General features: G+C 69.2%; 52 protein-coding genes (2 of these 52 cut by a window edge). 24 read left to right on the top strand and 28 right to left on the bottom strand.

Translation table 11 applies throughout. From position 1 onward, the window contains the following. The 11 genes from I6I07_RS23590 to I6I07_RS23640 form a co-directional block, all read left to right on the top strand. Positions 1 to 531, top strand: the final stretch of a protein-coding gene (locus I6I07_RS23590; protein ID WP_198483950.1) for an agmatine deiminase family protein. The gene continues 594 nt to the left of window position 1, outside the view; only the last 531 of its 1,125 coding nucleotides appear in the window; its start codon lies beyond the left edge, outside the window; its stop codon occupies positions 529 to 531. A 144-nt stretch (positions 532 to 675) separates the two neighbouring features. Continuing rightward, positions 676 to 1,170: a rhodanese-like domain-containing protein gene (locus tag I6I07_RS23595; RefSeq protein WP_198483951.1), complete on the top strand. Its 495-nt coding sequence runs from the start codon at positions 676 to 678 to the stop codon at positions 1,168 to 1,170. A 1-nt stretch (position 1,171) separates the two neighbouring features. Next, entirely contained in the window at positions 1,172 to 2,101 is a 930-nt protein-coding gene (gene epsC / locus I6I07_RS23600) for a serine O-acetyltransferase EpsC (protein ID WP_054488103.1), read from the top strand. A 76-nt stretch (positions 2,102 to 2,177) separates the two neighbouring features. Continuing rightward, on the top strand, positions 2,178 to 3,110 hold the full coding sequence (locus I6I07_RS23605; protein ID WP_043775745.1) for a family 2A encapsulin nanocompartment shell protein: 933 nt from the start codon (positions 2,178 to 2,180) through the stop codon (positions 3,108 to 3,110). A gap of 8 nt (positions 3,111 to 3,118) precedes the next feature. Continuing rightward, positions 3,119 to 5,098: a family 2A encapsulin nanocompartment cargo protein cysteine desulfurase gene (locus I6I07_RS23610; protein WP_198483952.1), complete on the top strand. Its 1,980-nt coding sequence runs from the start codon at positions 3,119 to 3,121 to the stop codon at positions 5,096 to 5,098. Between the two features lie 107 nt (positions 5,099 to 5,205). After that, positions 5,206 to 6,879 carry an NAD(P)/FAD-dependent oxidoreductase gene (locus I6I07_RS23615; RefSeq protein ID WP_198483953.1) on the top strand — a complete coding sequence of 558 codons (1,674 nt, stop codon included), beginning with the start codon at positions 5,206 to 5,208 and terminating at the stop codon, positions 6,877 to 6,879. A gap of 258 nt (positions 6,880 to 7,137) precedes the next feature. Further along, positions 7,138 to 8,076: a metal ABC transporter substrate-binding protein gene (locus I6I07_RS23620; protein ID WP_198483954.1), complete on the top strand. Its 939-nt coding sequence runs from the start codon at positions 7,138 to 7,140 to the stop codon at positions 8,074 to 8,076. Further along, the gene (locus I6I07_RS23625) at positions 8,073 to 8,966 is read left to right on the top strand and encodes a manganese/iron ABC transporter ATP-binding protein (protein ID WP_198483955.1); all 894 of its coding nucleotides are present in this window, start codon (positions 8,073 to 8,075) and stop codon (positions 8,964 to 8,966) included. The genes I6I07_RS23620 and I6I07_RS23625 overlap by 4 nt, the downstream gene beginning before the upstream one ends. Then, positions 8,959 to 9,816: a metal ABC transporter permease gene (locus I6I07_RS23630; RefSeq protein WP_198483956.1), complete on the top strand. Its 858-nt coding sequence runs from the start codon at positions 8,959 to 8,961 to the stop codon at positions 9,814 to 9,816. The genes I6I07_RS23625 and I6I07_RS23630 overlap by 8 nt, the downstream gene beginning before the upstream one ends. Next, on the top strand, positions 9,813 to 10,661 hold the full coding sequence (locus I6I07_RS23635; RefSeq protein ID WP_198483957.1) for a metal ABC transporter permease: 849 nt from the start codon (positions 9,813 to 9,815) through the stop codon (positions 10,659 to 10,661). Before I6I07_RS23630 ends, I6I07_RS23635 begins: the two co-directional genes overlap by 4 nt. A 144-nt stretch (positions 10,662 to 10,805) precedes the next feature. Continuing rightward, positions 10,806 to 11,432, top strand: coding sequence for a dihydrofolate reductase family protein (locus tag I6I07_RS23640; protein ID WP_198483958.1), 627 nt, complete (start codon positions 10,806 to 10,808; stop codon positions 11,430 to 11,432). Positions 11,433 to 11,454: 22 nt separating this feature from the next. Here I6I07_RS23640 and I6I07_RS23645 read toward each other — a convergent pair whose 3' ends face one another. Then, complete coding sequence (locus I6I07_RS23645; protein WP_232625706.1) at positions 11,455 to 12,483, bottom strand: AraC family transcriptional regulator; 1,029 nt, start codon at positions 12,481 to 12,483, stop codon at positions 11,455 to 11,457. A 125-nt stretch (positions 12,484 to 12,608) separates the two neighbouring features. On the opposite strand from I6I07_RS23645, the gene I6I07_RS23650 reads away from it, so the two are divergent. Beyond that, positions 12,609 to 13,988 (top strand): NAD-dependent succinate-semialdehyde dehydrogenase, encoded by a 1,380-nt coding sequence (locus I6I07_RS23650; protein ID WP_198483959.1) that lies wholly within the window; start codon positions 12,609 to 12,611, stop codon positions 13,986 to 13,988. A gap of 106 nt (positions 13,989 to 14,094) precedes the next feature. Further along, entirely contained in the window at positions 14,095 to 14,754 is a 660-nt protein-coding gene (locus I6I07_RS23655; protein WP_198483960.1) for an alanyl-tRNA editing protein, read from the top strand. A 51-nt stretch (positions 14,755 to 14,805) separates the two neighbouring features. On the opposite strand, the gene I6I07_RS23660 is transcribed toward I6I07_RS23655, so the two are convergent. Genes I6I07_RS23660 through prpB form a run of 3 tightly spaced genes read right to left on the bottom strand, consistent with a single transcriptional unit; the run spans position 14,806 to position 19,459 of the window. Next, positions 14,806 to 15,783 (bottom strand): Bug family tripartite tricarboxylate transporter substrate binding protein, encoded by a 978-nt coding sequence (locus I6I07_RS23660; protein ID WP_198483961.1) that lies wholly within the window; start codon positions 15,781 to 15,783, stop codon positions 14,806 to 14,808. Positions 15,784 to 15,821: 38 nt separating this feature from the next. Further along, positions 15,822 to 18,491, bottom strand: coding sequence for an aconitate hydratase AcnA (gene acnA, locus I6I07_RS23665; RefSeq protein ID WP_198483962.1), 2,670 nt, complete (start codon positions 18,489 to 18,491; stop codon positions 15,822 to 15,824). Positions 18,492 to 18,550: 59 nt separating this feature from the next. Next, positions 18,551 to 19,459 (bottom strand): methylisocitrate lyase, encoded by a 909-nt coding sequence (gene prpB / locus I6I07_RS23670; RefSeq protein WP_198483963.1) that lies wholly within the window; start codon positions 19,457 to 19,459, stop codon positions 18,551 to 18,553. A 175-nt stretch (positions 19,460 to 19,634) separates the two neighbouring features. Here prpB and prpR point away from each other — a divergent pair, with 175 nt between their 5' ends. Then, positions 19,635 to 21,581 (top strand): propionate catabolism operon regulatory protein PrpR, encoded by a 1,947-nt coding sequence (prpR, locus tag I6I07_RS23675; RefSeq protein WP_198483964.1) that lies wholly within the window; start codon positions 19,635 to 19,637, stop codon positions 21,579 to 21,581. A 9-nt stretch (positions 21,582 to 21,590) separates the two neighbouring features. On the opposite strand, the gene I6I07_RS23680 is transcribed toward prpR, so the two are convergent. Together I6I07_RS23680 and I6I07_RS23685 are read right to left on the bottom strand one after the other, a co-directional pair. Continuing rightward, a complete protein-coding gene (locus tag I6I07_RS23680; RefSeq protein WP_198483965.1) occupies positions 21,591 to 22,550 on the bottom strand; it encodes a tripartite tricarboxylate transporter substrate binding protein in 960 nt (319 codons plus the stop codon). A gap of 66 nt (positions 22,551 to 22,616) precedes the next feature. Beyond that, a complete protein-coding gene (locus I6I07_RS23685) occupies positions 22,617 to 23,426 on the bottom strand; it encodes an amidohydrolase family protein (protein ID WP_198483966.1) in 810 nt (269 codons plus the stop codon). A gap of 72 nt (positions 23,427 to 23,498) precedes the next feature. Here I6I07_RS23685 and I6I07_RS23690 point away from each other — a divergent pair, with 72 nt between their 5' ends. After that, on the top strand, positions 23,499 to 24,401 hold the full coding sequence (locus I6I07_RS23690; RefSeq protein WP_198483967.1) for a LysR family transcriptional regulator: 903 nt from the start codon (positions 23,499 to 23,501) through the stop codon (positions 24,399 to 24,401). Here I6I07_RS23690 and I6I07_RS23695 read toward each other — a convergent pair. The 6 genes from I6I07_RS23695 to I6I07_RS23720 form a co-directional block, all read right to left on the bottom strand. Next, the gene (locus tag I6I07_RS23695) at positions 24,388 to 24,711 is read right to left on the bottom strand and encodes a DUF6587 family protein (protein ID WP_198483968.1); all 324 of its coding nucleotides are present in this window, start codon (positions 24,709 to 24,711) and stop codon (positions 24,388 to 24,390) included. The genes I6I07_RS23690 and I6I07_RS23695 overlap by 14 nt on opposite strands. Then, a complete protein-coding gene (feoB, locus tag I6I07_RS23700; RefSeq protein WP_198483969.1) occupies positions 24,699 to 26,522 on the bottom strand; it encodes a ferrous iron transporter B in 1,824 nt (607 codons plus the stop codon). The genes I6I07_RS23695 and feoB overlap by 13 nt, the downstream gene beginning before the upstream one ends. Continuing rightward, complete coding sequence (locus tag I6I07_RS23705) at positions 26,515 to 26,778, bottom strand: FeoA family protein (protein WP_198483970.1); 264 nt, start codon at positions 26,776 to 26,778, stop codon at positions 26,515 to 26,517. The genes feoB and I6I07_RS23705 overlap by 8 nt, the downstream gene beginning before the upstream one ends. 205 nt (positions 26,779 to 26,983) lie before the next feature. Next, entirely contained in the window at positions 26,984 to 27,427 is a 444-nt protein-coding gene (locus tag I6I07_RS23710) for a DUF2946 family protein (RefSeq protein ID WP_198483971.1), read from the bottom strand. Positions 27,428 to 27,781: 354 nt separating this feature from the next. Next, positions 27,782 to 28,516, bottom strand: coding sequence for an alpha/beta fold hydrolase (locus tag I6I07_RS23715; protein WP_232625707.1), 735 nt, complete (start codon positions 28,514 to 28,516; stop codon positions 27,782 to 27,784). A gap of 1 nt (position 28,517) precedes the next feature. After that, the gene (locus I6I07_RS23720; protein ID WP_198483972.1) at positions 28,518 to 29,657 is read right to left on the bottom strand and encodes a cupin domain-containing protein; all 1,140 of its coding nucleotides are present in this window, start codon (positions 29,655 to 29,657) and stop codon (positions 28,518 to 28,520) included. Between the two features lie 121 nt (positions 29,658 to 29,778). Between I6I07_RS23720 and I6I07_RS23725 the strand changes: the two genes are divergently transcribed. Next, on the top strand, positions 29,779 to 30,801 hold the full coding sequence (locus tag I6I07_RS23725) for a LacI family DNA-binding transcriptional regulator (protein WP_198483973.1): 1,023 nt from the start codon (positions 29,779 to 29,781) through the stop codon (positions 30,799 to 30,801). A gap of 15 nt (positions 30,802 to 30,816) precedes the next feature. Here the strand turns inward: I6I07_RS23725 and I6I07_RS23730 are convergent, their stop codons facing one another. The 12 genes from I6I07_RS23730 to I6I07_RS23785 form a co-directional block, all read right to left on the bottom strand. Then, positions 30,817 to 31,872: an ABC transporter ATP-binding protein gene (locus I6I07_RS23730; RefSeq protein ID WP_198483974.1), complete on the bottom strand. Its 1,056-nt coding sequence runs from the start codon at positions 31,870 to 31,872 to the stop codon at positions 30,817 to 30,819. 8 nt (positions 31,873 to 31,880) lie between these two features. Continuing rightward, positions 31,881 to 32,735 carry a carbohydrate ABC transporter permease gene (locus I6I07_RS23735; protein ID WP_054430427.1) on the bottom strand — a complete coding sequence of 285 codons (855 nt, stop codon included), beginning with the start codon at positions 32,733 to 32,735 and terminating at the stop codon, positions 31,881 to 31,883. Continuing rightward, positions 32,732 to 33,607, bottom strand: coding sequence for a carbohydrate ABC transporter permease (locus I6I07_RS23740; RefSeq protein WP_198483975.1), 876 nt, complete (start codon positions 33,605 to 33,607; stop codon positions 32,732 to 32,734). The genes I6I07_RS23735 and I6I07_RS23740 overlap by 4 nt, the downstream gene beginning before the upstream one ends. A gap of 4 nt (positions 33,608 to 33,611) precedes the next feature. Further along, positions 33,612 to 34,937 carry an ABC transporter substrate-binding protein gene (locus tag I6I07_RS23745; RefSeq protein WP_232625708.1) on the bottom strand — a complete coding sequence of 442 codons (1,326 nt, stop codon included), beginning with the start codon at positions 34,935 to 34,937 and terminating at the stop codon, positions 33,612 to 33,614. 116 nt (positions 34,938 to 35,053) lie between these two features. Then, positions 35,054 to 35,839: an HpcH/HpaI aldolase family protein gene (locus I6I07_RS23750; RefSeq protein WP_006395016.1), complete on the bottom strand. Its 786-nt coding sequence runs from the start codon at positions 35,837 to 35,839 to the stop codon at positions 35,054 to 35,056. A gap of 35 nt (positions 35,840 to 35,874) precedes the next feature. After that, on the bottom strand, positions 35,875 to 36,861 hold the full coding sequence (locus tag I6I07_RS23755; RefSeq protein WP_054430424.1) for a Bug family tripartite tricarboxylate transporter substrate binding protein: 987 nt from the start codon (positions 36,859 to 36,861) through the stop codon (positions 35,875 to 35,877). A 43-nt stretch (positions 36,862 to 36,904) separates the two neighbouring features. Continuing rightward, a complete protein-coding gene (locus I6I07_RS23760) occupies positions 36,905 to 37,918 on the bottom strand; it encodes a LacI family DNA-binding transcriptional regulator (RefSeq protein ID WP_035360393.1) in 1,014 nt (337 codons plus the stop codon). Further along, on the bottom strand, positions 37,915 to 38,682 hold the full coding sequence (locus tag I6I07_RS23765) for an SDR family NAD(P)-dependent oxidoreductase (RefSeq protein ID WP_054460615.1): 768 nt from the start codon (positions 38,680 to 38,682) through the stop codon (positions 37,915 to 37,917). The genes I6I07_RS23760 and I6I07_RS23765 overlap by 4 nt, the downstream gene beginning before the upstream one ends. Continuing rightward, positions 38,679 to 39,998: a histidinol dehydrogenase gene (gene hisD, locus I6I07_RS23770; RefSeq protein WP_198483976.1), complete on the bottom strand. Its 1,320-nt coding sequence runs from the start codon at positions 39,996 to 39,998 to the stop codon at positions 38,679 to 38,681. Before hisD ends, I6I07_RS23765 begins: the two co-directional genes overlap by 4 nt. A gap of 88 nt (positions 39,999 to 40,086) precedes the next feature. Further along, on the bottom strand, positions 40,087 to 41,259 hold the full coding sequence (locus I6I07_RS23775) for an alpha-hydroxy acid oxidase (RefSeq protein WP_198483977.1): 1,173 nt from the start codon (positions 41,257 to 41,259) through the stop codon (positions 40,087 to 40,089). 16 nt (positions 41,260 to 41,275) lie between these two features. Continuing rightward, complete coding sequence (locus tag I6I07_RS23780; protein ID WP_198483978.1) at positions 41,276 to 42,256, bottom strand: Bug family tripartite tricarboxylate transporter substrate binding protein; 981 nt, start codon at positions 42,254 to 42,256, stop codon at positions 41,276 to 41,278. Between the two features lie 61 nt (positions 42,257 to 42,317). Then, positions 42,318 to 43,274: an NAD(P)-dependent oxidoreductase gene (locus I6I07_RS23785; protein ID WP_198483979.1), complete on the bottom strand. Its 957-nt coding sequence runs from the start codon at positions 43,272 to 43,274 to the stop codon at positions 42,318 to 42,320. A 116-nt stretch (positions 43,275 to 43,390) separates the two neighbouring features. Here I6I07_RS23785 and I6I07_RS23790 point away from each other — a divergent pair, with 116 nt between their 5' ends. After that, complete coding sequence (locus tag I6I07_RS23790; RefSeq protein ID WP_198483980.1) at positions 43,391 to 44,287, top strand: LysR family transcriptional regulator; 897 nt, start codon at positions 43,391 to 43,393, stop codon at positions 44,285 to 44,287. Positions 44,288 to 44,297: 10 nt separating this feature from the next. Here the strand turns inward: I6I07_RS23790 and I6I07_RS23795 are convergent, their stop codons facing one another. Both I6I07_RS23795 and I6I07_RS23800 read right to left on the bottom strand, forming a co-directional pair. Then, positions 44,298 to 45,281, bottom strand: a complete 984-nt coding sequence (locus I6I07_RS23795; protein WP_198483981.1) for a Bug family tripartite tricarboxylate transporter substrate binding protein — start codon at positions 45,279 to 45,281, stop codon at positions 44,298 to 44,300. A gap of 67 nt (positions 45,282 to 45,348) precedes the next feature. Further along, a complete protein-coding gene (locus tag I6I07_RS23800; protein ID WP_198483982.1) occupies positions 45,349 to 46,251 on the bottom strand; it encodes an SMP-30/gluconolactonase/LRE family protein in 903 nt (300 codons plus the stop codon). A 253-nt stretch (positions 46,252 to 46,504) separates the two neighbouring features. On the opposite strand from I6I07_RS23800, the gene I6I07_RS23805 reads away from it, so the two are divergent. Further along, positions 46,505 to 46,858, top strand: coding sequence for a DUF1294 domain-containing protein (locus I6I07_RS23805; protein ID WP_232625709.1), 354 nt, complete (start codon positions 46,505 to 46,507; stop codon positions 46,856 to 46,858). A 19-nt stretch (positions 46,859 to 46,877) separates the two neighbouring features. Here the strand turns inward: I6I07_RS23805 and I6I07_RS23810 are convergent, their stop codons facing one another. Both I6I07_RS23810 and I6I07_RS23815 read right to left on the bottom strand, forming a co-directional pair. Continuing rightward, positions 46,878 to 48,110 (bottom strand): hypothetical protein, encoded by a 1,233-nt coding sequence (locus I6I07_RS23810; protein WP_198483983.1) that lies wholly within the window; start codon positions 48,108 to 48,110, stop codon positions 46,878 to 46,880. A gap of 159 nt (positions 48,111 to 48,269) precedes the next feature. Continuing rightward, positions 48,270 to 48,887, bottom strand: coding sequence for a TetR/AcrR family transcriptional regulator (locus I6I07_RS23815; protein ID WP_198483984.1), 618 nt, complete (start codon positions 48,885 to 48,887; stop codon positions 48,270 to 48,272). Positions 48,888 to 49,024: 137 nt separating this feature from the next. Between I6I07_RS23815 and I6I07_RS23820 the strand changes: the two genes are divergently transcribed. The 6 genes from I6I07_RS23820 to I6I07_RS23845 form a co-directional block, all read left to right on the top strand. Then, the gene (locus I6I07_RS23820) at positions 49,025 to 50,104 is read left to right on the top strand and encodes an MBL fold metallo-hydrolase (RefSeq protein WP_198483985.1); all 1,080 of its coding nucleotides are present in this window, start codon (positions 49,025 to 49,027) and stop codon (positions 50,102 to 50,104) included. A 378-nt stretch (positions 50,105 to 50,482) separates the two neighbouring features. After that, complete coding sequence (mqo, locus tag I6I07_RS23825; protein WP_198483986.1) at positions 50,483 to 52,174, top strand: malate dehydrogenase (quinone); 1,692 nt, start codon at positions 50,483 to 50,485, stop codon at positions 52,172 to 52,174. A gap of 96 nt (positions 52,175 to 52,270) precedes the next feature. Next, on the top strand, positions 52,271 to 53,236 hold the full coding sequence (locus tag I6I07_RS23830) for a hypothetical protein (RefSeq protein ID WP_198483987.1): 966 nt from the start codon (positions 52,271 to 52,273) through the stop codon (positions 53,234 to 53,236). Between the two features lie 232 nt (positions 53,237 to 53,468). Continuing rightward, positions 53,469 to 54,794 (top strand): MFS transporter, encoded by a 1,326-nt coding sequence (locus I6I07_RS23835; RefSeq protein WP_198483988.1) that lies wholly within the window; start codon positions 53,469 to 53,471, stop codon positions 54,792 to 54,794. Continuing rightward, entirely contained in the window at positions 54,791 to 55,810 is a 1,020-nt protein-coding gene (locus tag I6I07_RS23840) for a histone deacetylase family protein (RefSeq protein WP_198483989.1), read from the top strand. The genes I6I07_RS23835 and I6I07_RS23840 overlap by 4 nt, the downstream gene beginning before the upstream one ends. A gap of 67 nt (positions 55,811 to 55,877) precedes the next feature. Further along, positions 55,878 to 56,536, top strand: partial view of a LysR family transcriptional regulator gene (locus I6I07_RS23845; protein WP_198483990.1) — the 5' portion only. The gene runs 313 nt beyond the window's last position; only the first 659 of its 972 coding nucleotides appear in the window; it begins with the start codon at positions 55,878 to 55,880; its stop codon lies off the right edge, out of view.

The following is a 56,536-nucleotide window of genomic DNA, read 5'->3' on the forward strand; positions in this document are numbered from 1 at the left end:
GACAACCGCAATCCGGGCTGGAGCCGCGCCGAGGTCGAGGAAGAGTTGAAGTTCTGCCTGGGGCTGCGCAAGATCATCTGGCTGCCGGGCATCAAGGGCAAGGACATCACCGACGCCCACGTCGACTTCTACGCCCGCTTCGCGCGGCCCGGCGTGGTGGTCGCCAACCTGGAGGAAGATCCGGATTCGCACGACTACGACCTGACGCGCGCGCACCTGGAGATCCTGCGGTCCGCCACCGACGCCGACGGCAACCGGCTGCAGCTGCACACGCTGTCGCCGCCGCGCCGTCCCCGGGCCAGCGTCTACCAGGAAGACAACGACGATTTCGCCGCCGGCTACATCAACTACTTCGTCATCAACGGCGCCGTGATCGCGCCCGAGTTCGGCGATGCCCGCGCCGATGGCAAGGCGCGCGACCTGCTGCGCGCCTTGTATCCCGGCCGCGACGTGGTGCAGCTGGACATCGACGCGATTGCTTCGGGCGGCGGCGGGATCCACTGCGTGACGCATCAGTTGCCGGCGGTTTGAAACGCCTTCGCCACCGCGCGGCCGCTACACAACTCGCGGTTGTTAATTTCCGACTTTTAATTCATTTGGATTTCGCCGCTTTGGGCCTAGATTGTGGGTTCCGCCGCCACCTGTTCTGGCGGCCAGCCTGGAGGCCCTTGCGCCATGAGCTACGACACCGCCGAAGCCGCCGTTACCGAACGGATCCTGCCTGCCATCCTGGAGCAGGCGCGCGCCGCGGCGCTGGGCCAGCATCTTCCCTACGCGGGCGGCGTCGCGCCCGCCGACGCCTGGACGCTGGCGCAGAACGGCGACGCGGTGCTGGTGGACGTGCGCTCGGCGGAAGAACGCAAATTCGTCGGCCACATCCCCGGCACGGTGCATGTGCCCTGGGCCACCGGCACCAGCCTGACCCGCAACCCGCGTTTCGTGCGCGAACTGGAGGCCAAGGTGGCCAGCGCCGGCGGCAAGGACGCCGTGGTGCTGCTGCTGTGCCGCAGCGGCAAGCGCTCGGCGCTGGCCGCGGAGGCGGCCGCCAAGGCGGGCTTCGCGGCGGTCTTCAATGTCTTCGAAGGCTTCGAGGGCGAGCTCGACGCCAACCAGCACCGCGGCCTGAGCGATGGCTGGCGCCATCGCGGCCTGCCCTGGGTGCAGGACTGACATGGCGGCCTTCGATCTGGAGGGCGTGGTGCGCGCCCTGGACGGCATCCGCGCCCAATGGCGCACCTCGCAACAGCGCGCCCGCGAGCCAGGCGAACGCGAGTTTCCGTCGCGCGAAGCGCTGGCCGACATCTTCGACAAGTTCAAGCGCGCGCTTTTCCCCATGCGCCTGGGGCCGGTGGACATGCGCCACGAAAGCGAGAATTTCTACGTCGGCTACACGCTGGACGCGGCCCTGCGCAGCCTGCTGGAACAGGCGCGGCTGGAGCTGCGGCGTCACGCGCCCGCCGACGCCGGCGTCGATGAACACGCCGCCGCGATCGTGCGCCGGTTCGCCGCCGCGCTCCCGGACGTGCGGCGGCTGCTCGACAGCGACGTGCTGGCGGCCTATCACGGCGATCCGGCGGCGCGCAGCGTGGACGAGGTGCTGCTCTGCTATCCCGGCATCCACGCCCTGATCCACCATCGCCTGGCGCACCAGCTGTACCTGCTGGACCTGCCGCTGCTGGCGCGCATCGCGGCCGAGATCGCCCATGGCGAAACCGGCATCGACATCCACCCCGGCGCCCAGATCGGCCCGGGCTGCTTCATCGACCATGGCACCGGCGTCGTCATCGGCGAGACCGCCCGCATCGGCCGCGGCGTGCGCATCTACCAGGCGGTGACGCTGGGCGCCAAGCGCTTCACCACCGACGCCGACGGCAACCTGGAAAAAGGCCTGGCGCGCCATCCGATCGTGGAAGACGAGGTCGTCATCTACGCCGGCGCCACCATCCTGGGCCGCGTGACGCTGGGCCGCGGCGCAGTGATCGGCGGCAACGTCTGGATCACCAGCGACGTGGCGCCCGGCGCCACCGTCACGCAGGCCGGCCCGCGCAGCACGCCGCAGGCCGACGCCGGCCAGGCGCGCCAGCGCGAGCGCGCCGCCTGACCGCTATTTCCCCAGGGGCTTCGGCCCTTTCTTTTTGTCTGTGTTGTTTGCGTGTTTGTTCACTTCGGAGATTTCAATGAGTGCCACCGTAGGCGGGACCGTCGCATTGGGCGACAACGGCGCAAGGCAGTTGGCCAATGCGACCAAGACCGTACCCCAACTTGCCACCATCAGCCCGCGCTGGCTGACGCATTTGCTGCAATGGGCGCCGGTCGAAGCGGGCATCTACCGCCTGAACAAGGTCAAGAATCCCGAAAACATCAAGGTGACGTGCACCGCGCGCGAAGCCGAGAACCAGCTGCCGCGCACCTTCGTCGAGTACGAGGAGCAGCCGCGCGAGTATTTCCTGAACGCCGTCAGCACCGTGCTGGATGTGCACACCCGCATCTCCGACCTCTACAGCAGCCCGCACGACCAGATCAAGGAACAGCTGCGCCTGACCATCGAGACCATCAAGGAAAACCAGGAAAGCGAACTCATCAACAATCCCGATTACGGCCTGTTGTCGCAGGTGACGGAGGAGCAGCGCATCTTCCCGCTGACCGGCGCGCCCACGCCCGACGACCTGGATGAGCTGCTGACCAAGGTCTGGAAGGAGCCAGCTTTCTTCCTGACGCATCCGCTGGCCATCGCCGCCTTCGGCCGCGAAGCCACGCGGCGCGGCACGCCGCCGCCGACGGTCAGCCTGTTCGGCTCGCAGTTCATCACCTGGCGCGGCATTCCCCTGATTCCGTCCAACAAGGTGCCGGTGGCCGATGGCAAGACCAAGATCCTGCTGCTGCGCGTGGGCGACAAGCGCCAGGGCGTGGTCGGCCTGTACCAGCCGGGCCTGCCGGGCGAACAGAGCCCGGGCCTGTCGGTGCGTTTCATGGGAATCAACAACCATGCCATCGCGTCCTACCTGATCTCGCTGTACTGCTCGCTGGCGCTGCTGGCCGACGACGCGCTGGCGGTGCTCGACGATGTCGAGATCGGCAAGTACCACGACTATCCCGACACCTACAAATAGGCCGCACGATGGCTGTCGCCGATTCCTCTCCAAGCTTCGCCGCCCTGGCCGGCGGCGTGCCGGGCGCGCCGGAAGCGCCCATCGATCCGGACGTGCTGGCGCGTCTGGCCAATGCCTTCTTCACGGCGTTGCCGGGACGGCCGGCGCCAGCCGACCTGCCGGCGGCGGTCCCGCCCGGGGTGCAGGCTCCGGTCAACGTCGCGCCGCCCGGCTCGCCGCTGGTCAGCCCCGCGGGACTGGGCCCGGGCGTGCCCGGCACGCCGATCCCGCAGGGGCTGGCGCCGGGCGCCAACCTGGCGCCAGCCTCGCCAGCGCCCTTGCCCTCGCTGGCGCACCGCGCGCCGGCGCTGCTGCCGCACGCCCAGGCGGGCAACGGCCTGCCCGACAACGTGGTGACGGCGGTGCCGGCCTACGAGCCGCGCTTCGGCGCGGGCGCCACCGGGATCGCGCCCGGTGCAGCGACGGCCCGGCCCGACGCCGGGGCAGGGAAGTCCATCCCCTACTATTTCCTGGAGGACGGGCAGGGTCATCCGGCGCGGCCGGGCACGGTGCTGGGCGCCACGGCGGTCAGCGACGACCTGGCCGGGCTGGCCGTGCCCGCCCAGGCCGCCACTCCCGCGGCGCCGGCCCCGCCGGCGGCGGCCGCGGCCTCGCCGGACCCGCGCTATTACTTCGTCGACGCGGTGGTGCTGCCCAGCGGCTACGTCACGCCCGCGCATCCCCAGGCGCGGACCGCGCCGCATGCCGGCGCCGATGCCCATCCGCCGTTCGACGTGCACGCGGTGCGGCGCGACTTCCCCGTGCTGCGGGAACGCGTCAACGGCCGCCCGCTGGTGTGGTTCGACAATGCCGCCACCACCCACAAGCCGCAGAGCGTGATCGACCGGATCGCGTATTTCTACGCCCACGAGAACTCCAACATCCATCGCGCCGCGCACGAGCTGGCGGCGCGCGCCACCGACGCCTACGAGGGCGCGCGCGAGCGGGTCCGGCGCTTCATCAACGCGCCCGACGTCAACGAGGTGATCTTCGTGCGCGGCACCACCGAGGCCATCAACCTGGTGGCCAAGAGCTGGGGCGCGCAGCACGTGGGCGAGGGCGACGAGATCATCGTCTCCAACCTCGAGCACCACGCCAACATCGTGCCCTGGCAGCAGCTGGCCGCGGCCAAGGGCGCGCGGTTGCGCGTGATTCCGGTGGACGACAGCGGTCAGATCCTGCTGGATGAATACCAGAAGCTGCTCAACGACCGCACCCGCATCGTCGCGGTGACCCAGGTGTCGAACGCGCTCGGCACCGTCACGCCGGTCGCTCGCATCATCGAGCTGGCGCACCGGGCCGGCGCCCGCGTGCTGGTGGACGGCGCGCAGTCGGTGTCGCACCTGCGGGTGGACGTGCAGGCGCTGGGCGCGGACTTCTTCGTGTTTTCCGGCCACAAGATCTTCGGGCCCACCGGCATCGGCGTGGTCTGGGGCCGGCGCGAGGTGCTCGAAGACATGCCGCCCTGGCAAGGCGGCGGCAACATGATCGCCGACGTGACCTTCGAAAAGACGGTGTTCCAGCCCATACCCAACAAGTTCGAGGCCGGCACCGGCAATATCGCCGATGCGGTCGGGCTGGGCGCGGCGCTGGACTACGTGACGCGCCTGGGCATCGAGAACATCGGCCGCTACGAGCATGACCTGCTGGTCCATGGCATGCGCGGGCTGGGCGCCATCCCGGGCGTACGGCTGATCGGCACGGCGGCGGACAAGGCCAGCGTCATGTCCTTCGTGCTGGACGGCTACAGCACCGAGGAGGTCGGCCAGGCGTTGAACGAGGAGGGCATCGCGGTGCGCACCGGGCACCATTGCGCCCAGCCGATCCTGCGCCGCTTCGGGGTGGAAACCACGGTGCGGCCATCGCTGGCGTTCTACAACACCTACGAGGAGATCGACCGCCTGCTGGACGTGGTGCAACGGCTGGCGTCGGTCCGCCGCGGCGGCTGAGCGCGGACCCGCCCGGACGGCGCGGCATGGGGCGCGGGGCGGGGCCGTGCGCGTGTTCTAATACGCGTTTTACGAGCCCTTGAACCCTGACACGGTTCCCCTGCCTCATGTTGCGCCTGACCGAAATCATCCTGCCCCTGTCGACCTCCCAGGACGACATCGACGACACCCTGCGCGACGCGGCCTGTAGCCGCCTGGGCATCGCCCCGCAAGCCTTGCTCGCGCTCACCATCTTTCGCCGAAGCTACGACGCCCGCAAGCGCAGCGCGATCACGCTGACCTATTCCATCGATGTCGAAGTGGCCGACGAGGCCGCCGTCCTCAAGCGGCTCGCGGGCCTGCGCACCGTCGCGCCCACGCCCCCCATGGAATACCAGTACGTCGGCCAGGCGCCGGCGGACCTGCCCGAAGGCAGCCGCCCGGTGGTGATCGGCTTCGGCCCGTGCGGCCTGTTCGCCGCGCTGATCCTGGCGCAGATGGGTTTCCGGCCGATCATCCTGGAACGCGGCCGGGTGGTGCGCGAACGCACCAAGGACACCTGGGGGCTGTGGCGCAAGAACACCCTGCAGCCCGAGTCGAACGTGCAGTTCGGCGAGGGCGGGGCGGGCACGTTCTCCGACGGCAAGCTCTCGACCCAGGTCAAGGACCCCAAGCACTACGGCCGCAAGGTGCTGCAGGAGTTCGTCGCCGCCGATGCGCCGCCAGAGATCCTGTACGTCAGCAAGCCGCACATCGGCACCTTCCGCCTGGTGAAGATGATCGAGCAGATGCGCGCGCAGATCGCTTCCCTGGGCGGCGAGTTCCGCTTCGAGAGCCGCGTCGACGACATCGAGATCGAGGACGGCCGGGTGCGCGGCGTGCGCCTGGCGGGCGGGGAATTCATCGCCGCCAGCCACGTGGTGCTGGCGGTGGGCCACAGCGCCCGCGACACCTTCCGCATGCTGCATGCGCGCGGCGTGTTCATGGAACCCAAGCCGTTCTCGCTGGGATTCCGGATCGAACATCCGCAATCCGTGATCGACCGGGCCCGCTTCGGCCCCAGCGCCGGCCATCCGGTGCTGGGCGCGGCCGACTACAAGCTGGTGCATCACGCCGGCAACGGCCGCGCGGTCTACAGCTTCTGCATGTGCCCGGGCGGCACCGTGGTGGCGGCCGCCTCGGAGCCGGGCGGCGTGGTCACCAACGGCATGAGCCAGTACTCGCGCAACGAACGCAATGCCAACGCCGGGATCGTAGTGGGCATCGAGCCCAAGGACTTCCCCGGCATCGAGCAGTCGCCCCTGGCCGGGCTCGACTTCCAGCGTCACTGGGAGGCGCGCGCCTACGAGCTGGGCGGCGGCGACTACAGCGCGCCGGCGCAACTGGTGGGCGACTTCCTCGCCGGCCGGCCCTCGACCGCGCTGGGCAGCGTCACGCCGTCGTACAAGCCGGGCGTCACGCTGACCGACCTGTCGTCCAGCCTGCCGGACTACGCGATTGCCGCCATCCGCGAGGCGCTGCCGGCGTTCGAGCGCCAGATCAAGGGTTTCTCGATGCATGACGCGGTGCTCACCGGGGTCGAGACCCGCACCTCATCGCCACTGCGCATCACGCGCCGCGACGACTTCCAGAGCATGAACACCGACGGCCTGTTCCCGGCGGGCGAGGGCGCAGGCTACGCCGGCGGCATCATGTCCGCCGCCATCGACGGCATGAAGGTGGCCGAAGCCGTCGCGCTGCACGCGCTGGGCAAACCCGGCATCACCGGCGGCAACCGCCGCGGCGCCAGCGACGATTATTGATCCGCGCCCGGGCCGTCGGCGCCCCGGCAGCGCACAGAACCACTTCCGGGACTGTTTGACCGGCGGGCAGACGCCACGGCGGTGGTCGCGCCTGTCCGTTCGCCGGGAATAGTTGTTATATTATTGCGCTGATCTCCGGCACCTCCAGATGGCATCCATGCGATACCGCGACTGCCCCTCCTGTTGACGTCCTTGCGCCTGACGCGGCCCGCGCGCGGGATTCGCAAGGCGTCGTCATGCATCCCGGAGGAAGTTGCCATGCCGTCATTGTTCGATGCCCTCGCAGTCGCGGGCCGTCGCCGCCGCACCGCCCGCGCCACGCTCGCCGCGGGGCTCGCGCTGACACTCGCCGCGCTCTGCCTGCCCGCGCAGGCGGCCGAGAAATTCAAGGTGGTGACGACGTTCACCGTCATCGCGGACATGGCGCGCAACGTGGCTGGCGATGCCGCCACGGTCGAGTCCGTGACCCGGCCCGGGGCCGAAATCCATGAATACCAGCCGACGCCCGGAGACTTGGCGCGGGCCCAGGGCGCGCAATTGATCCTCTGGAACGGGCTGAACCTGGAGCAATGGTTCGAGCGCTTTTTCCATCGGCTCAAGAACGTGCCCGGCGTCGTGGTGACGCGCGGCATCGAACCAATCGGCATCGGCGACGGCCCCTATGAGGGTAAGCCCAACCCGCATGCCTGGATGTCGCCCGCCAACGCGCTGATCTACGTGGACAACATCCGCGATGCGCTGGTCCGGTACGACCCGGCCAACGCCGAAACCTACCGCGCCAACGCGGCGGCCTACAAGGCGCGCATCCAGGAGGCGATCGGCCCCTTGCACCAGCGCCTGCGGGCCATTCCCCCCGAGCGGCGCTGGCTGGCGACCAGCGAGGGCGCGTTCAGCTATCTGGCGCGGGATCTCGACCTGCGCGAGCTGTATCTCTGGCCGATCAACGCCGATCAACAGGGCACGCCGCAGCAGGTGCGCCGCGTGGTGGACCTGATGAAGGCCAACCGCGTCCCGGCGATCTTCAGCGAAAGCACGGTGTCCGCCAATCCCGCCCGCCAGGTCGCGCAGGAGACCGGCGCCCGCTACGGCGGCGTGCTGTATGTCGATTCGCTCAGCGGCCCCAGCGGGCCGGTGCCGACCTATCTGGACCTGTTGCGCGTCACCACCGAGACCATCGCCAAGGGGCTGGAGCCGTGAGGGCGCCGGAAGGCGAGGGCGGCGCCGCGCCCGGCATCCAGGTGGACGATGCCACCGTCGTCTATCGCAATGGCCATGTCGCGTTGCGCAACGCCAGCTTCGACACGCCGGCCGGCACCATCACGGCGCTGGTGGGCCTGAACGGCAGCGGCAAGTCGACGCTGTTCAAGGCCATCATGGGGATCGTGCGGCTGGCGCGCGGCCAGGTCACCGTGCTCGGCCTGCCGGCGCGCGCCGCGCTGCGCCGCAAGTGGATCGCCTACGTGCCGCAGAGCGAAGAGGTCGATTGGGACTTCCCGCTGCTGGTCGAGGATGTCGTGATGATGGGCCGCTACGGCCACATGGGCTGGCTGCGCCGGCCGCGCCCGGCGGACCGCCAGGCCGTGGATCTGGCCTTGACGCGGGTCGGCATGGATGCCTTGCGCCGCCGGCAGATCGGCGAACTCTCGGGCGGTCAGCGCAAGCGTGTGTTCCTGGCCCGCGCGCTGGCGCAGGATGCCCGCGTCATCCTGCTGGACGAACCCTTCACCGGCGTCGACGTCACCACCGAGGACGTGATCATCGCGCTGCTGGGCCAGTTGCGCGACGAAGGGCGCGTGATCCTGGTGTCCACCCACAACCTGGGCAGCGTGCCCGAGTTCTGCGACCGCGCGGTGCTCATCAAGCGCGAGGTGCTGGCCTTCGGTCCGATGGCCCAGGTGTTCACCCGCGCCAACCTGCAGGCCACGTTCGGCGGCATGCTGCGGCATTTCCTGCTGCCCGACACGGACGACCAGCCCGGCCGGGACGTGGGCATCTTCTCCGACGACGAGCGTCCGCTGGTGTTCTACGGCGACGTGGCGACAGCGCGGGAATCGCGCGACGGACACGGAGAAGCGGACCATGCTTGACTGGCTCACCGAACCGTTCGGCTACGGCTACATGATCAACGCCATCTGGGTGTCCGCGGTCGTCGGGGCGCTCTGCGGCTTCCTGTCCGCCTACCTCATGCTCAAGGGCTGGTCGCTGGTCGGCGACGCGCTGGCGCATGCCATCGTGCCGGGCGTGGCGGGCGCCTACCTGCTCGGCCTGTCCTTCTCGGCGGGCGCGTTTGTCTCGGGGTTGCTGGCCGCCGGCGCCATGCTGCTGCTGAACCAGCGCACCCGGCTGAAAGAGGACGTCGTCATCGGCGTCGTGTTCTCCGCCTTCTTCGGCCTGGGCTTGTTCATGGTCTCGCTGTCCACGGCATCGGTCAGCATCCAGACCATCATCCTGGGCAACATCCTGGCGATCACCCCGGCCGACACGGTACAACTGCTGGCCATCGGCGGCGTGTCGCTGCTGGTGCTGCTGTTGCGCTGGAAGGCCCTGATGATCACGCTCTTCGACGCGCATCATGCGCGCTCGGTGGGCATCGATCCCGCGCTCACCAAGGGGTTGTTCTTCGTCCTGCTGGCGGCCTGCACGGTCGCGGCCATGCAGACGGTAGGAGGGCTGCTGGTGGTGGCCATGGTCATCACGCCCGGCGCCACCGCCTACCTGCTGACGGACCGGTTCGGCCGCCTGCTGGCCATCAGCGTCGCGCTGGGCGCGGCCAGCAGCGGCGTCGGGGCCTACCTGAGCTACTTCCTGGATGGCGCCACCGGCGGGGTCATCGTGGTGCTGCAGGCCCTGGCGTTCCTGCTCGCCCTTGTCTGCGCGCCCAAGCACGGGTTGCTGGCCGCGCGCCGGCGCATCAAGGCGGCGAGGGCCGACGCATGACTATCCTGGAATCCCTTTTCCTGCCGCTGCAGTTCGATTTCATGCGCGAGGCCCTGCTGATCGCCGTCGTGGTGGCGGTGCCGACGGCGATCCTCTCGTGCCTGCTGGTCCTGAAGGGCCTGGCGCTGATGGGCGATGCCATTTCCCACGCGGTGCTGCCGGGCGTGGTGCTCGCCTACGTCGCCGGGATTCCGCTGGAGATCGGCGCGGTCGTGGCCGGCCTGGTCTGCGCCCTGGGGACCGGCTTCATCCGGGCGCACAGCCGCCTCAAGCAGGACACGATCATGGGCGTGGTGTTCTCGAGCCTGTTCGGGCTGGGGGTGGTGCTGCACGTCGCGGTCAAATCCGATCTGCACCTGAACCACATCCTGTTTGGCGACCTGCTGGGCGCGAACCCGCGCGATCTGCTCCAGAGCGGTGTCATCGCGCTGCTGGTGGTCGCCGTCATCGGCCTGAAGTGGCGCGACTTCCTGCTGCACGCGTTCGATCCCGGGCAGGCGCGCGTGGTCGGGCTGCCCGTCCGCGGCTTGCACTACGGCCTGTTGATCCTGCTTTCGCTGACCGTCGTGGGCGCGCTCAAGGCGGTCGGCATCATCCTGGTGATCGGGCTGCTGATCGGCCCGGGCGCGATCGCCTTCCTGCTCACGCGGCGTTTCAGCGCCATGCTGTGGGTCGCGGTCGCCGTGTCGCTCGCGGCCTGCCTGGCCGGGACCTACCTCAGCTTCTTCCTCGACAGCGCGCCGGCCCCGACCATCGTCGTGGTGTTGGCCGCCGTGTTCATCCTGGCGCTGATCGGCACCCGCGGGCAAGGCGCGCGGGGCGGGCATCAGCCGCATCCGGGTTGACGCGCCGCGTCTGGCCCGGCATCCAGCAGCGGACGCCGGGCCAGACGGTTCGAGGACATTTATTGCGTCGACCCTGTCGATGTGCACCCGGCTCGTTCGTCGTAGTGCCAGGGGTCCTCCCGATCCCCTCTCCAGGAGAACGGCATGCGCAAACTCATCGTTTCCCTCTTCACCAGCCTGGACGGCGTGGTGCAGGCCCCCGGCGGGCCGAATGAAGACCCGTCCGGCGGCTTCCGGCTGGGCGGCTGGACCGTGCCCTATGCCGACGACGCCATCGGCAGGCACGTGCGCGACCTGATGGCGGCGCCGTTCGAACTGCTGCTGGGCCGGCGCACCTACGACATCTTCGCGGGCTACTGGCCCCACGTGCCGGCCGGCTCGGGCAGCCGCCCGCTGACGGACCGCCTGAACAGCGCGCCCAAGCACGTGGCCACGCACCGGCCCGACGGCCTGTCCTGGCAGGGCAGCCGGGCGCTGTCCGGCGACCTGGCCGAGGCGGTGCGCGCGCTCAAGCGCCAGGGCGGGGCGGATCTGCTGACGTTCGGCAGCGGCGACATGGTGCGCCAGCTGCTGGCGGCGGATCTGGTGGACGATCTGTCCCTGTTGGTCTATCCGGTCATGCTGGGGACCGGCAAGCGCGTGTTCGGCGACGATGCGCAGGCGCGCGCCTTCACGCTGGAGCGGGTCGACGCCACGCCGGGCGGCGTGCTGGTCAGCCGCTATCTGCGCGGCGGCGAGGTGCGCACGGGGTCGTTCGAAGACGGCGAATGAACCGCCGCCATCGGGCCGCGCCTCAGTGCGATGACACGTAGCTCGACGCGGCGAAGGCCGGCGGCACGGCGAACTCGGCCTTCATGCGCTTCACTTCCTCGACCGGGCTGCGGCCGAAGACGCGCTTGAACTCGCGGCTGAACTGCGACGGGCTGTCGTAGCCGACCGCCGCGCTGGCCGCCGCGGCGGTGAGCCCGTTGCGCACCATCAGCAGCCGCGCCTGGTGCAGGCGGGTGGACTTCAGGTACTGCATCGGCGAGGTCTGCGTGACCGCCTTGAAGTGCACGTGGAACGCCGGCACGCTCATGCCGGCCTCGCGCGCCAGCTGGTCGACGTCCAGGTCCTGCGGGTAGGCCGCATGGATGCGCCGCAGCGCCCGCGTCACCTTGCCGAAATGCCCCTGCATGGACAGGGCCGCGCGCATCGACGGGCCCTGGTCGCCGGTCAGGATCTGGAAGTAGATCTCGCGCACCAGCGACGGGCCAAGGATCCGCGCTTCCATCGGGCGGCTCATCGCCTCGAGGAACCGCAGCACCGACTCGGACAGGCGCGGACTCATCGGGCTGGACATCATGCCCTTGGGCTCGGCCGCCGCGACGCCGCCCAGCTGGTCGATCTGCAGCATCAGATCGGCCGCCAGCTTGAAATCCAGGTGCATGTAGACGGCCAAGAGCGGCTCCTGCTCGCTGGCGTCGGTTTCCATCGTGAAGGGCACGGGCACCGAGACCACCAGGCAGTGGCGCGCATCGTAAAGATAGGTGGCGCCGCCGAAGTGGCCGCGCTTGCGGCCCTGGCACACGATCACGATGCCGGGGTCGTACAGCACCGGCACGGACTTCAGCGGTCGGTTCGAGCGCAGCAGGCGCACGTCCGGCAGCGCCGTCAGGTTGTAGCCCTCGTCGGGCGCCAGCGCCTGCAGCAGGGCGACCGTGCGCTGGCGCACCCGCGCCTGCGGATCGTCCGCCTGCGGGCCATCGCAAGCCAGGGGATCACCGGAAACCGGCGGCGGCGGGGGGACGGCACTTTTCTTGGTCTGCCTGGAAATTGCCATTTCAATATTTTTAGGCAATGAACAAAGACTCAATGCCATGGATGCCTGGGTACTGCAATTTTATTATGCAATCCATGCCGGCGATACCCCGAGCCGGCGCCATCCCCTCTGTAAAGGCAGACACCATGATCCACGTATACAACCCCGCCGACGGCGCGCTGGTCGGCCAGGCGCCCGAGCTGACCGGCGCCGAAGTGCAGGCGGCCATCGACCGCGCCTGCGCCGCCTTTCCCGCCTGGTCGCGCAGGCTGGCCCGCGAACGCGGCGACCTGCTGCGCCGCTGGTTCGAGCTGATGCGGGCCGACAAGCGCGCCTTCGCCGAGCTCATGGTCCAGGAAAACGGCAAGTGCCTGGCCGAAGCGCTGGGCGAGATCGACTACGGCCTGGGCTTCATCGAGTGGTACGCGGAAGAGGCCAAGCGGGTCTACGGCGACACCATCCCCTCGCACGCCGCCCACGCCGAAGTGCTGGTGTTCAAGGAGCCCGCCGGCCCGACCGCGGCCATCACGCCCTGGAACTTCCCGTTCATGATGATCGCCCGCAAGATCGCCACCGCGCTGGCGGCGGGTTGCACCATGATCATCAAGCCGTCCGAACTGACGCCGCTGACGGCCTACAGGATGCTCGACTACGCGCGCCAGGCCGGCATCCCGGCCGGCGTCTTCGAGATGGTGACCGGCGACCCCAAGGACATCGGCGAACGCTTCACCGGCGATCCACGCATCCGCAAGCTCTCGTTCACCGGCTCGACCGCCGTGGGCAAGCTGCTGGCCTCGGCCTGCGGCAACGACCTGAAGAAAATGACGCTGGAACTGGGCGGCAACGCGCCGTTCATCGTGTTCGACGACGCCGATATCGAAGAAGCCGCCACCCAGCTGGTCACGGCCAAGCTGCGCAACTCGGGCCAGGTCTGCATCTCGCCCAACCGCGTCTACGTGCACGACGCCATCCATGACCGCTTCGTCGCGGCGGTGGCCGGGAAGGTAGCGCGGATCCGCGTCGACCAGGGCATGCAGGAGGAATTCGTGGTGGGGCCGCTGATCAACGCCGCAGGCGTGGACAAGGTGGCGCAACTGGTGGACGACGCGACGCGGCAGGGCGCCCAGGCCGTGCTGGGAGGCCGGCGCCATGCCCGCGGCGGCAACTTCTACGAGCCGACCGTGCTGACCGAAGTGGACGACACGATGCGCATCGCCCGCACCGAGATCTTCGGGCCGGTGTTCGCGATCTACCGCTTCGGCGACGAGGACGAGGTGGTGCGGCGCGCCAATGACTCCGAATACGGCCTGGTGGCGTACGTGTTCACCCGCGACCTGGCGCGTTCGCTGCGCCTGGCGCGGCGCATCGAGGCCGGCATGGTGATCCTCAATTCCGGCTCGGTCGGCACCGCGTCGGTGCCGTTCGGCGGCATCAAGCACTCGGGTTACGGGCGCGAAGGCAGCTACTACGGCATCGAGGAGTACGTCGAGGTCAAGTACGTGCTGGCGGCCGGCCTGGACCGCTGACGCGCGCCCTTGGGCATGTCGATGCCGGCACGCGGGGCGGCCCCCCCCCCCCGGCGGGAGTAAAGTGTCGTCCACGCATGACGCCATCGAACCCCAAGGAGCCCCTGTGGCGACGGACAAGATCTTCTGGAAGGATGCCTACCTGACGCGCCTGGACACCACCGTCGCCGCGGTGGCCGGCGACGACATCCGCCTGGACGCGACGATTTTCTTCGCCTTTTCCGGCGGCCAGGAAAGCGATGCCGGCACGATCGGCGGCTGTCCGGTGCTGGCGGCGAGAAAGGAAGGCCTGGACATTGTCTACACGCTGGCCCCGGGGCACGGCCTGTCCGCCGGCGACGCCGTCGCCGTCCAGATCGACTGGGACCGCCGCTACGGCCTGATGCGCCATCATTTCGCGGCCGAGATGGTGCTGCAGCTGGTCTACCGGCTCGAACCGGGCATCGAAAAGGTCGGCGCGCACATCGCGCCGGCCAAGGCGCGCATCGACTTCGCCCGCGCCGGCAACATCGCCGACCTGTTCGAGCGCCTGAGCGCCGAGACGGATGCGCTCGTCGCCGCCGCCAGGCCCATCGTCACCGCGTTCTCCGACGAGGCCAACCAGCGCCGCTACTGGGAGGTCGAGGGCTTTTCGCGGATGGGCTGTGGCGGCACCCATCCGCGCACCACGCGCGAGATCGGGCCGCTGCACCTGAAGCGCAGGAACCAGGGCAATGGCGTCGAGCGCATCGAGATCACGCTCGACCCCGCGGCGCCGGCCGCCTAGCGGGGGCCGCGCGCGGGAAGCCGGCCGCGGCGCCGCCCATCCCGCGTCCGCTCATTCCGCCTTCATGTTGGCGCTCTTGACGATCCCGCCCAGCCGCTTGTCCTCGGCGGCGATGAAGCTGCCGAACTTCTCCACCGAGCCCGGAATCGCCTCGTAGCCTGCATCCACCAGTTGCTGGCGGACCTTGGGCGTGGCCATGACGTCGGCGATGGCCTGGTTCATCGCCTTGATGAGGTCCGGCGGCGTGCCCTTGGGCGCATACATGCCGCCCCAGTGGGTGATGTTGATCTGGGCGAAGCCCTGTTCCGCGGTGGTGGGCGTGTCGGGCAGCAGCGGCGAGCGGTGATCCGCCGTGGCCGCCAGCGCCCGCACGCGGCCGGAAGCGATGTAGTTGCGCACCGACACGGCCGCCTCCGAGGCGGCGTCGACCTGGCCGCCCATCAGCGCGGTGGAACTCTCCGAGCCGCTCTTGTAGGGCACGACCGTGACCGGCACCTTGAGCGCCTGGCCCAGCATTTCCGCGACGAAATGGCCGGTGCTGCCGGTGCCGGCGGTGGCGAACAGGATGGGGCGCTTTTCCTTGGCCGCCTGTTGCTGCCAGTCCTTGAGCGAGTGGATCTTGCTGTTGGCGCTGACGACGATGACCGACGAGGACTCGAACAGCAGCCCGACCGGCACCAGGTCGCTGTCCTCATAGGGCATCTTGCTGCGCAGCAGCTTGTTGGTGATGGCGCCATTGCCGGCCACCAAAAACGTGTAGCCGTCGGCCGGCGCCTTGGCCACCATGTCCGAGCCGATGATGCCGCCCGCGCCGGGGCGGTTGTCGATGATGACGGGCTGCTTGAGATGGTCGGACAGCCCGGTGGCGAAGATCCGCGTCATGTTGTCGAGCTGGCCGCCGGCCGAGAACGGCACGACCAGGCGCACCGGCTTCTCGGGCCAGGCGCCAGCCTGGGCCGCGGACGCCGTCATCAGGCCCGTCGCGAGCGCGAGGGCATACAGGGGATACTTGAGTCGGTCGAACTTCATGTTGTCTCCTTGGTAGGGCGTGAGGCGTTGCCTCATCTTTATGGTTGTGAAGCGTGCTGCGAATCCTCCAGGGCCTGGCGCAGGACCGCGGGCAGGATGCCCCCGGCACGCCAGATCTCCATCTCGTGCGCGTTGTCCAGGCGGCAAAGCAGGGCCAGCGTGCGCGGCGCGACGGCGCCGCGGATCACGCAGGTGGCCGAGCCCTGTGGCGCCAGGTCGGCCGCAATCTCGAGGTCGAACGTCTCGCTGCCGTCCAGGCCCAGCGTCAGGCGCGTGACGCCGGCCGGCAGCTGCAGCGGCAGGACGCCCATGTTCACCAGGTTGGAACGGTGGATGCGCTCGAAGCTCTCGGCGATCACCGCGCGCACGCCCAGCAGCCGCGTGCCTTTCGCGGCCCAGTCGCGCGACGAGCCGTTGCCGTAGTCCTTGCCCGCCACCACCACCACCGGCACGCCGGCGTCGCGATAGCGCATGGCCACGTCGTAGATCGGCTCGACCGCGCCGTCGGGCTGGTGGCGGGTGAGGCCGGCCGGGCCCTGCGGCAGCAGTTCGTTGACCAGGGTCGGCTGGGCAAAGGTGGCGCGCATCATCACGCGGTGGTTGCCGCGCCGCGCCAGGTAGGTGTGCAGCGCGTCGGCCGACACGCCCAGCGACAGCAGGTAGCGCCCGGCGCTCGACTCGGGCGGGATCTCGTTGGCGGGCGAGATATGGTCGGTGGTCACCGAGTCGCCCAGGATGAGCAGGGCGCGCGCGCCCTCGATGCGCACGCTGCCGGTCTGCGGCGGCACGTCCAGATAGGGCGGCCGGCGCAGGTAGAGGCTGTCGGCGTCCCACGGATAGCACGCGCCGCCGCCGCCGGGCAGGGCCTGCCAGGCCGGGTCGCCCTCGAACACGTCGCGGTAGCGTTCGGTGAACATCACGGGCCGCACGTAGTCGGCCACCACGGCGTCGATCTCGGCGTCGCTGGGCCACAGGTCCGCCAGCATCACCGCCGTGCCATCGGCGCGCCAGCCGACCGCTTCGCGCTGCAGGTCGCGCATGACCGTGCCGGCCAGCGCGTAGGCCACCACCATCGGCGGCGACACCAGGTAGTTGGCGCGCGCCAGCGGATGGACGCGGCCGGGGAAATTGCGGTTGCCCGACAGCACCGCCGCCACGCGCGGCGAGCCGTCGGCGATGCGCTGTTCCACCGCCGGCGAGAGCGAACCCGACAGGCCGGCACAGGTGGCGCAGCCGTAGCCGGCGGTGTGAAAGCCCACCGCGTCCAGCGCGGCCTGCAGCCCGCTGGCGCGCAGGTAGTCGGTCACCACCCGCGAGCCAGGCGTGAACGAGGTCTTGGTCCAAGCCGCCGGCCGCAGCCCCAGCGCCCGCGCCTTGCGCGCCAGCAGCCCGGCGGCCACCAGCAGGCGCGGGTTGGAGGTGTTGGTGCAACTGGTGATCGCCGCCAGCACCACCGCGCCCTGCGGCAGGTCGGCATGTTCATGGCGGGGCAGGGCCGCGGTGGCCTTGGCGAAGGTCAGCGGCACTTCCTCCAGCGCCATGCGGTCCTGCGGCCGGCTGGGGCCGGCGGCTACGCGGGTGAACTGCGCCAGGTCGACCTCGACCAGCCGGCTGTAGCCGGGACGCTCCGGGGTGCGCCAGAGCCCGGCGGCCTGCGCATAGCGCCGCACGCGCGCGATGTGCGCCGCGCCGCGCCCCGTGCGCGCCAGATAGGCCAGGGTTTCCTCGTCGACCGGAAAGTAGGCGCAGGTCGAGCCGTATTCGGGCGCCATGTTCGCCAGCGTGGCGCGATCTTCCAGCGACAGCACGCCGTCCAGCGCCTCGCCGGTGAACTCGACGAACTGCGCCACCACCTTGGCCTCGCGCAGGACGCGGGTCAGGTTGAGCACCAGGTCGGTGGCGGTGATGCCCGGCGCGGGCCGGTTGAACAGGCGCACGCCGATGACCTCGGGCGCGCGCAGCACCAGCGCGTCGCCCAGCATCGCGGCCTCGGCCTCGATGCCGCCGACGCCCCAGCCCAGCACGCCCAGGGCGTTGACCATGGTGGTGTGGCTGTCGGTGCCGACCAGGGTGTCGGGACAGGTCACCGCCATGCCTTGCGCGGTGCGCCGGGTGGTCGCCACCTCGGCCAGGTATTCGATGTTGATCTGGTGCAGGATGCCCTTGCCGGGCGGCACCAGGCGCAGATTGTCGAACGCGCCCTGGGCCCACTTCAAGAAAGTGTAGCGCTCGCGGTTCTGGCGGTATTCGCGCGCCTCGTTGGCCTGGCGCGCGCCGGCGTGGCCGCCTTCCTCGGCGATCAGCGAATGATCGACGATCAGGTCGGTGGGGATCAGCGGATTGATGCGGCGCGGGTCGCCGCCGCGCGCCTGCAGCGCATCGCGCATGGCGGCCAGGTCGATCAGGCTGGGGATGCCGCTGACGTCCTGCGCCAGCACCCGCGTCGGATGCAGCCAGACATCGGCCGGCGTGTCCGGCGCTGGCGCGTCGGGATGATAGGCCTGCAACAGGGCCAGCGCATGCGGCCGGTGGCCGTGGATGGCGCTTTCATGCCGCAACGCGTTCTCGATCAGCACGCGCGCCACGTAGGGCAGGCGGCCGGCCTGCAGGCCGTGCTCGGCGGCGAACGCCGGCACGCTGAAATGGCGGCCATATTCCGCGTCCGGATCGTAGGCCTGCAGATAGGGATCTTGCTCGGGGGGCTGCACGATACGTTTGTCTCCGTTCCGTTGTCGCCGGGTCGGCGCCCGGCTGTCTTCATGGCGTGTCAGGCGGCCTTGCCAGCGTACAGCGCGTCCAGCCGTTCTTCATAGGCGAAATAGCCAATGCTTTCATAGAGTTCCATGCGCGTCTGCATCTGGTCGATCACGCCGCGCTGGGTGCCGTCGCGGCGGATCGCCTCGTAGGTGCGCTGGGCCGCGCGGTTCATGGCGCGAAAGGCCGACAGCGGATAGAGCACCATGCCGACGTGGGCCGCGGCCAGTTCCTGCACGGTCAGCAACGGCGTCTGGCCGAACTCGGTGATGTTGGCCAGGATCGGCGCCGGCAACGCGCGGGCGAAATCGCGGAAGCCTTCGAGGTCGTACACCGCTTCGGGAAAGGCGATGTCGGCGCCGGCCTCGATGCAGGCGGACAGCCGGTCCAGCGCGCTCTGGCGGCCCTCGCTGGCCAGCGCATCGGTGCGGGCGATGATGACGAAGTGCGGATCGGTGCGGGCATCGACCGCCGCCTTGATGCGATCGACCATCTCCGGCAGGGTCACCACTTCCTTGTTGGGGCGATGGCCGCAACGCTTGGCGCCGGCCTGGTCCTCGATCTGCATGGCGGCGGCGCCGGCCGCGATCATCGACCGCGTGGTGCGTGCCACATTGAAGGCCGATGCGCCGAAACCGGTGTCGACATCGACCACCAGGGGCAGGGGGCAGACCTCCGTGATGCGGCGCACGTCGGTCAGCACGTCCTCCAGGCCGACGATCCCCAGATCGGGCACGCCCAGCGACCCCGCGGCCACGCCGCCGCCCGACAGGTAGATGGCGCGAAAGCCGGCCTGCCGCGCCAGCAGCGCATGGTTGGCGTTGATGGCGCCGACCACCTGCAAGGGCTGCTCGGCCTGCATCGCCTTGCGCAGTCGCAGGCCGGCGCTAGCGGGCAGGTCGGATTCGGGGGAAGTCGTCATGGGGTCGCTCCGTGGGGGATAAGGGCAGGGGGGATGAGATTCCATCAAGCAAGATGCATGCCAATCGCGCCTTCCCTGGGGCGGGCGGCGGCCGGGCAGGGTAGGGTTTTCATAATTGAAATACGTCCGTTGCAATGATGAAATCGCCATTTCGACCTTCGCACCCGATGCCGCCATGCTGACTGTCCCGACGCCCGTGGAATCCGACCCGGCGGCGCTGCCGCGCATCTGGGCCGTGGGCGTGGCGCGCATCGCCCGCACCTTCGCCCAGATCCTGCCCAGCTACGCCCAGCGCGGCGAATTCAAGTTGATCGAGGCCGGCTTCGACGCGGCCGCCAGCGTCATCAACGACGCCGCTCGCCAGGGGCTTGTCGACGTGGTGGTGGCCGCCGGCCTGAACGGCAGCTATCTGCGCCGCCACGTCACGGTGCCGGTGGTGCAGGTCAAGATCAGCGGTTTCGAGGTCATGAACGCGCTGGCCACGGCGCGCCGGATCTCGCCGCGCGTGGCCTTGCTGGGCCAGCATGCGCAGTATCCCGAGCTGCAGACCTTCATGCAAACCTTCGCCGTCGACATCCTGGTGCGCACCTACCGCGACCAGGACGACGCGCTGGCCCAGGCCAAGCAGCTCAAGGACGAAGGCATCGAGGTCCTGGTCGGCTCGGGCCTGATCGTCGATTACGCCGAGCGCATGGGAATGGCCGGCGTGCTGGTGTATTCGTTGGCCACGGTGGCCGCGTGCATCGAGGACGCCATCGAAATCACCCGCCTGCAACGGGTCGAGTCGAGCCGCCGCGAATACCTCAACGCGGTGCTGGCCAACCTGGACGAAGGCGTGGCGGCGGTCGACGCGGCGGGCCGCGTGCAAGCGCTCAATCCGGCCGTCGAACGCCTGCTGGGCATCACCGCCGCCGGCCTGGCCGGACGACGGCTCGAGGAAATATCGCCGGCGCTGTCGCTGGACGAGGTGCTGCGCAGCGGCAAGCGCGAGGCCGAATCGGTGCACCGGCTCGGCGGCAAGATGGTGGTGGTGAACCGCATTCCGCTGGCCAGCGGCGTGGGCCTGTCGGGCGCGGTGCTGACCTTGCAGGAAGCCGGCGCCATCCACCGCGCCGACCGCAGCCTGCGCACGCGGGCCCGCACCCGCGTGCGCACCGTGCGCTACACGCTGGACGACCTGCATGGCCAGTCCGTGCCGCTGGCAAAGGCCCGCATGCTCGGCCTGCGCTACGCCCGGGTCGACTCGACGGTGCTGATCGGCGGCGAAAGCGGCACCGGCAAGGAAGTCATGGCCCAGGGCATCCACCAGGCCAGCGCGCGCCATCATTTCCCCTTCATCGCGGTCAACTGCGCCTCGCTGCCCGAAACCCTGCTGGAAAGCGAACTGTTCGGCTACGAGGACGGCGCCTTCAGCGGCGCCCGCCGTGGCGGCAAGCCCGGGCTGTTCGAGGCGGCCCACAACGGCACGTTGTTCCTGGACGAGATCGGCGACATGCCGCCGGCGCTGCAGATCCGCCTGCTGCGCGTGCTGCAGGAACGTCAGGTGATGCCGGTGGGCGGCAGCGAACCGGTGCCCGTCAACGTGCGCATCATGGCCGCCACCCATCGCGACCTGGCGGCCATGGTGGCGGCCGGCGCCTTCCGCCAGGACCTGTTCTTCCGCCTGAACATCCTGCGCATCGACATGCCGACGCTGCGTGAGCGGCACGACGACATCTGGCTGCTGGCGCAGAACCTGTACCAGCGGGTGCGGCAGAACCTGGGCCTGGCCGGCGAGCCGCCGTTGCCCGAGGCCTTGCGCGACGCATTGCTGGCCTACGACTGGCCCGGCAACATCCGCGAACTGGAAAACGTGCTGGAACGCCTGGCGGTGTTCCTGGCGGAAATGCCCGACCCGCCGCCGGACGAACAGGTGCGGCGCATCGTGGCCGACGTGGCGCCGGAACTGACGCGAAGCGCCGCCCGGTCCGAGCCGGGCGACCTGGCCACGCATGGCCGGCGCCAGCAGGCGGCCCACGTGCGCGAGGTGCTGGCGCGCTGCGGCGGCGACCGGCGCAAGGCCTGCGAACAGCTCGGCATCAGCCCGACCACATTGTGGCGGTGGTTGCGCACGGGCGGGTAGGGGCCGGTATCATTTCGACGACAGCTTGAGCCCTTCGGCAACCTTGCCCAACGCGGCGTACTCCCGTTCGATCTGCGCGCGGAAGGCGTCGCCGGTCAGGATGGCGATCTGTTCGCCTGCATCCTCGACAAAGCCGCGCGTCGCCGGGGATTGCGCCGCCGCGGTGAACGCCCGCTCCAGCGCCTGCACACGCTCGGGCGGCGTGTTCCTGGGCGCCAGGATGCCGCGCCACAGCAACGTCTGTTCCTCGCCCAGGCCCAGTTCGTTCAGGCTGGTGGCTTGCGGCAGCGCCGCCACCTTGTCGGCCGAGGTCAATTGCAGGCATTTGACCTTGCCGCTCTTCACGTAGGGCAGCACCGGCGGAATCGAACCCACGTACATGTCGATGTGGCCGCCCAGCAGCGCCAGCAGGGTATCGCCCGCTCCCTTGTAGGGAATGTCGCGCTGATGGATATCTTGGCGGTTGAAGATGCGCTGCGCCGCCAGCTGCCCGGGACCGCCCGCGCCATCGGTGCCAAAGGTATAGCGGTTCGGCGCCTTGCGCAGCAACTGCATCAGTTGCTTGCCGTCGTCCGCGGCGAAGTCGTGCTGCACGCACATGACGTAGGGCGCGCTGGTCAGCTGGGCAACGGCGATGTAGTCCTTGGGCGTGTAGGAAACCGGGGTGGTGTGCGGCGCCACCGTGACCGGCCCCAGCCAGACCCCGGCGATCGTGTTGCCGTCGGGCGCGGCGCGCACCATCTGCGTCACGCCGATGCTGCCACCGGCGCCGCCCACGTTGACCACCACCACCGGCGCGCCCAGATGCGGTTCGGCATCCTTGGCCAGCATGCGGAAAAAGCCGTCGGTGCCGCCTCCCGCCGTGGTGGGAACGATCAGGCGGATCGGTTCGGCGGCAAGCGCGCCGCCCGCGATCAGCGAGCCAAGGGCCAGGGCAATCGCCCGGACGGTGAAGGGAAAACGGGGCATGGCAGTCTCCTGGTGTGGCAGCGGCCGGAAGCCGACGCCACGGGTCGTTGGTTGTTATGGGAAAAATCAGTCTTCAAAATCGAACAGCAGCCTCGGGGTATCGCGCAGGATGATGTCGCGCGGGCCGGGGTCGGGCAGCCACTCGCCCAGCCAGCCCAGGCAGCGCGCGTAGTCGACCTCGCTCTCGTTCGACACCCAGGGCCAATCCGTGCCCCACAGCAGGCGCTGCGCGCCGGCTTCACGCAGCAGCAGGGCGGTCAACGCCGCCGCATCCTGGCCCGCCAGGCGGTAGGGCGCGGACAGCTTGATCCAGGTCTGGCCTTGGGCAAGGGCCTCGCGCAGCAGGTCCAGCGTCGAAAATCCCGGCGTCAGGCCGCCAAAATGGTCCAGCACCAGCCGCACGCCGCTGGCCAGGATCGGAGGCAGCACCGCGGCCAGATGCTCGCCTTCGACGTAGACCTCGACGTGCATGCCGCGCTCGCGCAAGCGCGGATACAGGGCGCGGTAGGCGCGGCTGCCGCTGTCCGGCAGGGGCTCGCGCCGCAACCAGTTCAGGCGCACGCCGCGCACCCCATGGGTGTACAGGACGTCAAGATCGGCATCGCCGATCTCCGGTTCGACGATGGCGGTGCCGCGCAGGCGGCCGCCCGCGGCTTGCAATGACCGCAGCAGCAGGCGGTTGTCGTTGCCGTAGAAGCTGGGCGCGGTCAGCACGCCATAGCGGATGCCGTTGGCGTCCAGGACCCGCAGGTATTCGTCGACCTCGGCATGGCGCAACGGCGCCGAATGGCGGCCGGCGATTAGCGGCAGATCGGTGCGCAGCACATGCGCGTGGCAGTCGGCGGCGCCGGCGGGAAGATTCAGCGGTGATGTCATGCACCGCATCCTATCAATAGGATTTACTTCCTTCTAATTAAAGTTTTTGGCGGTTTTGTATAAACTTTCCTGATGAGACGATTTTCCATTCCCCAGATGGAGGCCCTGCTGGCGATCGCCCGGCTGGGTTCATTCCAGGCCGCCGCCGAGCACATGAATGTGACGCAGCCGACCATTTCCCTGCGCATCCGCGAGCTGGAATCAGCGCTGGGCGTGCGCCTGTTCGAGCGCGAGGGCAGGCGGGCGGTGCTGACGGCAGAAGGGGTGTTGGCGCGGCGTTACGCCGAGCAGGCGGTCGGCGTGCTCGATGAACTGGAAACCCGTTTGCGCACCGGCGACCCGCTGCAGGGCCGGTTGCGGGTGGGCGCGTCGGAAACCATGGCCATGGCGTGCCTGCCGGCCATCGTCAGACAGCTCGAACAGCGCTATCCGCGCCTGCAGGTCGAACTGACCATCGCCAACAGCCTGGTGCTCAGCGAGCGCCTGAACACCAACCAGCTCGATATCGCCTTTCTCATCGACGCGGGCGTCAGCCATCACGTGCAGGTCGAACCGCTGGCCTGGGCCGAGGTGGCCTGGATCGGCCTGGACCCGCGCCCGCGATTACGGGCAGTGGACCTGGCCGCCCAGAAACTGTTCGTGGTGCCGCCGCCGTCGCCGCTGCATCAGGTCGTGGCCGCCTGGTGCAACCAGGAACGCACGCCATTGCCGGAGTTCAGCACCTGCACCAGCGTGGCCATCATCGTCGGACTGATCACGGCCGGCGTCGGCATGAGCGCGCTGCCGGTCGGTCTGATGGCCGATGCGCTGGCACGAGGCGCGGTGGTGCGCTACGAACAGGACCGGCCGTTTTCTCCGTTGCGTTTGTGCGCCGCGTATCCACGGGTGGCCGACATGGCGGGGCTGGATGCGGTTGTTCGCATCGCGCGGCAAGAACTGGCGCGGGCGCCGTACTTTTCCGTTATCGGCGCTTGATCCCCCCGACGCCGCGCGGCCGCCGCACCAGCGGTTGCGACGTGCGCGGCGCCGACGAAGCGCAGCCCGCGCACGAGCCGCAGCCCTGGCCGCCGGCCTGTGAATGGGCCGCGGCGAGCCGCTCGCCCAGCCTGCGCAAGGACGCGGGCAGTCGCCGATGGCGCAGCAGCCGCGCCACCGATCGCCACAGCCAGGCCCGCAGGGCCGGCGACAGGTGCCCGGCCAGCGCGACGACGCTACCCGCCACGGCCAGGACCAGCACCACGTATTGCCACACAGGGGCGCCGGTGGCGGACATCACAGCAACCACCCGGCGAGCCGGTATGCCGCGAACGCGGCGACATAGGCGAGCGCGAACATGTAGCCGAACGACAGGGCGACGTTGCGCCAGTCGCCCGTTTCGCGCTTGATGATCGCCAGCGTCGACATGCACTGCGGCGCGAAGGCGAACCAGACCATCAACGACAGCGCGCTGGCGAGCGGGAAACTCCCGGCCAGCAGGCCGCCGAGGGCCGCGTCCTGGCCCTCGGCCACGCTATAGATCGTCGCCAGCGTGGCCACGGCGGATTCGCGCGCGGCGAAGGCGGGAATCAGGGCCAGCGTGATCTGCCAATTAAAGCCCAGCGGCGCGAACAGCGGCTGCATCCACTGGCCCAGCATGCTGGCGAAGCTGTATTCGATGGCGGGTCCGGCCGCGTCCGCAGGCGCACCGGGGAAGGAGGCGATGAACCACATCAGTACCGTCAGGGCCAGCATGACGCCGGTCAATTTCTTCAGGAACAACCAGGCGCGTTCCCAAAGGCCGATGCCGATATCGCGCCATTTGGGCAGGCGGTAGGCGGGCAGCTCCATCAACAAGGCGGCGGCATGGCCAGCCGGGCGCAGGCATTTGGCCACGCAGGCGACCGCCAGCGCCGCGAGGATGCCGCCCGCATACAGCGCGAACAACACCATGCCTTGCAGGTTGAAGACGCCCAGCACCGGTACGTCCGGCACGAAGGCGCCGATCAATAGCGCATAGACGGGCAGGCGCGCCGAGCAGGTCATCAGCGGCGCCACCAGGATCGTCACCAGGCGGTCGCGCCGGTCGGGGATGCTGCGCGTGCCGACGATGCTGGGAATGGCGCAGGCAAAGCTGGAGAGCAGCGGGATGAAGGCGCGTCCCGTCAGGCCCACGGCCACCATGGCGTGATCGAGCAGGAAGGCCGCGCGCGGCAGATAGCCGGACTCCTCCAGCACCAGGATGAACAGGAACAGCACCAGGATCTGCGGCAGGAAGCCCAGGACGGTGCCGAGCCCGCCGAACAGGCCTTCGAGCAGCAGCCCCTTGAGCGGACCGTCGCCCAGGCCGGCCGTGGCCCAGGCGCCCAGCGCGCCGATGCCGTCCGCGATGGCGTCGGTGAGCGGCTTGCCGATCGCATAGACGGCCTGGAACGTCAGGAACATGACCAGCGCCAGGATCAGCGGGCCGATGAGCGGATGCAGCGTCCAGCGATCGATGCGGTCGTCGATCGCCGTGGTGGTGTCCGGCATGCGCACGGTGTCGGCCAGGATCTGGCGCAGCTCGGCCTGCGAATCGGTACTCAGGGGCAGGGGCGATTGGGGCGCCAGGGGCTGGTCCAGCTGGTCCAGCAGCGCCTGGGCGCCGCGCCGCGACACCGCCACGGTCTCGACGACCGGCACGCCCAGGCATCGGGCCAGGGCCGGCACGTCGATGTGAATGCCGCGCCGTCGAGCCGCGTCCGACATGTTCAAGGCCACCACCATCGGCAGATCCAGGCGCCGCATTTCCAGCAGCAGTCGCAGATGCAGGCGCAGGTTGGTGGCATCGACGACCATCACCACCAGGTCCGGCCGGACTTCGCGCGGATACTGGCCCAGCAGGACATCCTGGGTGACGCGTTCGTCGGCGCTGGCGGCCGCCAGGCTGTAGGTCCCCGGCAGGTCCAGGATGCGCGCGCGCCGGCCTGCCGGCGTGGCGAAGAAGCCCTCTTTGCGGTCCACGGTCACGCCGGCGTAGTTGGCGACCTTCTGGCGGCCGCCGGTCAGGCGATTGAAAAGGGCGGTCTTGCCGCAGTTGGGGTTGCCGACCAGGGCCAGCCGTAGTGCGGTTTCAGCCATGCGCCACCTCGCGCTTGACGATGACGCGCGCCGCTTCCTCGCGGCGCAGCGCAAAGCGGGTGGCGCCGATCGCCACCAGCAGCGGACTGCCGCCGAGCGGGCCGCGGGCGGTCAGGCGCACCGGTTCGCCGCTGACAAACCCCAGGTCGTGCAACCGGGTGGCGATGGGATCGCCGGGGCGTTGCGGCGCGACATGGTCGACCACCGCGCGATCCCGCGGCGAGAGATCGCAAAGACGTAGCGAATCGTTAGTCATGATGGGAAATCGAATGAAAATCGTTTGTGGAACAGGGCAAGCCGGGGGCATCGCGAATACCCCCGCATCGCGCCCGAAGTTGGCCGACGAGATGCCACGAGGGGGGCGATCTGCCCGCGCAAGGCCAATGCGTGACGGTCGGATGCCGGGCGGCGATGGACAGCTGGGCGGGCGCGCCATGCCAGGCGCGCCGCAGCGGCGGCGATCAGCCGAGGGAAAGGGGAGGCGCGCGGGATCCCAGAGGCGGGCCCAGGGCGGGCAGGGGGGGCAAGGCTTGACGAGGATCGACCGCGGGCAGCGCCGCCACCGCTACCGGCAAGGGCAGGGGAACCAGGGCGGGCGGCGGTTGCGCCGACACGTCGTGGGCCAACAAGCCGTACGGGCAGTCCATGCCGGAGGCCGCCTGCTCGCCGTGACGGGCGCTCTCCTTGCGTTCGTCCGTCAGGGTCAGGAGCACCGTGGACACCGTGCCCGCCGCCGAGCAGAGCGTCAGGGTCACGCGTCCCTTTTCGAGGGCGCGCGTGTCCGGCATGTATCCCGCCGGCACGAAACCGCGCAGGACCAGCGCCAGCAGCAATGCCCACAGCACGCCGTGGGCGTGCCAGGACTTGAGCGCGAGGGGCGGACCTGGACGGGGGGAAATGGCCATGGCTGGATTCTAAGACATCCCGTCGGGATCGGCCCGCGCCGCGATCGGCTTGCTGTCCGTCCGGTGCAACTCGCCCCTCATCGTTTGCCGACGCCATGATCTCCTGGCCTGTAGCGGCAATCATGTCCGGACTCAATAACGGCTGTTGCGCGTCGCAGTGCGGCCTGACCATGGGCGATGCCCGCCACTCTCCCAGGCACGTTTTACGCATAATGTATATTATGTAAAGCGAAAGATTGGGCGCCAGGGCTGACCGCCCCTGACAATCCCGGATCCAAGCCATCCCGATCCGGGACCTTCCTGCTTTAAACCCCTCCCGTGTCGCCATAAAGCGCCCGCTTCCGAGGCGCCGCGTTACTCCCATTTCCCCAGCCTTTCGAACGTCACACCGTCCTGCAACCACTGGCGCAACGCGCCATGCAAGGCCCGTGGCGCCTCCAGCGGCACGAAATGGCCCACGTCCGGCAGGTTGACCCACCGGCCCTGCCGCAACCGGGCATGCATCTCGCGTTGGCGGTCCGTGGGGTTCATCACATCCCGCGCGCCGCTGACCACCAACGCCGGGCCATGCCACGCCGACAGGCGCGCCAGCCCGTCGGCGCGTGTGGCCGCGATCGCGGCGTGGCGCCGCAGCGCCGCGATGCCGAGGCGGTCGGCCATTGCGACGATGGCGTCTTGCAACGCGCTGTCCGACAGCCTGGCCGGCGCCACATACGCCGGCCAGAGGTGCTGCCGGACGACGGCGCCCGGGCCAAGCGCATCGGCCAGATCGACGATGCGCTGGCGCGCCTGGGCGCCGGCGGCCGTATCGGCCCGGGCGTTGGTGGCGACCAACGCGATGCCCGCCAGGCGTCCGGGCGCCTGCGCGGCCATTTCCTGGGCGACGAAGCCGCCGAGCGAAAAGCCCACCGGCACCAATCTGCCCGGATGCCGCTCCAGCAAGTCGGCCGCCGCCGCGCGGGCCGATTCGTGCGCGCCGTAATCCGCCACCCGGACGCACTGCGCCAAGGGCGGCGCCAGCTTGCGCAGCGGCGCCCACAAGGCCTCGTCGCACGCCGTGCCGCCGATCAACAGCAAGGTGGGCGCCACGTCAGAAGCGCGCTTCGCCGACCCCGAGGGCGGTCTCGGGCAGCAAGCCTCGGCGCGCCAGGTAACCGTCGGGGTCCAACGCCAGGTCGTGCCTCCCGGCCTCGGCCAGCGTGGCGGTCGGCCATTCGATGCGCTTGCGCTGGTCTCCCGCGCAGACCGAGATCACCGCCGCGGGCTGTTCGCCAGCCTGGCGCAGTTCACGCCAGACGCCGGACGGCACCGAATAGATGGCCTGTTCGCGCAGCGGCACCACCACTTCGCGGCCCGGGCCGTTGAGCACCAGTTCGGCTTCGCCCCGCATCACGATGAACACCTGCTTTTCGCGCAGCCGCAGGCGCCCGGTGGTGCCGCCGGGCGCCAACCGCAGCCAGTCGACCGAGAAGCCATGGGGGTTGGCGAGGGGCGCGGCCTGCGCCCGGTCTTCGCTGATGCCGTGGCCGATCACCGGCGCCAGTTCGCAGCCGCGAGCGCCGAGCAACGCCCGGGCCGACCAGTCGCGGTCTTGCGCGGCCAGCGCGCGCCGGCGCATCTGCGCAGGGGTGTAGCGCGGCAGCGCGGCCATGTCGGCCGGGCTCAGGGGCTCGATCAGTCCGGCCTCGGGAGGCTGGCCCGCCGCGCCATGCAGCAAGGTGTTGTCGCGACCCAGGAACAATCCGTGCGTGGCCGCCGCGGCCAGCACGTCCGGGTGCCAGATGATGCCGCCGGTGTCATCGCCGCCCAGGGCGGTGAAGATCCAGCCATGCCCGTCGCCATCGTTGGAGAACCCCCGGAAGATCCAGGTCGGAATACTGAGCACGTCGCCCGGCCCCCCACGCAGTTCGCCGGCCCCCTCGCCCGAGCCCCAGCGGAACGTCCACTGACCCGAATGGATGAAGAAGACCTCGGCGCTGAAATGCAGGTGCAGGTTATTGGTCACCCCTGCCGGCATGGCGGCGGCGCCGATATTGAAACCGTGCGGTTCGCGCAGGTTCACCACCTGCTCCTCCGATTGCGTCACGCCCGGACCGATCATGGAGTAGTTCTCCTTCAGGTCGGATCCGGGCAGCTTGCAGTCGATAAAGGCCAACCGGCAAGCCACCATGTCCTCACGGGCGATGGCGCGGGCCTGGGCGGCGGCGCGGTCCAGAACGACTTCATTCATTGCTTGACTCCTGTGGCGGCGCGCGGCGGCGCCGGAAACGGAAAAGAGGCATAGGCGCCCCACATTTGGAACGGAAAGCATTCGAATGCATAATCAGGCGAAAAAACCGCCACCCAAGCCCATGCCGACAGCTTCCCGCCCGCGCGCCGCCCGCGCCACCTCCTACGACGTAGCCCAGGCGGCCGGCGTTGCCCAATCGACGGTCTCGCGCTGCTTCCAGCCGGGCAGCCACATTTCGGACGACACGCGCGAACACGTGCTGGCCGTCGCGGCTCGCCTGGGTTACGCGCCCAACGCCCTGGCGCGCTCGCTGATCACGCGCCGTTCGCATGCGGTCGGCGTGCTGATCACCCGCTACACCTTGCGCAGCGCGCCCGCCCTGCTCTACTCGCTGGGCGATGCGCTGGCGCGCGCCGGGCAGCACATGATCCTGCTGGCGGTCGACGACGACGCCTCGGTCAAGCCGGTGCTGCTGGGCCTGCGCGGGTATCCGCTGGATGGCCTGATCGCCTGCGCCACGCTGGATCCGGCCGCTGTGCAGGGGTTCACGGCCCACGGCGTGCCGGTGCTGTTCTTCAACCGCAGCCCCGGCGAGACGGACGCGGACGCGGTGTCGACCGATCACGAGGCTGGCGCGCGGGCGCTGGCCGAGGGCATGCTGGGCGCGGGCCGCCGCCGCTTTCTTTGCCTGGGCGGCCCGGCGGCGGCGCCGGTGGGCCGCCTGCGGATCGACGGCTTCCAGGCAGGCCTGCGCGCGGCCGGCCTGCCCGAGGCCGCGGTGCTCGACGGCGGCTTTTCCTACGACCAGGCGCACGCCGTCTTCCTGGACGCGGTTGCCCGGGGCGCCCGACCTGACGCGATATTCTGCGCCAACGACCAGATGGCCATGGGCGTCATCGATGCCTGCCGCCATGAGCTGGACTGGAAGATTCCGGACGAGGTCATGGTGGCCGGCTTCGACGATGTGCCGGAAGGCGCGCGGGCGCCCTACAGACTGACCACGGTGCGCCAGCCCATCGACGCCATGGCGCGCCAGGCCGTGGAACTGCTGCGCCAGCGCCGCGCCACGCCCGAGCGGCGCCCTCGCCGCCAGCGCCTGCCGGGCGAAGTCATCATCCGCGCGTCGGCGGCCTGGCCGGAGTGAACGGACCGTCATGGTTCAGGCGGACAGGCGCGCTTCGGTGGCGGCGTCGAACAGGTGGCAGTGCTCGCGCGGCAGGCACAGCCCGACACGCTCGCCGATCGCATAGCGCAGGTGGCGGTCGCCGCGCACGCAAAGCCGCGAGCCGCCCACATCCAGCGTGACCAGCACCGCATCGCCCGTCAATTCGAACATATAGACCACGCCGTCCAGGTCTCCCTCGCCCGCAAGCGCCAGCGCCACATCTTCGGGGCGCACGCCCAGCACCAGGGCCGTGTCCGGCGGCGCATCGAAGCCGGCCAGGCGGAAGCCTTCGACCTCCAGCCCGCCCGCCGTCGCCCGCGCCGGCAGCAGGTTCATCGACGGCGAGCCCACGAACCCGGCGACGAACAGATTGGCGGGCCGGTTGTAGACGTCCGCGGGCGTGCCGACCTGCTGGATGAGGCCGCCGCGCATGACCACCACCCGATCGGCCAGCGTCATGGCCTCGATCTGGTCGTGGGTGACGTAGATCGTGGTCACCCGCAGCTCGCACTGCAATCGGCGGATTTCCGCGCGCATGCTGACGCGCAGCTTGGCGTCCAGGTTGGACAGCGGTTCGTCCATCAAGAAGACTTGCGGGCGACGCACGATGGCGCGGGCCAGGGCCACGCGCTGGCGCTGGCCGCCGGACAGGTCGCGCGGACGGCGGTCCAGCAAATGGGCCAGCTCGACTTTCTCGGCCACCGCGCGGGCCCGCTCGCGCCGCTCCGAGGGCGCGACGCCGCGCACCTTGAGCGGATAGGCGATGTTTTCGCCCACCGTCATGTGCGGATAGAGGCCATAGTTCTGGAACACCATCGCCACGTCGCGGTCCTTGGGCAAGGCGTCGGTGACGTCCTGCCCGCCGATCCAGATCTCGCCCGCGCTGGGCGCCTCCAGCCCCGCCACCATGCGCATGGTGGTGGTCTTGCCGCATCCGGACGGTCCCAGGAAGACGACGAATTCGCCGTCGGCGATCTCCAGCGACTGGCGGGCCACCCCGACCACGCCGCCCCAGCGTTTCTCGATATCGATCAGTTTTACGGAAGCCATTTTTTCCCTCAGCGAATCGCGCCTGTGACCAGGCCCTTGACGAAATAGCGCTGCACGAAGCGCGAGATCAGCAGCATGGGCGCAATGATGAAAAGCCCCATGCTGGCCATGATTTCCCAGGCGTCGCCCTGCTCCGTGCGGGCGCTCATCAGCGCCACCGGCAGCGTCACGGCCTGGTCGCGCGTCAGCACCAGCGCATAGAAGAATTCGTTCCACGACACCACGAACGAAAAGATCGCGGCGCTGGCGATGCCGGGCAGCGCCACCGGCACCACCACTTCCCAGAGCGCCCGCAGCCGCGAGGCGCCATCGATCTGAGCCGCCTCTTCCATGTCGGGCGGCAAGGCGTCGAAGAAGGCCTTGATCATCCAGGTGGCGTACGGCACCACGAATGACAGATTGGCCACCATCAGCGCCCAGGGCGTATCCAGCAGGCCCAGATTGCGGAACACCACGAACAACGGAATCACGATGATGACCGGCGGCAGGAATTGCGTGGCCAGGAGCAGCAGCGGCCCCAACTGTCCCCCCGGGAAGCGAAAACGCGAAAATGCATAGGCAGCCAGCGTGGCCACCGGAATCGCCATCAGCAAGGTGCCCGCGGTGACGAACACGCTGTTGAACAGGCGCTCTCCCAGCAGGTAGGGCGAACCGAAGGCCGCGACGATGCTGTCGAGCGTGGGACGGAACCACAGCGCCAGGCTGTAGACGTCGAGCCGTGGCTTGAAGGCGGTGGCGACGATCCAGGCCACGGGCGCGAACCAGGCCAGCGTGACCAGGCAGATCGCCAGTCGGCGCGCCAGGCCCCGGCGGCGGCGTCGGCGCGTGGCGGCGGCGGGATTGAGAATGGCAGTCTGGGTCATGATGGGCGTCCCATGGCAAAGCGGGAATAGACCAGCGCCAGGCCCATCATCACGATGGCCAGCAGCCAGGCCATGGCCGCGGCGTAGCCGATGTCGTAGAAGCGGAAGGCGGTGCTGTAGATGGCGTGGGGCAACGTGTCGGTGGCCGCCCCGGGGCCGCCCGCCGTCATCGTCACGACCTGGTCCAGCGCCTTGAGCGAAAAGATGGTCTTGAGCAGGATGGCGATGGTCAGCACCGGCCGCAGTTGCGGCAGCACGATTTCGAAGAAGATGCGGCCGCGTCCGGCGCCGTCGACCTGGGCGGCGTCCAGCGTGTCCTGCGGCAACGCGGCCAGCGCGCCGATGAAGGTCAACATGAAATAAGGCGCCCAATGCCACACGTCGACCAGGATCAGGGCCGCCATGGCCAACAGCGGATCCGCCAGCACCGGCGCCCCGCTCCACCCCGGCACCACCGCCTTGAGCAGCGCGTCGACCGCGCCGAACTCCGGATTCAGCATGAAGCGCCAGGAGATGCCGATCAGCGCGGGCGACATCGCGAATGGAATCACCAGCAGCGTGCGGGCATTGACCTGCAACCGGCCGTCGCCGGCCAGCAACACGGCCAGGCCCAGCGCCACCGCCATGGTCAGGACCACCGACGGCACGGTGAACACCAGCGTGACCCAGGCGCTGTCCAGGAAGACCGGATCATGCCAGAGCAAGTCGGCATAGTTCAGCCAGCCCACATAGCCCTCTGGCGTAGCCGAACGGCCCAGGTTCCAGTCGTGCAGCGAGTACCAGAGCGACTGGCAAAGCGGATACAGCAGGGTCGCCGCGCAGATGGCCAGGGCGGGCGCCAGCAAGACGTATTTCAAGGTACGGTCTTTCATGGCCCTACCCTCGCCCGCGTGCGCCGGCGCGGCGATTCATGCGGGCCACCTGGGCGGCCGCGTCGTCCAGCGCCGCCTGCACCGGCTTGCCGCTGGAGACGATTTCGGACACGGCGGCCTCCAGCGCAGTGGCGATCTGCGGCCAGTTGGCCAGCTGCGGCACGGTGCGGGCGCCCTGCAGGCTGGCCAGCGCGGCGCGATGCAGGCCGTGGTTGACCTGGTTGACCTCGTCGTCCAGATAGGTCGCCGTGTGCGTGGCGACGATATCCGCGCTCTGCGGGTCGCGCTTGTCGCAGACGATGGCCTTTTCCAGCGCCGGGTTGGACACCCACTTCAGGAATTCCCAGGCCGCGTCCTGCTGGCGCGACTGCCTGGCAATACCGAAAGGCATGACGATCGCCACGGTCGGCGACTGTGGCGAGCCCACGCGCAGCATGGGCGCGAAGCCGACCTGGCCGGGCATTAAACGCGAACGCTCCCCCGTCAGCACGGAATAGGTCCACCACCACACCATCATGGTCGCGCCGTTGCCCTGCGCCATGGCGTTGACCATGTCGTACTCATTGAACTGGCTGGAACCGGGATTGGCGATCCGGTGCTTGAGCAGCACATCGACATAGGCCTGGGTGGCCTGCACGCCGGCCGGCAGCTGAAAGGACGGCCTGCCGTCGGCATCCAGCACCTCGGCGCCGTGGCCCCACAGGCAATTCAGCCAGATCCACAGGTTCTGGAAGCCGCTGCCCTTGACGTAGTCCATCACCACGCCCGGCACGCCGCTGGCGGCCTGCACCGCGGTCGCCGCGGTCAGCATCTGGTCCCAGGTGCGCGGCGGCTCGACGCCGGCCTGCTCGTACAGGTCACGCCGGTAGAACAGCAATTGGGGATGGGCCCGCACCGGCAAGCCATAGGTGGCGCCGCCATACTGGCAGGCTTTGCGATAGACCTCGGGATAGCGCCCCAGATCCACCGCGCCATCGGCCAGCCGCGCGTCCAGCGGGCTGAGGTACCCCGACAGCGACGCCAGCCAGCTGTCCTGGTAGGCCATCAGGTCATAGGCGCTGCCGCCGCCGACCGCTTCCGTCGTCAGCTTCTCCAGCAACTGGCCATAAGGCACGTACTGGTAGGCCACCTTGATGCCCGTAGCCGCCTCGAACTCGTCCAGGCGCTTCTCCTGCGCCCGGAACTGCGACGACGGCGGCAGCATGATCGCCAGTCGCGTGCCGGCATAGGGCCTGCCCGGCTTCAGGTCCGGGCCGGCCTGCGACCAGGCCGGCATGGCGCTCCACCCGGAGCAGGCGGCCGCAGCCGCCAGGAACTGTCTTCTTTTCATGCTTGTCTCCTCTCGCGGCGTACCGGATCGTGGTCGCCGTTATTTTGTGCATTCGAATGCATGAGCAGGCGATGATAACCGGGCCGTCCTCGCGGTCGGCCCGGTCTGGAGGCGGCTCAGTAACGCAGTCGCGCGTCCCTCCCCGCCGCGGCGGCCTGGGCCAGCGCGCGGGTGATGATGCTGGTGGACACGTTGGCGAAATAGCGCGCGCCCCAGGCGCCGTACTTCTCTTCGTCGGCCGGCGTCAGCGCCACGATGCCGGCGCACTTGCCCGCCGCCACGATGGCCCCGAGGCCCTGCTCGATGGCCTGCTGCACCGGCGCGGCATTCCAGTCGCTGCCGTAGCCCATCGCGTGCGCCAGGTCATTGGGGCCGATGAACACCGCGTCCACGCCGTCGACGGCGGCGATCTCGCCGGCCGCGGCAATGGCTTGCGGCGTCTCGACCATCGCGATCAGCGCCACGCCGTCATTGCTGCGTTGCGTATGCCCTGCCCCGCCGAATGCGCCATAGCCGGCCGCGCGGGTGCTGAAGGCGCTGCCGCGCCGGCCCAGCGGCGGATAACGCATCTGGTCGGCCAGGCGTCTCGCCTGGGCGGCGCTTTCCACCATCGGCACCTGCACGGCGCTGGCGCCCATGTCCAGGATCCGCGGCAGATCGTGCTCGAAGCAGCGCACCACGGGGGCGATGCCGGCGGCACGGGCGGCGCGCAACATGTGTTCGGTGGTGTCGAGGTCGGCGCTGCCGTGCTCGTTGTCCAGGATGATGAAGTCGAAACCGGCGTAGGCGCACATTTCGACCACGGCCGGGCTCGGCAGGCCGTTGAACAGGCCGCGCACCGGACCGCCGCCGCGCAGCATCGCGGGCAGGTCGCCATTGAGGGGATAGCAGGGTTCATTCATGGGTTGTCTTCTCTGTGGGTGTCGAGGAATGCGTGTCAGTCGGCCTGGATGCCGGCGTCTTTGATGACCTTGCCCCATTTGTCGATTTCGCTGCGCTGGAACTGCGCGAATGGCGCCGGGCCGCGGCCGTCGGGCGCCACGCCCAGCGTCAACAGTTTGGCCCGCACGTCCGGGCTCTGCAGGGCGGCGCCGATCTCGCGCGCCAGTCGTTCGACAATGGGTGCGGGCGTGCCCGCCGGCGCGAAAATGCCTTGCCACGATTGCATCTCGAAGCCCGGCAGGCCCAGCTCGGCCAGCGGCTTTGCGCCCGGCAGATCGGCCAGCGGCGCGGCAGCGGTCACGCCCAGCACCTTCACGCGCTTCGAATCGATCATGGGCCGGGCCGCCGCCACCGTTTCAAACACCATGTCGATCTGGCCGCCGATCAGGTCCACCATCGACTGCGAGCCGCCCTTGTAGATGATCTGGCGCAGCCGGGTGCCCGAGATCGACTGGAACAGCTGGCCCGACAAGTGCTGCGAGGTGCCGGCGCCGGCGGTGCCGTAGGTCAGCCCGTCCGGTTGCGCGCGGGCGGCATCGATGACCTGCTGCACGGAATTGAACGGACTGTCGGCGCGGACCACCAGCGCGTTGCTGACCATGCCCACCAACGCCACCGGCGCGAAATCCTTGACCGGGTCGTAACCCAGCGACTTGATGAAGAATGGGTTGACCGCGTGCGTGGTGATGGTGCCGCCGACCACGGTGTAGCCGTCGGGCTCCGCCCGCGCGACCAGCTGCGTGCCGACCACGCCGGACACGCCCGGCTTGTTCTCGACGATGACGGGCTGGCCCAGGCGCGTGCTCAACTGTTCGGCCATCAGGCGGGCCACGCCGTCGGACACGCCGCCGGGCGAGAACGGCACAATGTAGCGAATGGGCTTGGCCGGCCAGGCCGCCCCGCCCTGGGCATGGGCCGGCAGCGCGGCGCAGGCCAGCGCCCAGGCGGTCGCCAGGGTGCGAAACAAGGTAGTACTGCGCATGGATAGTCTCCTGTTAGGGGCGGCTTGCGCCGCTCTTGAATCATCATGTTGCCGGCCGCACGGTGCCCCGTTCGACCAGTTCGACCGGCACGACGACGTCGCGCGGTCGCAGTTCGGCATGCATCTGCTCGCGTAGCAGCGTCACCGTGGCCTCGACCATGGGGTCGACGCCCTGGCGCACGGTGGTCAGGTCGTAGGCGCCCCAGGCCGCCTGCGGCACGTCGTCGAAACCCACGACGGCGATGTCGCGGGGCACGCGCAGGCCGAGTTCCTGGCGCAGCACGTCCAGGCTCGCGATCGCCATGTGGTCGTTGGCGGCGAACAAGGCGTCCGGCGGGTCCTGCGCGAACATCGCGCGCACCGCCTGCTTGGCGCGTTCGAAGTCGTAATGCCCGACGGCGCGGGCGTGCAGCGCATGGCCCTCGGCCTCCAGCGCGTCGCGAAAGCCGCGCTCGCGCTCCAGGCTGGTGGAGGAATCCTCCAGCCCCGCCAGGAAGCCGAAACGCCGATAACCGCGTCCCGCCAGCAGCCGCGCCACCGCCTGGCCGCCGGCATAGTTGTCCGACGTGACCGAGCTGCTGGCATGGCGCGCCAGGCCGCCCAGCGCCGACACCCGGTTGAACTGCAGCACCGGCACGCCGACTTCGGCGCAACTGCGCGCCAGCGTGGGGGACAGCATGGCCGAGGCCATCACGATGCCGTCGACCTGGTATTCCAGGATCTCCGCCAACACGCCGTCGGCGGCCTCGCCCACCTCGGCGATGAACATCAGCACGTGGTACCCCTCGCGCTGCAGGCGCTGCGACAGCCGCTCCATCACCAGCGGATAGAACTGGTTCTCGAGGTAGCTCATCACCAGCGCCACGATGCGGCTGCGGCGCGTGATCAGGCTGCGCGCCAGGGCATTGGGGCGATAGCCCAGCCGCTGCGCGGCCGCCAGCACCTTGCGCCGCGTTTCCTCCGACACGCTGGCGCCGGGGGTGAACGTGCGGCTGACCGCCGACTGCGACACCTCGGCCAGATCGGCCACGTCCTGGGCGCGCGGGGCGGTTCTCATGCGGCCGTCCAGCCCGCGTCCAGCATCAGCGCGCTGCCCGTGACCAGGCTGGCGGCATCGCTGGCCAGGAACACCACCGCGCCCATGACTTCGTGCAACTGGCCCACGCGGCCCAGCGCATTGCGGGCGCAGACCCAGTCGCGAAAGCCGGGTTCGGCCAGCATGCCCGCTGTCATGGGCGTCTCGATGAAGGTTGGGCACAGGGTGTTGACGCGTATGCCGTCCGGCCCGAGTTCCCACGCCAGGGCGCGGGTGAAGCCTTCCAGCGCGTGCTTGCTGGCGCAGTACAGCGTGCGTCGCGGGCTGCCCACATGCCCCATCTGCGAAGACACATTGATGAGCGAGCCCGGCCGGCCCGCGGACCGCAGGCGCCGCGCCACGGCCCGGCTGACGTAGAACGCCGCCTTGACGTTCAGGTCCAGCACGGCATCGATATCGGCGTCCGGCTGCTCCACCAGCGGCAACGGGCGGTTCATGCCGGCATTGTTGACCAGGATGTCGAACACCTCGCCCTGCCCCAGCGCCGCATCGACCGCCGGCGCATCGGTGACGTCGAGCACCAGGGCGTCGCAGCCGATGTCCTCGGCGCGCAGGGCCGCGCAGACGTTCGCCAGCTCCGCCTCGCGGCGGGCCGCCACCGTCACGTGCGCGCCGGCCCGGCCCAGCGCCGCGGCCGCGGCCAGGCCGATGCCGCCGCTGCCGCCCGTGACCAGCGCGCGCCGGCCGTGCAAGCCGAAGTCCGGTCCCTGGGGCAAGGCGATCATGCCTGGGCCTCCACGGGCTGGTACCAGGGCAGATCCGGCCGGTTGCCGTAGCGGCGCACGCGAATGTTGGCCTGCTCGCCATGACCGGCGAAGTTCTCCATGTGGCACAGGCGCGAGCAGTATTCGCCCATGGTCGCGCTGGCGGCGTCGGTCAGCACGCGCTGGTAGGTGCAGGTCTTGAGGAACTTGCCGACCCACAGCCCGCCCGTATAGCGCGCCGCGCGGTTGGTGGGCAGCGTGTGATTGGTGCCGATGACCTTGTCGCCGAAGCTGACGTTGGTGCGCGGGCCCAGGAACAACGCGCCGAAATTGCTCAGGTTCTTCAGGAAGTAGTCCGGATCGCGCGTCATGACCTGCACATGCTCGAACGCCAGTTCGTCGGCCACGGCCAGCATTTCCGCCTCGCTGTCGCAGACGATGACCTCGCCGCAATCGGCCCAGGCCTGCGCCGCGATACCCGCGGTGGGCAGCAGGTTCAATTGCCGCTCGATCTCGACCAGCGTGTCGCGCGCCAACGTTTCGCTGGTGGTCAGCAGCACCGCCGGCGACGTGGGTCCGTGTTCGGCCTGGCCCAGCAGGTCCACCGCGCACAATTCGCCGTCGACGCTATCGTCGGCAATGACCAGCGTTTCGGTCGGGCCGGCAAACAGGTCGATGCCGACGCGGCCGTAGAGTTGCCGCTTGGCCTCGGCCACGAACATGTTGCCCGGGCCCACCAGCATGTCGACCGGATCGACGCTGGCCGTGCCCACCGCCATCGCCACCACGGCCTGGACGCCGCCGAGCACCAGGATTTCGTCGGCGCCGGCCATGTCCATGGCGGTGACGATGGCCGGGTGCGGCTTGCCCTGGTAAGGCGGCGCGGTCGAGACGATGCGCTTGACGCCGGCCACCTTGGCGGTCAGCACGCTCATGTGCGCCGAAGCCAGCAAGGGATACTTGCCGCCGGGGATATAGCAGCCGACGGCATTCATCGGCACATGGCGATGGCCCAGCACCACGCCCGGATACGTTTCCACCTCCACCTCGCGCATCGAGTCGCGCTGGATCTGGGCGAAATGGCGCACCTGCGTCTGGGCAAAGGCGATGTCTTCGATCTCGCGATCCGACAGCTGCTTGCGCGCGGCCTCGATCTCGGCGCGGGACAGGCGGAAATCGGCCGGATCCCAGTTGTCGAATTTGCGGCTGTAGTCGCGCACGGCATCGTCGCCGCGGGTTTCGATGTCGCGGATGATGTCCTCGACAGTGGCGCGCACCTTGGCGTCGGCGTCGGTCTTGACCGCGGCGCTGCGGCCGCGCTTGAGATAGCGAATCATGTATTCAGGTCCTGGAAAAAGAAGGGAAAGAGAAAAGCCGTGGCGACACTTTTTGGTCCATGCATACGTATGCAAATAAGGGTTTTCACTAGGCCCGGCCTTGAAATGCGGCGCCTGCCAGCAGGCCTGGCCCCAGATCGCCGACGGCGCGGCAGCCCAACAGCGCCAGGTCGCGGTCCAGCTCGCTGCGCAGGATCTCCAGCACATGGCGCACGCCGGCCTCCCCCGCCAGCGCCGCCCCGAACAACGTGGGACGGCCAACGAAGACGAAGCGGGCGCCCAGCGCCAGCGCCTTGATGATGTCGGTGCCCCGCCGAAAGCCGCTGTCGACCATCAGCGCCATGTCCGGCGGCAGCCCCGGCGCGATGGCGGCCAGCGCCTGCAATGACGAGGCGGCGCCATCCAGCTGGCGCCCGCCGTGGTTGGACACGATGATGCCGTCGGCGCCCAACGCGGCGGCTCGGCGCGCGTCGTCCGGGTGCATCAGGCCTTTGATGACCAGGCGGCCGCGCCAGCGTTCGCGCAGCCAGGCCATGTCACCCCAGTCCAGCCGATCGCGGCCCGTGCGAAAGCCATGCGCCGGCTCGCGTGTGACCGGGGGGCCGATTTCTTCATACAGATTGGCAAACCGCGGCACGCCGCCGGCCAGCAAGGTGCGCAGCAGCACGCCGACGGTCCAGCGCGGCCGTGCCATCCCCTCCCCCACCAGCCGCGGCGTCAAGCGGAACGGAATGGTGAAATCGCGCCGCGCGTTGTTCTCGCGATTGGCCGCGACGCAGGTGTCCGCGGTGACCACCAGGGTGCCGACCCCGGCCGCCTCGAGCCGCGCCAGGATCCGCGCGATACGATCCCGGTCTCCCGGGAAATAGGCCTGGTACCAGGTATCCGGCGCCTCGCGCAGGACCCGTTCCAACGGCACATTGGAGGAGCCGCTCAGGATGAACGGCACCTGCGCCTGGCGCGCACCGCCCGCCAGCGCCAGGTCACACTCGTGGCGCACCATGCCCGCCAGGCCGGTCGGCGCGATGCCCACCGGCATCGCATGGGTGATGCCGAACAGGGCCGTGCGCAAGTCGCGCCCGGCCACGTCGTTGAGTCCGCGCGGCAGCAGCCGATAGTCGGCAAAGGCACGCCGGTTCTCGGCCAGCGTGGCTTCGTCCTCGGTGCCGCCGCGCACGAACTCATAGACGCTGCGTGGCAAGCGCCGCCCCGCGGCGCGCTCCACGTCGGCCACCGACAGCAGCCGCTTCAATCCCGTCATCGTCGCGCTCCCCGCCTCAGTTCTCGGGCTTGAGGTCCATGCGCTGGATCAGCGCGCCCCACTTGGCTTCATCCTCGCGCATGCGCCGCACCACTGCCGCGCCGTCCGACACGTGCAGGCTGACGCCCAGTTCCTGCAGGCGCGCCGCCAACGGCGCATCGTCGCCCAGGGCGCGCATGGCCGCGCTCAGGCGCTGCGCGATGTCGGGCGGCAGTCCCTTGGGCGCCATCAGCGCCAGCCAGAAGACCGCTTCGAAATCCGTCAGCCCGGCCGCCTCGTTCATGGTCGGCACCTGCGGCAGCAATTGCAGGCGCTGCGCCGTGGTCACGGCCAGCGCCCGGGTGCGTCCGCCCTGCACCAGCGGCGCGGCCTCGTTGGCCGCCGAGAACATCATCTGGATCTGGTTGCCCACCAGGTCCTGCGAGGCCGGGCCGCCGCCCTTGTAGTGCACCACCGTCATCTTCAGCCCGAAGCGGCTCATGAAATACTCGGCCGCAAGGTGGTTGATCGACCCCACGCCCGACGTACCGATGGCATAGCGGTCCGGCCGTTGCCGGATCAGGGCGATCAGCTCCTCCACGCTCTTGACCGGCAGGTCCTTGTTGACCTGCAGCACGAAGGGCGACTCGATCATCATCGAGATCGGCTCGAAGCTGTCGTAGGGCCGGTAGCCCACCTTGCCCTGGATCAGCGGGTTGAGCACCAGCGACACCGGCGCGGCATACAAGGTGTAGCCATCGGGCTTCTGCTGGGTCATCCAGTTGCTGGCCACGGTCGAGGCGGCGCCCGGCTTGTTCTCCACCACGATGTTGCCCTCGAGCTTGCGCGCCAGCTCGGCCATCACCGTCCGGCCCGACACGTCGGTCATGCCCCCGGCCGGATACGGCATGACAAGCTTGATGGGTTGTTCGGGATAGGCGGCGCCGGCGGCGGGGGCCAGCGCCGCCGCCAGCAACAGCGCGCCGGCCGCGCGTGCGGCCTGGATCATGATATGCATGGGTAAGTCTCCTGGATTCCGGGGGCCGTTCTTGGTCGGCCCCTCTGCTCGCGCCAGCGCCTCAGAGGGCGATGCCGGCTAGGTTGACGATGCTGTCCCGTGGGGGACGGCCTTCGAAGAAATCAATGATGTTGGTGGCGCACTCCGTGGCCATGCGCTCGATCGACGCATCGGTCAGCGACGCGGCATGCGGCGACAGCACCACCTCCGGGCGGCGCAGCAACGCATCGGCGGCGCCGGGCGGTTCCGGATCGAACACATCCAGGCCGGCGCCCGTGAGGTGGCCGCTTTCCAGCGCCGCCAACAGGCGCGCCGGATCCAGCAGCCCGCCGCGGGCGGTATTGATCACGATGGCGCCGCGCTTGAGCGCCAGCGGATCGATCAGGCCGCGGGTGGCGTCCGTCAACGGCAAGTGCAGGCTCACCACGTCGGCCTCGGCCAGGGCGGCCGCCAGGTCCGTGCGGATCTCGATCCCCTGCGGCAATGCCGCATCGGCGGGCAGAAACGGGTCATAGGCGAGCACCCGCATGTCGAAGGCCCGCAGCCGTTGCGCGGTGGCGCGGCCGATGCGGCCGACGCCCACGATCAGCGCGGTCTTGCCCGCCAGCTCGAACATCGGGCCGCGCAATGCCGCCTGCCACTGGCCGGCGCGCACGCCTGCGTCGTGCCCGATGACGCGCCGCGCGACGGCCAGCAACAGCGCCAGCGCGTGCTCGGCCACGCCGATGGCGTTGGCCCCCGGCGTGATCGCCAGCGGAATACCTCGCTCGGTCAGGGCGGCGACATCGACCGCGTCGTAGCCCACGCCATGGCGCGCCACGAAGCGCAACTTGCCGGCCGCCTCGATGTCCTGGCGCGACAAGGCCTGGAAACGCAGGATGACCGCGTCGGCGCGCGCCAGCCTGGCCCGGAACTCGGCCGGCGCCGGGCGCTCGACCAGATCCAGTTCGTGGCCCGCGTCCTCCAGGCGGCGCAAACCGGCCGCCGCCACAGGCATGGTGATCAATACCCTGGACATGTCTCCCTCGTTATCGTTGTGTCTGCCATGAGGGAAATTCTGGAGGGCGCGGACTCAGTCGTCCAATATATTATTCAACTCAGATTGAGTCGATTTCCATATTGCAAGGCCCTCCGATGAAGATGGATCTACGCCAGTTGCGCTACTTCGTGGCGGTCGCCGAAGAGCTGCACTTTGGCCGCGCCGCCGCGCGCATGCATATTTCGCAGCCCCCGCTGTCGCAACAGATCCGGCTGCTCGAGGACACCCTGGGCACGCAGCTGTTCCGCCGCAACCAGCGCAATGTGCGCCTGACGCACGAAGGCGAAGTCCTGCTGGCCCACATCAAGCCGCTGCTGGCGCGCTGGGACGAAACGCCGGGCATCGTCGCGGCCGCCAAGCGTGGCGACGCCGGTTTCCTGCGCGTCGGCTTCACCGCGGCCAGCGCCTACTATCTGATCCCGACCGCCATCGGCTCTTTCACGCGGCGGTTCCCGGCCGTGGAGCTGGCGCTGCATGAAATGATCTCGAACGACCAGGTCAGCGGCCTGCTGGAGAACCGGCTGGACGTGGGCTTGATGCGGCCGCACGCCCGCCATCCCGACCTGATGAGCCAGAAACTGCTGGACGAGCCGCTGATGGCGGTGCTGCCGGCGCAGCATCCGCTGGCCGCGCGCCCGGCCATCGACCTGCCCAGTCTGCGCGACCTGCCGTTGATCAGTTTCACGCCGGCCAACTCGCCCTACCTGCGCGACATGGTCGAAGGACTGCTCGGCCGTGACGGCCACACGCCGCTGGTGGTGCAACGCGCCACCCAGCCCCACACGCTGGTGTCGCTGGTGGCCGCCGGCCTGGGGGTCGCCCTGGTGCCCGAACTGACCTCGCGCAACCGGCTCGATGGCGTGGTCTACCGGCCCCTCGCGGTGCAGGACCCGCCGGTGGCCGAGATGTACGTGTGCTGGCGCAAGCAGGCCACCTCGACCCTGCTGGAGAACTTCCTGGCCAGCCTGGCCGAGGCGGCCCGCAGCCGCTGACCGCCGCGCCTCACTCGATACGGATGCCGGCAGTCTCGATCACGTGACGCCAGCGATCGCCGTCGGTGCGCACCAGGTCACGCATCTGCGCCGGCGTGCTGCCCACCATGTTCATTCCCATCGCCGCGTACTTCTCGCGCATCTGCGGCGATTGCACCACCTCGGCGATATCGCGCTGCAGCTTGTCGACGATGGCCGCGTCGGTGCCCGCCGGCACCGCCAGGCCGAACCACAGATCGGTGGCCAGGTCCGGATAGCCCGCTTCGCCGATGGTGGGCAAGTCCGGGAATTGCGGCAGGCGCTCGCGCGTCATGGCGGCCAGCGGCCGCAGGCGACCTTCCTGGAGATTGCCGATATTCGACGCCATGATGTCTATCATCATCTGCACCCGCCCCGTGCTGAGGTCGCCCACCGCCTGCTGCGAGCCCGGATAGGGCACGTGCACCATCTGCGTGCCCGTCGTCTCCAGAAAGCGCTCGCCCTGCAGGTGCAGGATGCCGCCCACGCCCGCCGAGGCATAGGACAACTCGCCCGGCCGCGACTTGGCCAGCGCCACCAGCTCGGCCACCGAGCGGGCCGGCAGGTCGCGCGACACCATCAGGATATTGGGCGCCGTGGACACCAGCGTCACCGGCGCCAGATCCTTGACCGGATCGAAGCGCAGCTTCTTGTACAGATAAGGCGCCACGGACAGCGTGCTCGACGTCGCCATCAGCAGCGTGTAGCCGTCCGCCGGCGAGCGGGCCACGTACTCGGCGCCGATCATGCTGGCCGCGCCCGGCTTGTTCTCGACGACGACCGGCTGGCCCCACTTGGCCGCCAGCTGCGTCGCCAGATCGCGCGGGATCAGGTCGACCATCGCGCCCGTGCCAAACGGCACGATGATACGCACGGGCTTGGAAGGAAAGGCCGGATCGGCGGCCGATGCGGACGGACTGATGCCAAACAGGCAGGTGGCCGCGGTCGCGGCCAGGATGCTGCGCAAGGTCTTCATGGTGGTCTCCTCTATTGTTTTGGTGCGGGCCCCTGTCCTGGTCCGGCGCCCGCGCGCCGACGCGATGTCAGCGATGCGAGTACGGCGTGCGGCCCTTGACCGGCAGTCGGGCGCGCAGGATCGATCCGGTCTCGCTCTCGGTGATATAGAGCGTGTGTGGATCGTCGGGATCGAAGGCCAGATTGGTGTTGCGGATGCCGGCGCATGATTCGATGCGCCCGCGCACTTCGCCCAGCGGATCCAGCCACCACACCACGCCCAGGCCGGAATGGGCCACCACCAGGCCGCCGTCCTCGCACACGGCCAGTCCATCCGGTCCGGCCAGGCCGCCACTGAAACGGGCGTAGACGCCAAGATTGCGCACCTGGACGCCGCGGCGGGTCGCGCGCAGGATTTCCAGCGACCGCGTGCTGGCCACGCAGAGCGCGGCCTGGTCCGGCATCACCACCACGCCATTCGGAAACGGCAGCCCCTGCAATACCGGCGCCGCCGCGCCACCTTCCTGCCAGGCGAACACGCGGCCGTGTGGATCCTCCAGCGCGCTGTGGCCGGGATCGGTGAAGAACACGGTGCCATCGTCGGCGAACGCCAGGTCATTCAGGCCGGAGAACCGCTGGCCCGGCGCCCATTGCGTCAATTCGCCGATGCGCTGACCCGTGTCCGGGTCGAACACCAGCAAGCCGTGCAGCGCGTCGGCCACGAACACCCGCCCATCGCGGTGGATGCGCAGACCGTTGGGACGCCCGTCATAGGACGCAAAGATTTCCCAGGCGCCGTCGCGGCCGATGCGGAAAATGCGCCCGTGGCATACATCGACGCAATACAATCGGCCCTGACGGTCAAAACCCGGGCCCTCAAGGAAGGAGTGCAAGGGACCGCCGCCGCGCGCCCGGCTCCAGTCGGTTTCCTGATTCAGGCGCAGATGGGCGGGGACGGCGGTATAGACCTCCGTGGGGATGATGGACAGCATGCGGATTCCAAAGCCGTGGATAAGCGCCAAGGCTAGGACAGGCGATGCGGAGCGTCCAATATGTTTGCGCGGCGGGATTGAGTGGCGTGCCGAATGGCTGGCGAGGCCCCGCCCCGCCGCGCCCGCCGCGCTGGACGGCCCGTGCCCGATCGGCGCGGTGGACGGATTGGGCGCGGCGTCGTTGCGTCATGATAGGGCGGCGGCGAACTGGAATACCATTCCAGTTCCTCGACCGCCACACCTGGAGCCTCGCATGCGCACCGCGCTGATCCTGCTTGCCTGCCTCGCGGCCTACGGCCTGGCCACCTATCTGCTGCAGGTCCCGTTGTGGGTGGGATTGGCGTATCTCTCGCTCAGCCTCATCACCATCGCCTTCTATACGTGGGACAAGGCGCAGGCGCGCGCCGGCCAGTGGCGGATTTCCGAGCGCACGCTGCATGGGCTGGCGCTGGCCGGCGGCTGGCCCGGCGCGCTGCTGGCGCAGCGCTGGCTGCGGCACAAGACCATCAAGCGGAGTTTCCGGATCCAGTTCTGGGCGACGGTGGCGTTGAACCTGGCCGCGTTCGTCGTCCTCTCGCCCGTGGCGCAGGCCTGGTGGCGGCCGTGATCGTTCCGCGCCGCGCGGCTCAGTTGGCCAACAATTTGACCGTCTGCGGGTTGTAGCCGGCATACGCGCCGCCATACGCGCCGCCGCAGGCCGCATGCGGTTGCGCCGCCGCCGGCAGTCCGGTGGCGCGGATCGCAAGCTCGCCGCCGCGCAGGCGGATTTCGCGGAAGCGCTCGGCGGCCACCGCGCCATCGGGCAGGACATACAGGCGCACGCGCATCAGCCCCTTGTCGGGATCGGCCTGGCTGGCCGCGCCGAATGCCGGCACCATCACGCTCGCCTCATGCCAGCGCGCCGGCTCCTCCAGCGTCTGCCAACGCACCCGCAGCGCCTGTTGCAGGTCGAGCATGGCCGGGCTGCCGCCCCGCACCGGATCGCACCGCTGCCCCGCCATGCTGCGGGCCGCGTACGCCAGGTCCAGCGTCTGGCCATTGATCTCCAGCCGCGCGATGGTCTGCGGCGTGTAGTTTTCCAGGCTGACGATCGCCAGCCCCGCGATGCGGGCCGCCGTCATCGCATCCTCGGTAGTCGCGGCGAATCGCGCGAGGCTGGGCGCCACCTCGACGTGGTCGGCGTAATGGAAGTACTGGTACAGCAGCAGCCCGGCATCGCCATAGCGGAAGGCCGGCCGCAGCGCGTCCAGGGCAGGCGCCGGCAACTGCCGCAGGGGCAGCGTCGTCGACGGCGCGCCGTCGCTGCTGGAATAGGCATAGCGGCTGACGTCCGCTTTCAGGCGCGCGCCCTCGTAGGGAAAGCCGCCCTCAGCCAGGGTGTTGGCCGTGGGATAGCGCAGAAAACGCGAGAACTGGATATTGTCCGCGGAAGCCGGTTCCATGTAGGGCGACCCGCCACCCGACGAGGACGACGCCGCGCGGTAGTCCAGCCAGATGGTGCGCCCGCTGAAGTTGACGTGGCTTTCGGCGATGGCCGGATTGGCGTCGCGGAAGCGGTCGGCGCGGCCCTGGCGGATCTCCTCGTTGACCGGCACGATCATCAGGGCCAGCAGCGTGGGCAGGAACAGCAGCGCATGGATGCGTCCGGGCACGTGGCCGCGATCGCGCAACAGGTACACGATCCAGGTCAGCGCCAGCAGGATCGCCAGCGGCCCGCCGAACAAGACCCCATACGACAGCAACGCCACCATGCCCCAGCCGAGGTTGTCGCTGAACACGGCGACCAGTCCCAGGGCCGCCACCAGGCCGGCCAGCGCGAACGAAACGATGATGCCGAACAGATAGTTCTTGGTCTTCAAGCGATAAGGCCTCGTCGGATTGCCCGGGCATGGGCGGCGGGGTCTTGCGGGTCGGGCGTGACACGTTGCGCCGCGCCGCCAACAATAACAGAGCGCCGGACCGGCACCGCCGGCGGGCGTCGGGCGGCCGCGCCATCCGCCATCAGCGCAACGCCTGGCTTACACGCCGCGTCCGTAGCACCCCAGGAACATCGCCACCGCCGAATCCACCACCCGCTCGCGCTCGGCCGGGCCCAGCGGCGGCTGGCCCAGCGTGACCTGCGGCCAGAACGCGAAGCTCTTCACCAGGCCCTGCAATTGATGCCCGGCGAATTCCGCGTCGATGTCGGCCAGGCGGCCGTCGGCGATGGCGGCGCGGATCCAGACGGTCTCGCCGCCCTCTTTCGCGCCCATGCGGCAGACGATGGCCTGGGCCCGTTCCGGCGTGTGGATGATTTCGGCCATGGCGACGCGCGCCAGATCGATGAAGTTGGGGTCGCCCAGCAGTTCCAGCTTGCGCATCAGCAGCTGCCGCAGCTGAACATCCAGCGGCTGGTCGGCGCGATAGGCCACGCTGGCGTTGGCGATGCTGCGGTTCCACAGGTGTTCCAGCATCAGCCCGAACAGTTCGTCCTTGCTGGGAAAGTGGTTGTACACCGTGCGCTTGGAGACGCCCGCGGCCGCCGCGATGCGGTCCATGCTGGTGGCCTCGTAGCCCGCCGTGCGGAATTCCTCCACGGCGGCGCTGAGGATAGCCTCGCGCTTCCTGTCGGTGAGCCGCTGCGGAACTTCTGCCATGGGAACGTCCTAATGAATAGATAGCGAAAATTTTACACTCTGCGGTGTACTTTCAAGAAAAAGGAAACTACACTGCTCAGTATACTTTTGGTGGATGCCCCGTCCGCCTGCCCTCTTTCCCGCCAGGATTTTCCGCCGTGACTCCCTCGACGCCCGACGCTTCCCCCAACCCACCGTCCGGCCCGACGCATCATCGCGACGGCCGCTTCCACAACGCCCGCCCGCGCCCGTCGCTGGGATTCTGGCAAGGGCTCAAGCTGACCTGGTCATTCCTGTTCGGCAAGCCGGCCGGCACCGTGCCCGACCAGCCGATTCCCGTGCGGCCGCTGACCCGCGCCGAGCTGGGCGCCGCGCCCGACCGCAGCCTGTTCCGGCTGGGGCACTCGACCCTGCTGCTGAAGCTGCGCGGCCGCTACTGGCTCACCGACCCGGTCTTTTCCAAGCGCGCCTCGCCGGTGCAATGGGCCGGCCCGGCCCGCTTCCACGCGCCGCCCGTGGCCCTGGACGACCTGCCGCCGATCGCCGGCGTGATCCTGTCGCACAACCACTACGACCACCTCGACCGCGCCGCCGTGACGCGGCTGGCCGCGCGCACCGGCCGCTTCATCGCGCCGCTGGGCGTGGGCGACCAACTGATCGCCTGGGGCATCGATCCGGCCAAGGTCGAGCAGCTCGACTGGTGGCAGTCCACCGAGGTCGACGGCCTGCGCCTGACCGCCACGCCGGCGCAGCATTTCTCCGGCCGCGGGCTGAGCGACAGCGACCGCAGCCTGTGGGCTTCCTGGGTCATCGACGACGACGGCATGCGGGTGTTCTTCAGCGGCGACAGCGGCTACTTCGACGGCTTCAAGGCCATCGGCGACGCCTACGGACCGTTCGACCTGACCCTGATGGAGACCGGCGCCTACGACAAGCGCTGGGCCTTCGTGCACATGCAGCCCGAGGAAACGCTGCAGGCCCACCTGGACCTGCGCGGCCGCTGGCTGCTGCCGATCCACAATGGCACCTTCGACCTGGCCATGCACGCGTGGCAGGAACCGTTCGAGCGCATCGCCGCCCTGGCCGCCGAACGCGGGGTGTCGTTGAGCACCCCGGAGATGGGTGAACGCCTGGATCTGGCCGCGCCGCATCCGGGCTCGCCCTGGTGGCGCGCCGTCGCCGCGCGTCAGTCGGCGACGCGCGAATGCCGACGTCTGGCGTTGTGCCGGGCAAAGTGAACCCGGCCATGACCGGTCGCGCCCGCGACCGGTGACGCCAATGTGTTTACAATCACGGCGCAACGCGTATTGCGCCAAAGCCAATGCCCGCGACCCGGGTATTGCGGCAGGACGAAGCCGCTTCGTCTAGTCTAGGGCCTGCACGCAAGACCTGACACGGGCTCCCGCCCCAGGGATACCCGGCCGCTTGGCCGGGTGCCGGGGCCCGTCAGGCGCCCACCCAACCCTGTTCGCAACCTCCCCCGCCCCGGCTTGCCGCCTTGGACGCGTGGATCGCTGTTTGCGTGTTTGATCGCCCCGGAGGTGCCCTCGCCCGTTTTCTCCGTAGTTCCTACAACGACAACAACATAATCCTTTGAACCGTAAGGTCTAATACCCATGAGAAAGTTTCTCAAAATCGTGGGCAGCCTGGTGGTGACGGTGGTGGTCGCGGCCGCCCTGTTCCTGTACTGGCCCCTGCACCAACGTTCGGTCCCGGCAGCCGACAACGACAAGCCCCTGGACGCCGTGCTCGTCGGCGGCGGCATCATGAGCGTAACGCTCGCCACCTACCTGCAGGAGTTGCAGCCGGACTGGCGCGTCGAGCTCTTCGAACGCCTGGACGGCGTGGCCCTGGAAAGCTCCAACGGCTGGAACAACGCAGGCACCGGCCACTCGGGCTTCGCTGAATTGAACTACACCCCCGAGATGCCCGACGGCTCGGTCGACATCAAGCGGGCCGTCAACATTGCCGAACAGTTCGAGGTCTCGCGCCAGTTCTGGGCGCACCAGGTCAAGACCGGCCGCCTCGGCCAGCCGTCGGACTTCATCAACCCGACCGGCCACATGAGCTTCGTGTGGGGCGATGACCGCATCGAATACCTGCGCAAGCGCCGCGACGCGCTGGTCAAGAGTCCGCTGTTCTACGGCATGGAATACTCGACCGATGCGGCGCAAATCCGCCAGTGGGCGCCGCTGCTGATGGAAGGCCGCGACGCCAACCAGAAGGTCGCCGCCACCTACATGCCGCTGGGCACCGACGTGAACTTCGGCGTCATCACCAACCAGCTGACCCAGGGCCTGCAACGCAATCCCAACTTCAAGCTGCAACTGCAGCACGAGGTCACCGCGCTGCGCCAGAACGACGACAAGACCTGGAACGTCACGGTCAAGGACCTGAAGACCAACCAGGAACGCACGGTGAAGTCGCGCTTCGTCTTCATCGGCGCGGGCGGCGCCTCGCTCAAGGTGCTGCAGCTGTCCGGCATTCCCGAATCAAAGAACTACGCCGGCTTCCCGGTGGGCGGCCAGTTCCTGGCCTTCGACGCGCCGGCCATCGCCGGCCGCCACGAGGTCAAGGCCTATGGCATGGCCGACACCGATTCGCCGCCGATGTCGGTGCCGCACCTGGACGCGCGCAAGCTCGACGGCAAGCCGGTGGTGCTGTTCGGCCCGTTCGCGCTGGCCACGACCAAGTTCCTCAAGCAAGGCTCGTCCTTCGACCTGTTCTCGTCGGTCAACCACAACAACGTCACCAGCATGGTGGACGTGGGCCTGGAGAACCTGGACCTGGTCAAGTACCTGATCAACCAGGCGCAGTTGACCGATGCCGACCGCCACGCGCAGCTGCTCAAGTACTTCCCGCAGGCCAAGCCCGAGGACTGGCGCCTGGTGACGGCCGGCGAACGCGTCCAGGTCATCAAGCGCGATCCCGAGAAAGGCCCGATCCTGCAGTTCGGCACCGAAGTCGTGACCGACAAGGACAACACCATCGCCGCGCTGCTGGGCGCATCGCCGGGCGCCTCGACCTCGCCGCCCATCATGCTGAACCTGCTGGCCAAGGCCTTCCCCCAGCAGATGGAAGCGGGCTGGAAGACGCGCCTGAAGGAGATCATCCCGTCGTACGGCCAGAAGCTCAATGACAGCCCGGCGCTGACCAATCAGATCCGCGCCATGACGAGCCAGGTGCTGCACCTGCCGTACGTGGAAGTGCCGGTGCCGGACGCGACGCCGGCCGCGGCGCCCGCGACCGGCGCGCCGGCCCAGCCGGCGCCAGGCCGCAACGCCAATACCGAGATGCAGGCGCTGTAACGGCCTGCCCCGCCCTCCCCGCGTGGGAGGGCTTTTTTTTGCGCGTCGGTCATTGTGCTAAGGTGCCCCATCGGCTATCGGATGATGACAAGAAACATGCGCAATCCCCTGGCTCGCCCGCGGTGGCCCCTGGCCGCCGCCCTGTTGTCGCTGGCCCTGGCCGCCCTGGCCGGGCCGCTGCAGGCCCGCACCGTCTACAACGACAAGGGGCTGCGCGGCGAGGAAACCGACATCGGCTTCCAGGACTACCAGGAAGGCAAGCGGCGCAACGCCAGCCAATACACCTTGACCTACCAGCGCCAGCCGCTCTGCGGCAAGGGCGTCAAGCTGGGCGAGCGTTTCCTGCCCGCGGACGATCCGCGCCGCGCGCGCGACTATTTCTGCGGCCCGGCCAAGGCCATCAACGCCAACGGCGTGCTGGCCTTCGTCACCCGCACGTCGGGCCACGGCAACCTGCTGTACCTGGACGTCGGCGGAGGCGATCTGCGCATTACCGACATTGCGGTGCAGAAGGAAGGCGACGGCGACAGCATCGGCGGCCTGGTGTTCCTGGACGCCGGCGAGCCCGGCTGGACGCGCTACGAAAACGGCTGGTACGAGACCACCCTGATCCGCCACGAACCGTTCCAGGTCGTGAAGCTGGGCCGCGGCCGCCTGCTGGATATCGACAACGGCGTGGCCTTCCTGCTGGTGCCGCGCGGCCAGGAGGTGCAGACCGTCAAGCCGGCCAGCGTGGGCCAGACGGCCAATGGCACGCCGGTGGTGATCGCGGCCGAACTGCGCCAGCGGCCGACGGCGCTGCGGTTTCGCGCGGTGGACCTGAACAGCGGCCGCGAACTGGCCAGCGTGGCCGCGCCCGATGTCTGCCTGGAGGCGCCAACCATGGACTTCTGGGGCACCGGCGGTGCCACGTCGGCGCAGGTGCCCTACGCCGAGTTGGCCGCGTGGCGGGCGCGCAATCTGGCCTATGCGGCCGGCGCCAAGCCGTCGTTACGCCTGATGGCGGCCAACGAACTGCGCCCGGCGGCCAACTGCCAGCCGGATTGGCGGCCGGCGCGCTGACGCGCCACATCTGCCCTCGAGAACGCGGCGCGATCGCGCCGCACGACCGCGCCGCGCCATCCCCAACCGATACGCGCCGGACGGCCCCGTGCGCGCATCGTCGCTCAATATTAGGGTTTTCACTCATAAATTCGCTGAATTTCGCGGATAAGAATTCAGAATTTTTCTTATGGTGGGGGCGCGCGTATAACGGTCTACGCAGCAACCTCAACCCACCTACAGAGAGAAAATCATGAGGGGAAATTCCAAGACGGGCCACCAGCCGGTGCGCGCGTCGACCGCCGCTTTCATCGGCACGATGATCGAGTGGTATGACTTCTACATCTACGCCACCGCCGCCGCGCTGGTGTTCGGCAAACTGTTCTTCCCGTCGGCCACCGGCTTCTACGGCACGCTGGCGGCCTTCGGCACCTTCGCGGTGGGCTTTTTCGCGCGGCCGCTGGGCGGCGCCCTGTTCGGCCACATCGGCGACCGCATCGGCCGCAAGAAATCGCTGGTCATCACGCTGTTGATGATGGGCACGGTGACGGTGCTGATCGGCCTGTTGCCCACCTATGCCTCGATCGGCTTCTGGGCGCCGGTGCTGCTGGTGCTGTTGCGCATCGTGCAGGGCGTGGCGGTGGGCGGCGAATGGGGCGGCGCGGTGCTGATGGCGGGCGAGCATTCGCCGGACAAGAGCCGCCGCACCTTCTTCGCCTCGTTCGCGCAGCTGGGCAGCCCGGCCGGCCTGATCCTGTCGATGCTGATGTTCAAGCTGGTGACCGGCCTGGACGACGCCGCCTTCCTCAGCTGGGGCTGGCGCGTGCCGTTCCTGTTCTCGGCGGTGCTGCTGCTGGTGGGTTTCGTGATCCGCCTGAGCGTCAACGAGTCGCCCGATTTCCTCGAGGAAAAGCAGGCCCAGGCCAAGCGCGCCAAGCCGGCCCGGGCACCGCTGGCCCAGGTGCTGACCGGCGCGCCGCGCCTGCTGGCGCTGGCCGTGGGCGCCAACGTGCTGGGCATTGCCGGGTTCTATTTCACCAGCACCTTCATGATCGCCTACACCACCCAGTACGTGGGCCTGAACCGCGCGGTCATCCTGGACTGCCTGCTGGTGGTGTCGATCATGCAGTTCTTCATCACGCCGCTGGCGGCGTATATCGCCGGCCGCGTGGGCAACCTGCGCTTCCTGGGCGCCACGGCGCTGGTGTCGGTCTTCACGCCCTACGCCATGTTCAACCTGGTGGACCTGGGATCGCTCGGCGCGATCACGCTGGGCATCGGCGTGGCGGTGCTGTTCATGGGCGCCTATTATGCGGTGATCGCCGGCTTCGTCAGCGACAGCTTCCCCACCGCGATCCGCTATACCGGCATTTCCATGGCGTACCAGTTGTCGGGCGCCATCTTCGGCGGCCTGACGCCGATGCTGGGCACGGTGCTGGCCGAGAACTTCAAGGGCCAGTGGTGGCCGCTGGCGCTGCTGTTCTCGGCGATCTCGCTGCTTTCGCTGGTATCCGTGCTTTCGCTGGGCGCCTACCGCCAGCGCCATGTCCAATTCCAACCCGAGGCTCAACAAGCATGAAGGCGTACTTCCACGACGACCAGAAACTGCACCATCCGCAGACCTATTTCTCGCGCGGCAAGATGCGCACGCCGCAGGAAGTGCCGTCGCGCCTGGACGCGCTGGCGCACGCCGCGCGCGCCCTGGGCTTCGACGTGCAGGCGCCGGCCGACCACGGCGGCGCCGCGCTCGAGGCGGTGCACACGCCCGCCTACCTGCGCTTCCTGCAGAACGCCCACGCCGACTGGAAGAAACTGCCCGAGGACTGGGGCGACGAAGTCGTCTCCAACGTCTTCGTGCGCGAGCCCAATGCGCTGCGCGGCGTGCTGGCGCAGGCCGCCCGCTACCTGGCCGACGGCAGTTGCCCGGTGGGGCCGCACACCTGGCATTCGGCCTACTGGTCGGCGCAATGCGCCATTGCCGGCGCCGACCGCATCGCGGCCGGCGACCGCCATGCCTACGCCATCTGCCGTCCGCCCGGCCACCATGCGCGCCGCGACGCCGCCGGCGGCTTCTGTTACCTGAACAACGCCGCCATCGCCGCGCAGCGCCTGCGCGACACGTTCGGCCGCGTCGCCATCCTGGACACCGACATGCACCACGGCCAGGGCATCCAGGACATCTTCTACGAGCGCAGCGACGTGCTGTACGTCTCGATCCACGGCGACCCCGAGAATTTCTATCCCGTGGTGGCCGGTTTCGAGGACGAGCGCGGCGCGGGGGACGGCTACGGCTACAACCTCAACCTGCCGATGCCGCACGGTTCGCCCGAGTCGGTGTTCTTCGACCGGCTGCGCGAGGCGCGCGCCGCGATCGAGCAGTTCCGGCCCGACGCGCTGGTGCTGTCGCTGGGCTTCGACATCTTCGAGAAGGATCCGCAGGCCATGGTGGCGGTCACGGAAGACGGCTTCGAACGGCTCGGCCGCGAGGTCGCCGGCCTGAAGCTGCCGACCTTGATCGTGCAGGAAGGCGGCTACTATATCGAGGGCTTGGAATCCAACGCAGCGCGTTTCTTCGCGGGGCTGGCCGGCGCCTGAATCCAGGCGTGGGGCCGCGGCGGCGGGCGCCGGCCCGCCCCTTTCGCAGCCATCGTCCCGGCCCCCCATGCCCTCTGCCCCCGCCCGCCCCGCCAATACCCACTCGCTCGCGCCCGAGCGCATGGACTGGAACCTGCTGCGCACCTTCATGTTCGTGGTGCAGGCGCGCGGCGTGGGCCGGGCGGCACAGGCCTTGCACCTGAGCCAACCGGCGGTCAGCCAGGCGCTCAAGCGGCTCGAGGACGCGGTCGGCGGCATGCTGCTGCACCGCCGCAACGGCGAATTCCGCCTGACCGGCCTGGGCGAGGAAATCTACGCCGTCGCCCGCGACATGTACGGCACCATGGCGCGCATCGAGACCGCCGCCGCGCAGGACAAGGACGAGGTCGCCGGCACGCTGCGGCTGCTGGTCATGAGCCGCATCCAGAGCGCGGCCTACGACGACTTCCTGGCGGACTTCCACCAGCGCCATCCCCAGATCGAGTTCCATATCGAGGTGCTGCCCAGCGCCGACATCCTGGACGCGCTGTCCAAGCGCGTGCCGGCGCTGGGCCTGTGCCTGTGCCGCAAGCCGGTCGAGGCGCTGGAGCGCCGGCTGTTCCTGCGCCACCACTACGCGGTGGTGTGCGGCCGCCGCCATCCGCTGTTCTCGCGGCCCCGGGTCGGGATCGAGGACCTGATGGACCAGAATTTCGTCTGCTTCGCCAGCGACCAGATCGGCGACAC

The sequence above is a fragment of the Achromobacter deleyi genome (genome assembly GCF_016127315.1).
GTDB lineage: Bacteria > Pseudomonadota > Gammaproteobacteria > Burkholderiales > Burkholderiaceae_B > Achromobacter > Achromobacter insuavis_A.

Coding starts and splice junctions, on each gene's coding strand:
- I6I07_RS23815 (WP_198483984.1), bottom strand. CDS start 48,887: ATGGCAGAAGTTCCGCAGCGGCTCACCGACAGGAAGCGCGAGGCTATC.
- I6I07_RS23840 (WP_198483989.1), top strand. CDS start 54,791: ATGAAGGCGTACTTCCACGACGACCAGAAACTGCACCATCCGCAGACC.
- I6I07_RS23745 (WP_232625708.1), bottom strand. CDS start 34,937: ATGAAAAGAAGACAGTTCCTGGCGGCTGCGGCCGCCTGCTCCGGGTGG.
- I6I07_RS23690 (WP_198483967.1), top strand. CDS start 23,499: ATGAGACGATTTTCCATTCCCCAGATGGAGGCCCTGCTGGCGATCGCC.
- I6I07_RS23595 (WP_198483951.1), top strand. CDS start 676: ATGAGCTACGACACCGCCGAAGCCGCCGTTACCGAACGGATCCTGCCT.
- epsC (WP_054488103.1), top strand. CDS start 1,172: ATGGCGGCCTTCGATCTGGAGGGCGTGGTGCGCGCCCTGGACGGCATC.
- I6I07_RS23720 (WP_198483972.1), bottom strand. CDS start 29,657: ATGAATGAAGTCGTTCTGGACCGCGCCGCCGCCCAGGCCCGCGCCATC.
- I6I07_RS23630 (WP_198483956.1), top strand. CDS start 8,959: ATGCTTGACTGGCTCACCGAACCGTTCGGCTACGGCTACATGATCAAC.
- I6I07_RS23730 (WP_198483974.1), bottom strand. CDS start 31,872: ATGGCTTCCGTAAAACTGATCGATATCGAGAAACGCTGGGGCGGCGTG.
- I6I07_RS23645 (WP_232625706.1), bottom strand. CDS start 12,483: ATGGCAATTTCCAGGCAGACCAAGAAAAGTGCCGTCCCCCCGCCGCCG.
- prpB (WP_198483963.1), bottom strand. CDS start 19,459: ATGACGACTTCCCCCGAATCCGACCTGCCCGCTAGCGCCGGCCTGCGA.
- I6I07_RS23795 (WP_198483981.1), bottom strand. CDS start 45,281: ATGAAGACCTTGCGCAGCATCCTGGCCGCGACCGCGGCCACCTGCCTG.
- I6I07_RS23805 (WP_232625709.1), top strand. CDS start 46,505: ATGCGCACCGCGCTGATCCTGCTTGCCTGCCTCGCGGCCTACGGCCTG.
- I6I07_RS23610 (WP_198483952.1), top strand. CDS start 3,119: ATGGCTGTCGCCGATTCCTCTCCAAGCTTCGCCGCCCTGGCCGGCGGC.
- I6I07_RS23685 (WP_198483966.1), bottom strand. CDS start 23,426: ATGACATCACCGCTGAATCTTCCCGCCGGCGCCGCCGACTGCCACGCG.
- I6I07_RS23660 (WP_198483961.1), bottom strand. CDS start 15,783: ATGAAGTTCGACCGACTCAAGTATCCCCTGTATGCCCTCGCGCTCGCG.
- I6I07_RS23790 (WP_198483980.1), top strand. CDS start 43,391: ATGAAGATGGATCTACGCCAGTTGCGCTACTTCGTGGCGGTCGCCGAA.
- I6I07_RS23705 (WP_198483970.1), bottom strand. CDS start 26,778: ATGACTAACGATTCGCTACGTCTTTGCGATCTCTCGCCGCGGGATCGC.
- I6I07_RS23755 (WP_054430424.1), bottom strand. CDS start 36,861: ATGCGCAGTACTACCTTGTTTCGCACCCTGGCGACCGCCTGGGCGCTG.
- I6I07_RS23835 (WP_198483988.1), top strand. CDS start 53,469: ATGAGGGGAAATTCCAAGACGGGCCACCAGCCGGTGCGCGCGTCGACC.
- I6I07_RS23635 (WP_198483957.1), top strand. CDS start 9,813: ATGACTATCCTGGAATCCCTTTTCCTGCCGCTGCAGTTCGATTTCATG.
- I6I07_RS23760 (WP_035360393.1), bottom strand. CDS start 37,918: ATGAGAACCGCCCCGCGCGCCCAGGACGTGGCCGATCTGGCCGAGGTG.
- I6I07_RS23615 (WP_198483953.1), top strand. CDS start 5,206: ATGTTGCGCCTGACCGAAATCATCCTGCCCCTGTCGACCTCCCAGGAC.
- feoB (WP_198483969.1), bottom strand. CDS start 26,522: ATGGCTGAAACCGCACTACGGCTGGCCCTGGTCGGCAACCCCAACTGC.
- I6I07_RS23650 (WP_198483959.1), top strand. CDS start 12,609: ATGATCCACGTATACAACCCCGCCGACGGCGCGCTGGTCGGCCAGGCG.
- I6I07_RS23710 (WP_198483971.1), bottom strand. CDS start 27,427: ATGGCCATTTCCCCCCGTCCAGGTCCGCCCCTCGCGCTCAAGTCCTGG.
- I6I07_RS23680 (WP_198483965.1), bottom strand. CDS start 22,550: ATGCCCCGTTTTCCCTTCACCGTCCGGGCGATTGCCCTGGCCCTTGGC.
- I6I07_RS23780 (WP_198483978.1), bottom strand. CDS start 42,256: ATGCATATCATGATCCAGGCCGCACGCGCGGCCGGCGCGCTGTTGCTG.
- I6I07_RS23735 (WP_054430427.1), bottom strand. CDS start 32,735: ATGACCCAGACTGCCATTCTCAATCCCGCCGCCGCCACGCGCCGACGC.
- I6I07_RS23740 (WP_198483975.1), bottom strand. CDS start 33,607: ATGAAAGACCGTACCTTGAAATACGTCTTGCTGGCGCCCGCCCTGGCC.
- I6I07_RS23800 (WP_198483982.1), bottom strand. CDS start 46,251: ATGCTGTCCATCATCCCCACGGAGGTCTATACCGCCGTCCCCGCCCAT.
- hisD (WP_198483976.1), bottom strand. CDS start 39,998: ATGATTCGCTATCTCAAGCGCGGCCGCAGCGCCGCGGTCAAGACCGAC.
- I6I07_RS23605 (WP_043775745.1), top strand. CDS start 2,178: ATGAGTGCCACCGTAGGCGGGACCGTCGCATTGGGCGACAACGGCGCA.
- I6I07_RS23725 (WP_198483973.1), top strand. CDS start 29,779: ATGCCGACAGCTTCCCGCCCGCGCGCCGCCCGCGCCACCTCCTACGAC.
- I6I07_RS23830 (WP_198483987.1), top strand. CDS start 52,271: ATGCGCAATCCCCTGGCTCGCCCGCGGTGGCCCCTGGCCGCCGCCCTG.
- I6I07_RS23620 (WP_198483954.1), top strand. CDS start 7,138: ATGCCGTCATTGTTCGATGCCCTCGCAGTCGCGGGCCGTCGCCGCCGC.
- I6I07_RS23775 (WP_198483977.1), bottom strand. CDS start 41,259: ATGACGGGATTGAAGCGGCTGCTGTCGGTGGCCGACGTGGAGCGCGCC.
- mqo (WP_198483986.1), top strand. CDS start 50,483: ATGAGAAAGTTTCTCAAAATCGTGGGCAGCCTGGTGGTGACGGTGGTG.
- I6I07_RS23765 (WP_054460615.1), bottom strand. CDS start 38,682: ATGATCGCCTTGCCCCAGGGACCGGACTTCGGCTTGCACGGCCGGCGC.
- I6I07_RS23750 (WP_006395016.1), bottom strand. CDS start 35,839: ATGAATGAACCCTGCTATCCCCTCAATGGCGACCTGCCCGCGATGCTG.
- I6I07_RS23640 (WP_198483958.1), top strand. CDS start 10,806: ATGCGCAAACTCATCGTTTCCCTCTTCACCAGCCTGGACGGCGTGGTG.
- I6I07_RS23785 (WP_198483979.1), bottom strand. CDS start 43,274: ATGTCCAGGGTATTGATCACCATGCCTGTGGCGGCGGCCGGTTTGCGC.
- prpR (WP_198483964.1), top strand. CDS start 19,635: ATGCTGACTGTCCCGACGCCCGTGGAATCCGACCCGGCGGCGCTGCCG.